This is a genomic window from Marinococcus sp. LNHM5E3-2.1 (genome assembly GCF_056034365.1).
The window spans coordinates 228,904-283,148 of sequence record NZ_JBQLIB010000001.1 but is presented as its reverse complement, the minus strand read 5'-3'; the positions used below and the strand labels follow the sequence as shown (position 1 = coordinate 283,148).

73 protein-coding genes (1 of these 73 running past the window's edge) are annotated in these 54,245 nt (G+C 46.6%); 11 read left to right on the top strand and 62 right to left on the bottom strand.

The features are described from left to right. The 6 genes from xylA to ACTRXH_RS01530 all read right to left on the bottom strand — a co-directional run. Positions 1-680: the 5' portion of a xylose isomerase gene (xylA, locus tag ACTRXH_RS01555; protein WP_474280278.1), read on the bottom strand. The gene continues 655 nt to the left of window position 1, outside the view; 680 of the gene's 1,335 nt are visible here — the first part of the coding sequence; the start codon lies at positions 678-680; the stop codon falls past the left edge of the window. 44 nt (positions 681-724) lie between these two features. Beyond that, a complete protein-coding gene (locus ACTRXH_RS01550; protein WP_474262624.1) occupies positions 725-1,546 on the bottom strand; it encodes a carbohydrate ABC transporter permease in 822 nt (273 codons plus the stop codon). A 19-nt stretch (positions 1,547-1,565) separates the two neighbouring features. Continuing rightward, the gene (locus ACTRXH_RS01545) at positions 1,566-2,444 is read right to left on the bottom strand and encodes a carbohydrate ABC transporter permease (RefSeq protein ID WP_474262626.1); all 879 of its coding nucleotides are present in this window, start codon (positions 2,442-2,444) and stop codon (positions 1,566-1,568) included. Between the two features lie 97 nt (positions 2,445-2,541). After that, entirely contained in the window at positions 2,542-3,855 is a 1,314-nt protein-coding gene (locus ACTRXH_RS01540) for an extracellular solute-binding protein (protein WP_474280276.1), read from the bottom strand. A gap of 64 nt (positions 3,856-3,919) precedes the next feature. Then, positions 3,920-4,513, bottom strand: coding sequence for a YesL family protein (locus tag ACTRXH_RS01535; protein WP_474280274.1), 594 nt, complete (start codon positions 4,511-4,513; stop codon positions 3,920-3,922). 24 nt (positions 4,514-4,537) lie between these two features. Continuing rightward, the gene (locus ACTRXH_RS01530) at positions 4,538-5,710 is read right to left on the bottom strand and encodes an ROK family protein (RefSeq protein WP_474277095.1); all 1,173 of its coding nucleotides are present in this window, start codon (positions 5,708-5,710) and stop codon (positions 4,538-4,540) included. Between the two features lie 248 nt (positions 5,711-5,958). Here ACTRXH_RS01530 and ACTRXH_RS01525 point away from each other — a divergent pair, with 248 nt between their 5' ends. Continuing rightward, a complete protein-coding gene (locus ACTRXH_RS01525) occupies positions 5,959-7,581 on the top strand; it encodes a glycoside hydrolase family 43 protein (RefSeq protein ID WP_474280272.1) in 1,623 nt (540 codons plus the stop codon). A gap of 54 nt (positions 7,582-7,635) precedes the next feature. On the opposite strand, the gene xylE is transcribed toward ACTRXH_RS01525, so the two are convergent. Continuing rightward, positions 7,636-9,015: a D-xylose transporter XylE gene (xylE, locus tag ACTRXH_RS01520; RefSeq protein WP_474262636.1), complete on the bottom strand. Its 1,380-nt coding sequence runs from the start codon at positions 9,013-9,015 to the stop codon at positions 7,636-7,638. A 258-nt stretch (positions 9,016-9,273) separates the two neighbouring features. On the opposite strand from xylE, the gene ACTRXH_RS01515 reads away from it, so the two are divergent. From ACTRXH_RS01515 to ACTRXH_RS01505, 3 genes are all read left to right on the top strand, one after another. Further along, positions 9,274-9,720: a hypothetical protein gene (locus tag ACTRXH_RS01515; RefSeq protein WP_091610069.1), complete on the top strand. Its 447-nt coding sequence runs from the start codon at positions 9,274-9,276 to the stop codon at positions 9,718-9,720. Between the two features lie 148 nt (positions 9,721-9,868). Beyond that, positions 9,869-10,186, top strand: a complete 318-nt coding sequence (locus ACTRXH_RS01510; protein ID WP_474262638.1) for a hypothetical protein — start codon at positions 9,869-9,871, stop codon at positions 10,184-10,186. Positions 10,187-10,401: 215 nt separating this feature from the next. Beyond that, complete coding sequence (locus ACTRXH_RS01505; protein ID WP_474277091.1) at positions 10,402-10,584, top strand: hypothetical protein; 183 nt, start codon at positions 10,402-10,404, stop codon at positions 10,582-10,584. A 32-nt stretch (positions 10,585-10,616) separates the two neighbouring features. Here ACTRXH_RS01505 and ACTRXH_RS01500 read toward each other — a convergent pair whose 3' ends face one another. Then, positions 10,617-11,309 carry a Na-translocating system protein MpsC family protein gene (locus ACTRXH_RS01500; RefSeq protein ID WP_474262642.1) on the bottom strand — a complete coding sequence of 231 codons (693 nt, stop codon included), beginning with the start codon at positions 11,307-11,309 and terminating at the stop codon, positions 10,617-10,619. 307 nt (positions 11,310-11,616) lie between these two features. On the opposite strand from ACTRXH_RS01500, the gene fdhF reads away from it, so the two are divergent. The 3 genes from fdhF to ACTRXH_RS01485 all read left to right on the top strand — a co-directional run bounded on the left by fdhF (position 11,617) and on the right by ACTRXH_RS01485 (position 15,907). After that, the gene (gene fdhF, locus ACTRXH_RS01495; RefSeq protein ID WP_474277087.1) at positions 11,617-14,571 is read left to right on the top strand and encodes a formate dehydrogenase subunit alpha; all 2,955 of its coding nucleotides are present in this window, start codon (positions 11,617-11,619) and stop codon (positions 14,569-14,571) included. After that, positions 14,571-15,107 carry a helical membrane plugin domain-containing protein gene (locus ACTRXH_RS01490; protein WP_474262646.1) on the top strand — a complete coding sequence of 179 codons (537 nt, stop codon included), beginning with the start codon at positions 14,571-14,573 and terminating at the stop codon, positions 15,105-15,107. Before fdhF ends, ACTRXH_RS01490 begins: the two co-directional genes overlap by 1 nt. Before the next feature lie 110 nt (positions 15,108-15,217). After that, positions 15,218-15,907 carry a phosphatase PAP2 family protein gene (locus tag ACTRXH_RS01485; RefSeq protein WP_474280270.1) on the top strand — a complete coding sequence of 230 codons (690 nt, stop codon included), beginning with the start codon at positions 15,218-15,220 and terminating at the stop codon, positions 15,905-15,907. A 44-nt stretch (positions 15,908-15,951) separates the two neighbouring features. Here the strand turns inward: ACTRXH_RS01485 and trhO are convergent, their stop codons facing one another. Continuing rightward, positions 15,952-16,926: an oxygen-dependent tRNA uridine(34) hydroxylase TrhO gene (gene trhO, locus ACTRXH_RS01480; protein ID WP_474280268.1), complete on the bottom strand. Its 975-nt coding sequence runs from the start codon at positions 16,924-16,926 to the stop codon at positions 15,952-15,954. A gap of 320 nt (positions 16,927-17,246) precedes the next feature. Between trhO and ACTRXH_RS01475 the strand changes: the two genes are divergently transcribed. After that, positions 17,247-17,600 carry a YolD-like family protein gene (locus ACTRXH_RS01475; RefSeq protein WP_474280266.1) on the top strand — a complete coding sequence of 118 codons (354 nt, stop codon included), beginning with the start codon at positions 17,247-17,249 and terminating at the stop codon, positions 17,598-17,600. Positions 17,601-18,060: 460 nt separating this feature from the next. Here ACTRXH_RS01475 and ACTRXH_RS01470 read toward each other — a convergent pair whose 3' ends face one another. The 7 genes from ACTRXH_RS01470 to ACTRXH_RS01440 form a co-directional block, all read right to left on the bottom strand. After that, entirely contained in the window at positions 18,061-18,288 is a 228-nt protein-coding gene (locus ACTRXH_RS01470) for a phage holin (protein WP_474280264.1), read from the bottom strand. Positions 18,289-18,306: 18 nt separating this feature from the next. Continuing rightward, a complete protein-coding gene (locus ACTRXH_RS01465) occupies positions 18,307-19,293 on the bottom strand; it encodes a peptidoglycan recognition protein family protein (protein ID WP_474280262.1) in 987 nt (328 codons plus the stop codon). Between the two features lie 19 nt (positions 19,294-19,312). Beyond that, the gene (locus ACTRXH_RS01460; protein WP_474280260.1) at positions 19,313-19,717 is read right to left on the bottom strand and encodes a hypothetical protein; all 405 of its coding nucleotides are present in this window, start codon (positions 19,715-19,717) and stop codon (positions 19,313-19,315) included. Then, complete coding sequence (locus ACTRXH_RS01455) at positions 19,684-20,241, bottom strand: hypothetical protein (protein WP_474280258.1); 558 nt, start codon at positions 20,239-20,241, stop codon at positions 19,684-19,686. Before ACTRXH_RS01455 ends, ACTRXH_RS01460 begins: the two co-directional genes overlap by 34 nt. Next, positions 20,219-20,899: a hypothetical protein gene (locus tag ACTRXH_RS01450; protein WP_474280255.1), complete on the bottom strand. Its 681-nt coding sequence runs from the start codon at positions 20,897-20,899 to the stop codon at positions 20,219-20,221. Before ACTRXH_RS01450 ends, ACTRXH_RS01455 begins: the two co-directional genes overlap by 23 nt. A 115-nt stretch (positions 20,900-21,014) precedes the next feature. Continuing rightward, a complete protein-coding gene (locus ACTRXH_RS01445) occupies positions 21,015-21,224 on the bottom strand; it encodes a hypothetical protein (protein ID WP_474280253.1) in 210 nt (69 codons plus the stop codon). Then, positions 21,217-23,100 carry a phage tail spike protein gene (locus ACTRXH_RS01440; protein WP_474280739.1) on the bottom strand — a complete coding sequence of 628 codons (1,884 nt, stop codon included), beginning with the start codon at positions 23,098-23,100 and terminating at the stop codon, positions 21,217-21,219. Before ACTRXH_RS01440 ends, ACTRXH_RS01445 begins: the two co-directional genes overlap by 8 nt. Here ACTRXH_RS01440 and ACTRXH_RS01435 point away from each other — a divergent pair. Then, positions 22,999-23,313, top strand: coding sequence for a hypothetical protein (locus tag ACTRXH_RS01435; protein WP_474280759.1), 315 nt, complete (start codon positions 22,999-23,001; stop codon positions 23,311-23,313). The genes ACTRXH_RS01440 and ACTRXH_RS01435 overlap by 102 nt on opposite strands. 31 nt (positions 23,314-23,344) lie before the next feature. Here the strand turns inward: ACTRXH_RS01435 and ACTRXH_RS01430 are convergent, their stop codons facing one another. The 19 genes from ACTRXH_RS01430 to ACTRXH_RS01340 all read right to left on the bottom strand — a co-directional run bounded on the left by ACTRXH_RS01430 (position 23,345) and on the right by ACTRXH_RS01340 (position 41,203). Beyond that, positions 23,345-24,448, bottom strand: a complete 1,104-nt coding sequence (locus ACTRXH_RS01430; RefSeq protein ID WP_474280251.1) for a glycosyl hydrolase family 28-related protein — start codon at positions 24,446-24,448, stop codon at positions 23,345-23,347. Positions 24,449-24,452: 4 nt separating this feature from the next. Continuing rightward, the gene (locus ACTRXH_RS01425; protein ID WP_474280249.1) at positions 24,453-24,986 is read right to left on the bottom strand and encodes a hypothetical protein; all 534 of its coding nucleotides are present in this window, start codon (positions 24,984-24,986) and stop codon (positions 24,453-24,455) included. A gap of 11 nt (positions 24,987-24,997) precedes the next feature. Continuing rightward, positions 24,998-25,780, bottom strand: a complete 783-nt coding sequence (locus tag ACTRXH_RS01420) for a distal tail protein Dit (protein ID WP_474280247.1) — start codon at positions 25,778-25,780, stop codon at positions 24,998-25,000. Then, positions 25,777-31,767 (bottom strand): peptidoglycan DD-metalloendopeptidase family protein, encoded by a 5,991-nt coding sequence (locus tag ACTRXH_RS01415; protein WP_474280245.1) that lies wholly within the window; start codon positions 31,765-31,767, stop codon positions 25,777-25,779. Before ACTRXH_RS01415 ends, ACTRXH_RS01420 begins: the two co-directional genes overlap by 4 nt. A gap of 42 nt (positions 31,768-31,809) precedes the next feature. Then, on the bottom strand, positions 31,810-31,965 hold the full coding sequence (gene gpGT / locus ACTRXH_RS01410) for a phage tail assembly chaperone GT (protein WP_474280243.1): 156 nt from the start codon (positions 31,963-31,965) through the stop codon (positions 31,810-31,812). A 23-nt stretch (positions 31,966-31,988) separates the two neighbouring features. Continuing rightward, positions 31,989-32,372, bottom strand: a complete 384-nt coding sequence (gene gpG, locus ACTRXH_RS01405; protein WP_474280241.1) for a phage tail assembly chaperone G — start codon at positions 32,370-32,372, stop codon at positions 31,989-31,991. A 60-nt stretch (positions 32,373-32,432) separates the two neighbouring features. Beyond that, the gene (locus ACTRXH_RS01400; RefSeq protein WP_474280239.1) at positions 32,433-32,741 is read right to left on the bottom strand and encodes a hypothetical protein; all 309 of its coding nucleotides are present in this window, start codon (positions 32,739-32,741) and stop codon (positions 32,433-32,435) included. 11 nt (positions 32,742-32,752) lie between these two features. Then, the gene (locus ACTRXH_RS01395; RefSeq protein WP_474280237.1) at positions 32,753-33,373 is read right to left on the bottom strand and encodes a major tail protein; all 621 of its coding nucleotides are present in this window, start codon (positions 33,371-33,373) and stop codon (positions 32,753-32,755) included. Between the two features lie 12 nt (positions 33,374-33,385). Further along, positions 33,386-33,715, bottom strand: a complete 330-nt coding sequence (locus ACTRXH_RS01390; protein ID WP_474280235.1) for a gp17 family tail completion protein — start codon at positions 33,713-33,715, stop codon at positions 33,386-33,388. Between the two features lie 57 nt (positions 33,716-33,772). Continuing rightward, entirely contained in the window at positions 33,773-34,147 is a 375-nt protein-coding gene (locus ACTRXH_RS01385) for an HK97-gp10 family putative phage morphogenesis protein (protein WP_474280233.1), read from the bottom strand. Beyond that, positions 34,144-34,485, bottom strand: a complete 342-nt coding sequence (locus ACTRXH_RS01380; RefSeq protein WP_474280231.1) for a phage head closure protein — start codon at positions 34,483-34,485, stop codon at positions 34,144-34,146. The genes ACTRXH_RS01385 and ACTRXH_RS01380 overlap by 4 nt, the downstream gene beginning before the upstream one ends. Then, positions 34,454-34,768, bottom strand: a complete 315-nt coding sequence (locus tag ACTRXH_RS01375; RefSeq protein WP_474280229.1) for a head-tail connector protein — start codon at positions 34,766-34,768, stop codon at positions 34,454-34,456. The genes ACTRXH_RS01380 and ACTRXH_RS01375 overlap by 32 nt, the downstream gene beginning before the upstream one ends. A gap of 19 nt (positions 34,769-34,787) precedes the next feature. Next, the gene (locus tag ACTRXH_RS01370; RefSeq protein WP_474280227.1) at positions 34,788-35,957 is read right to left on the bottom strand and encodes a phage major capsid protein; all 1,170 of its coding nucleotides are present in this window, start codon (positions 35,955-35,957) and stop codon (positions 34,788-34,790) included. 22 nt (positions 35,958-35,979) lie between these two features. Beyond that, on the bottom strand, positions 35,980-36,657 hold the full coding sequence (locus tag ACTRXH_RS01365; RefSeq protein WP_474280225.1) for a head maturation protease, ClpP-related: 678 nt from the start codon (positions 36,655-36,657) through the stop codon (positions 35,980-35,982). Beyond that, positions 36,654-37,901 carry a phage portal protein gene (locus tag ACTRXH_RS01360; protein WP_474280223.1) on the bottom strand — a complete coding sequence of 416 codons (1,248 nt, stop codon included), beginning with the start codon at positions 37,899-37,901 and terminating at the stop codon, positions 36,654-36,656. The genes ACTRXH_RS01365 and ACTRXH_RS01360 overlap by 4 nt, the downstream gene beginning before the upstream one ends. 3 nt (positions 37,902-37,904) lie before the next feature. Next, complete coding sequence (locus ACTRXH_RS01355) at positions 37,905-38,114, bottom strand: hypothetical protein (RefSeq protein ID WP_474280221.1); 210 nt, start codon at positions 38,112-38,114, stop codon at positions 37,905-37,907. Positions 38,115-38,127: 13 nt separating this feature from the next. After that, a complete protein-coding gene (locus tag ACTRXH_RS01350; protein WP_474280219.1) occupies positions 38,128-39,819 on the bottom strand; it encodes a terminase large subunit in 1,692 nt (563 codons plus the stop codon). A gap of 22 nt (positions 39,820-39,841) precedes the next feature. Then, positions 39,842-40,324, bottom strand: a complete 483-nt coding sequence (locus ACTRXH_RS01345) for a phage terminase small subunit P27 family (RefSeq protein WP_474280217.1) — start codon at positions 40,322-40,324, stop codon at positions 39,842-39,844. A 222-nt stretch (positions 40,325-40,546) separates the two neighbouring features. Next, a complete protein-coding gene (locus ACTRXH_RS01340; RefSeq protein ID WP_474280736.1) occupies positions 40,547-41,203 on the bottom strand; it encodes an HNH endonuclease signature motif containing protein in 657 nt (218 codons plus the stop codon). Between ACTRXH_RS01340 and ACTRXH_RS01335 the strand changes: the two genes are divergently transcribed. Further along, entirely contained in the window at positions 41,120-41,329 is a 210-nt protein-coding gene (locus ACTRXH_RS01335) for a hypothetical protein (RefSeq protein WP_474280757.1), read from the top strand. The two genes, ACTRXH_RS01340 and ACTRXH_RS01335, sit on opposite strands and share 84 nt — an antisense overlap. A gap of 270 nt (positions 41,330-41,599) precedes the next feature. On the opposite strand, the gene ACTRXH_RS01330 is transcribed toward ACTRXH_RS01335, so the two are convergent. From ACTRXH_RS01330 to ACTRXH_RS01200, 27 genes are all read right to left on the bottom strand, one after another. Next, positions 41,600-42,112 carry a hypothetical protein gene (locus tag ACTRXH_RS01330; RefSeq protein ID WP_474280215.1) on the bottom strand — a complete coding sequence of 171 codons (513 nt, stop codon included), beginning with the start codon at positions 42,110-42,112 and terminating at the stop codon, positions 41,600-41,602. 25 nt (positions 42,113-42,137) lie between these two features. Next, a complete protein-coding gene (locus ACTRXH_RS01325) occupies positions 42,138-43,034 on the bottom strand; it encodes a DUF6731 family protein (RefSeq protein WP_474280213.1) in 897 nt (298 codons plus the stop codon). 175 nt (positions 43,035-43,209) lie between these two features. Further along, entirely contained in the window at positions 43,210-43,659 is a 450-nt protein-coding gene (locus ACTRXH_RS01320; RefSeq protein ID WP_474280211.1) for a transcriptional regulator, read from the bottom strand. Between the two features lie 88 nt (positions 43,660-43,747). Then, positions 43,748-44,467: a hypothetical protein gene (locus ACTRXH_RS01315; protein WP_474280209.1), complete on the bottom strand. Its 720-nt coding sequence runs from the start codon at positions 44,465-44,467 to the stop codon at positions 43,748-43,750. Further along, positions 44,464-44,670, bottom strand: a complete 207-nt coding sequence (locus ACTRXH_RS01310; RefSeq protein ID WP_474280207.1) for an XtrA/YqaO family protein — start codon at positions 44,668-44,670, stop codon at positions 44,464-44,466. Before ACTRXH_RS01310 ends, ACTRXH_RS01315 begins: the two co-directional genes overlap by 4 nt. 50 nt (positions 44,671-44,720) lie before the next feature. Beyond that, a complete protein-coding gene (locus ACTRXH_RS01305; protein ID WP_474280205.1) occupies positions 44,721-45,164 on the bottom strand; it encodes a hypothetical protein in 444 nt (147 codons plus the stop codon). Between the two features lie 12 nt (positions 45,165-45,176). Beyond that, entirely contained in the window at positions 45,177-45,347 is a 171-nt protein-coding gene (locus tag ACTRXH_RS01300; protein ID WP_474280203.1) for a hypothetical protein, read from the bottom strand. 25 nt (positions 45,348-45,372) lie between these two features. After that, positions 45,373-45,579: a hypothetical protein gene (locus tag ACTRXH_RS01295; protein WP_474280201.1), complete on the bottom strand. Its 207-nt coding sequence runs from the start codon at positions 45,577-45,579 to the stop codon at positions 45,373-45,375. A 15-nt stretch (positions 45,580-45,594) separates the two neighbouring features. Then, on the bottom strand, positions 45,595-46,338 hold the full coding sequence (locus tag ACTRXH_RS01290; protein ID WP_474280199.1) for a helix-turn-helix transcriptional regulator: 744 nt from the start codon (positions 46,336-46,338) through the stop codon (positions 45,595-45,597). Then, a complete protein-coding gene (locus ACTRXH_RS01285; protein ID WP_474280197.1) occupies positions 46,335-46,469 on the bottom strand; it encodes a hypothetical protein in 135 nt (44 codons plus the stop codon). The genes ACTRXH_RS01290 and ACTRXH_RS01285 overlap by 4 nt, the downstream gene beginning before the upstream one ends. Beyond that, positions 46,466-47,026: a Holliday junction resolvase RecU gene (locus ACTRXH_RS01280; RefSeq protein WP_474280195.1), complete on the bottom strand. Its 561-nt coding sequence runs from the start codon at positions 47,024-47,026 to the stop codon at positions 46,466-46,468. Before ACTRXH_RS01280 ends, ACTRXH_RS01285 begins: the two co-directional genes overlap by 4 nt. A 122-nt stretch (positions 47,027-47,148) precedes the next feature. After that, positions 47,149-47,340 carry a hypothetical protein gene (locus ACTRXH_RS01275; RefSeq protein WP_474280193.1) on the bottom strand — a complete coding sequence of 64 codons (192 nt, stop codon included), beginning with the start codon at positions 47,338-47,340 and terminating at the stop codon, positions 47,149-47,151. A gap of 71 nt (positions 47,341-47,411) precedes the next feature. Next, a complete protein-coding gene (locus tag ACTRXH_RS01270; protein ID WP_474280191.1) occupies positions 47,412-48,119 on the bottom strand; it encodes a hypothetical protein in 708 nt (235 codons plus the stop codon). Further along, positions 48,120-48,515, bottom strand: coding sequence for a replication terminator protein (locus ACTRXH_RS01265; RefSeq protein WP_474280189.1), 396 nt, complete (start codon positions 48,513-48,515; stop codon positions 48,120-48,122). Between the two features lie 45 nt (positions 48,516-48,560). Then, complete coding sequence (locus ACTRXH_RS01260) at positions 48,561-48,719, bottom strand: hypothetical protein (protein WP_474280187.1); 159 nt, start codon at positions 48,717-48,719, stop codon at positions 48,561-48,563. After that, entirely contained in the window at positions 48,720-49,529 is an 810-nt protein-coding gene (locus ACTRXH_RS01255) for a DnaA ATPase domain-containing protein (protein WP_474280185.1), read from the bottom strand. Next, positions 49,480-50,430: a DnaD domain-containing protein gene (locus tag ACTRXH_RS01250; RefSeq protein WP_474280183.1), complete on the bottom strand. Its 951-nt coding sequence runs from the start codon at positions 50,428-50,430 to the stop codon at positions 49,480-49,482. The genes ACTRXH_RS01255 and ACTRXH_RS01250 overlap by 50 nt, the downstream gene beginning before the upstream one ends. Before the next feature lie 69 nt (positions 50,431-50,499). Then, on the bottom strand, positions 50,500-50,697 hold the full coding sequence (locus ACTRXH_RS01245; protein ID WP_474280181.1) for a hypothetical protein: 198 nt from the start codon (positions 50,695-50,697) through the stop codon (positions 50,500-50,502). Positions 50,698-50,723: 26 nt separating this feature from the next. Beyond that, entirely contained in the window at positions 50,724-51,023 is a 300-nt protein-coding gene (locus ACTRXH_RS01240; RefSeq protein WP_474280179.1) for a hypothetical protein, read from the bottom strand. Next, positions 51,023-51,391, bottom strand: coding sequence for a hypothetical protein (locus ACTRXH_RS01235; RefSeq protein ID WP_474280177.1), 369 nt, complete (start codon positions 51,389-51,391; stop codon positions 51,023-51,025). The genes ACTRXH_RS01240 and ACTRXH_RS01235 overlap by 1 nt, the downstream gene beginning before the upstream one ends. Continuing rightward, positions 51,392-51,622, bottom strand: a complete 231-nt coding sequence (locus ACTRXH_RS01230) for a hypothetical protein (RefSeq protein WP_474280175.1) — start codon at positions 51,620-51,622, stop codon at positions 51,392-51,394. Positions 51,623-51,797: 175 nt separating this feature from the next. Beyond that, positions 51,798-52,385, bottom strand: a complete 588-nt coding sequence (locus ACTRXH_RS01225; RefSeq protein WP_474280173.1) for a hypothetical protein — start codon at positions 52,383-52,385, stop codon at positions 51,798-51,800. 70 nt (positions 52,386-52,455) lie between these two features. Next, complete coding sequence (locus tag ACTRXH_RS01220) at positions 52,456-52,731, bottom strand: ORF6C domain-containing protein (RefSeq protein ID WP_474280170.1); 276 nt, start codon at positions 52,729-52,731, stop codon at positions 52,456-52,458. 20 nt (positions 52,732-52,751) lie between these two features. Beyond that, positions 52,752-53,087, bottom strand: coding sequence for a BRO-N domain-containing protein (locus ACTRXH_RS01215; protein WP_474280168.1), 336 nt, complete (start codon positions 53,085-53,087; stop codon positions 52,752-52,754). Next, on the bottom strand, positions 53,084-53,230 hold the full coding sequence (locus ACTRXH_RS01210; protein WP_474280166.1) for a hypothetical protein: 147 nt from the start codon (positions 53,228-53,230) through the stop codon (positions 53,084-53,086). Before ACTRXH_RS01210 ends, ACTRXH_RS01215 begins: the two co-directional genes overlap by 4 nt. Before the next feature lie 5 nt (positions 53,231-53,235). Then, on the bottom strand, positions 53,236-53,388 hold the full coding sequence (locus tag ACTRXH_RS01205) for a hypothetical protein (RefSeq protein WP_474280164.1): 153 nt from the start codon (positions 53,386-53,388) through the stop codon (positions 53,236-53,238). 9 nt (positions 53,389-53,397) lie between these two features. Beyond that, positions 53,398-53,625, bottom strand: a complete 228-nt coding sequence (locus ACTRXH_RS01200) for a helix-turn-helix transcriptional regulator (RefSeq protein WP_474280162.1) — start codon at positions 53,623-53,625, stop codon at positions 53,398-53,400. 170 nt (positions 53,626-53,795) lie between these two features. On the opposite strand from ACTRXH_RS01200, the gene ACTRXH_RS01195 reads away from it, so the two are divergent. Continuing rightward, positions 53,796-54,182 (top strand): helix-turn-helix domain-containing protein, encoded by a 387-nt coding sequence (locus tag ACTRXH_RS01195; protein ID WP_474280160.1) that lies wholly within the window; start codon positions 53,796-53,798, stop codon positions 54,180-54,182. The last annotated feature ends 63 nt before the right edge of the window (positions 54,183-54,245 follow it).

Sequence of the window (54,245 nt, the reverse complement as noted above, 5' to 3'; positions counted from 1 at the left end):
ATCTGCCCTTCAAAGCCTATTTCTTTCGCATAATCCACGGCCATGTGATAAAAACGTGCCAGGTTATCCATTTCGCGCTTCATATCGGTATTAAGCAGGGTCTCGTACCCTTCGCGTCCGCCCCAGAATACATAGTTTTCTGCACCAAGCTCTTTAGCTACCTCAAGCTGCTTCTTTACTTTAGCTGCGGCATAGGCATAAACATCCGCATTGTTTGTCGTCGCTGCCCCGTGCATAAACCGGCGGTCCACGAACATATTCGCCGTATTCCAAAGAAGACCGATGCCATGTTCTTTCATATTATCCTTAAGCATCGCAGTAATTGTATCGATATTTTGATACGTTTCTTTTAAGGAATTACCTTCCGGTGCAATATCAATATCATGGAATGCAAACCGGGTGATTCCCAGCTTATTCAGAAGTTCAAAGTTTGCTTCCACCCGTGCTTTTGCGAGATCCATACCGCTGTATTTCTGATAGGAACGCTCCATCGTCGGCCCGCCAAACGGATCCTCCCCGCCGAAAGTATGTGTATGCCAGTAGGCTACTGAAAAACGGAGCCATTCATCCATCGATTTCCCCATGACGGTTGCGTCCTTGTCATAGTGCTTAAAAGAAAAGTCATTGGCCGAAGCGGCACCCTCGAAGTTGATAGTTGGTACGTTGTTAAATACAGTCATAATGCATCCTCCTAATTGTTAGTTAAAATCATTACTGTGGTGTATCAGCCTTTAACAGCGCTTGAAGAGATACCCTCCACCACTTTGTTGCTGAAAAACAGAAAAGCCAGTAAAACCGGAATGATACTGATAACAAGTGTTGCCCCGATGGAACCCCAATCTGTCATATACTGCCCGATGAAATTCTGAATACCGACGGTCAGCGTCTTGTATTCATCCGAGCTGATAAATGTATTCACAAACACGAATTCGTTCCAGTTGTAGATCATATTAATGATTACAGTGGTAGACATTACCGGCGTTGTCATCGGCAAAATGATCGTGAAAAACAACCGGTTAATCGAAGAGCCGTCCATCACTGCCGCTTCTTCAATTTCTCTTGGCAGAGTATAATAGAAGCCAAGCAGAATCATAATCGTAATCGGTAGATTGTACGTTGTGTATGTGAGAACAATTGATAATGGATTATCGATTAAGTTCACGCTGAGAAACATACTGAACAAAGGAATCAGCGCAGAGTGAATAGGAATCATCAACCCGACCATAAACAGTCCCAGCACAAATTTATTCAGCTTCCAGTTCATACGTGTAATCGCAAATGTCGCCATACTGGCAAAAAGTACTGTAAGTACAATAGCCAGCCCGGTAATCCACACACTGTTGAAAAAGTATAGCCCTATACCGCCCTGCCAGACGTTCAGGTAATTTCCAAACTGCGGATCATTCGGCAGCGCAAACGGGGAACCTGAAAAGATCTGGGCATTATCTTTAAGAGAAAACAATACCAGCCACAGCAGCGGAAAGATCTGAAAAGCTGCTACCAGTGCCAAACATGTGTATAACAAAATATATCCAATTCGACCCATAACGTTCACCTCATTTCAACTAGTACTGAATATCTTCTTTGGATGCAGTTAATTTTCTGATGATAACCGTAACGACGAGTGTGATAATCAGCAGTAAAAAGCCGATGGCACTGCCGTAACCGAAGTTATTCGTACTAAAAGCAAGATCATACATGTACGATGCCATTACTTCACTCGAACCACTCGGTCCTCCGCCGGTCATTACGTAGATCAGATCGAAATATTTCAGCGACCCGACGATGGCCAGGACAATGGTTACTTTTACTACACCCATGATTAAAGGAAGCTTAATTTTGTAGGCAATCTGCATTGGGTTCGCTCCGTCAATTCTTGCTGATTCAATCAAGGATTCCGGGATATTTTTCAATGCAGCATAGTATATAAGGATATAAAAGCCTGCGTACTGCCAGAGAATCGGTATGAATATGGCGTACAGCACGACATCCGGGTTCGCCAGCCACGACGGCGGATTTTCAATGCCAATACCGCGGAGAATCGTATTCAGGATTCCGTTTGCCGGGTTGTACACTTTAATCCACAGCTGTGCGATCGCGACAGATGACAAAAGCATCGGAATCAAATAAATTTTTCTTAATAAATCCGCACCTTTGATTTTGGAAGCCAAAATCATGGATACCGCCAGGTAAACCACCAGGCTTAAGGTTGAAAATAAAGCCAGCAGCAGAGAGTGCCATGCACTGTCCCAAAAATCCCCGTCCTGAATGGCATTGATGTAGTTTTCCATGCCAATAAAAGTCATTGACCCGATACCGTTCCAGTCCATGAGGCCGTAATAGCCGGTCAGTATGAGTGGAACTATAATAAGTACGGCAATGAGAAATAAAGCTGGGAATATGTAAAGCGTAATCATGAGTTTATTCGACATAACTTTATTCATTTCACTTGCCCCCAAGCTCTGCATTTACGTCCATAATGCATTCATGAATGATATAAAGGGCAAACCCTGAAGGAATGCCCTTTATTCATTTTTTTATTTACTCGTCTTCTTCTATTGCTTCGTCATGCATTTCAGCAAATTCCTCCGGCGTAATTTCTTCACCGAATAATGATTGAATGGCTGTCAGGTGAGTTTCGGCAACATCCGGGCTCATCTGTACATCCGCAAACAACGTCAGGTTGTCAGCATTGTTTAAATCTTCGAGTACTTCGAGGTACATATCAGGAAGGTCCACGTTATCCGTATTTACTTTCGTAGCTGGAATAACGCCCGCATCACTGACGGATTTTTCGCCCCACTCTTCAGAGAAGTACTTAACAAAATCTTTAGACTCTTCTTTTACGTCAGACTCTTCAGAAACAAACAGCCCTACGCCAGGTCCGCCTACATAGCTGTTCTGATTGCCTTTACCTTCTACTGTTGGGAAGTCGAAATAGTCAACTGCATCCCGGAAATCCTGCGAAACACTTTCATCCGTTGTATAGTTCGGAAGATCCCATGTAGCAATTAAATACATTGCTGCCTGTTCACTCATAAACATGCTTTTTGCTTCCTGGTCGGAAAGGCCGTTAAATCCTTGAGTGAAAGCTCCGCTTGAAGCCAGGTTCTGTGTTTTTTCCGCCGCATTTACCAATGGTTCTTCCGTAAAGGATGCTTCTCCATTGATTGCCTGGTCTAATAGATTGTCTTCACCAAGCCGGTCTGCCATATACATGTACCAGAGTGAGCCGGTCCAACGATCCTGGTTGCCCAGCGCAATCGGAGCCACGTCGTTTTCCTGAAGCGTGGTTACAATTTCTTCAAGCTCTTCGTATGTTTCTGGTTCTTCTAAATTGTATTCATCAAATATCGCACTGTTATAGAAAACCTGGGCTACGTTCAGTTCGAGCGGCAGTCCATAAGTACTTCCGTCCATTTCATACGCTTCCGTAGTACCTTCCACGTATGAATCACGCAGGCCGTCCTCATCAAGCACATCATCGAGCGGCGCAAACATTTCACCGTCAACGTAAGGCTCAAGGAAACCGCCCGGCCATGTCATGCCCACATCCGGCAGTTCACCCGATGTAGAAGTTACCTGCAGCTTTTCCTTGTACTGCTCATTACTCAGCACCTCGAGTTCCACCGTAGTATCCGGATTCTGCTCTTCATAATCAGCTATGATGTCGTTTACAATATCGTAATGGTCCTTTGAGCTTCCCTCTGGCCATAAGTGCATAAATTCAATCGTTTTTTGCTCCCCGTCCCCGCCGCCATCGCCAGAGCCTGAAGATTCCGAGTTACAGCCTGTCATTACCATCGCTGTTGCACAACCTGCCGCCAGAAACGTAACCGCTTTCATCTTTTTCATAATTTCCTCCCCCTTTTCTTAATATTAAGGTAACACCCCCTACATCATTTGTCCAGTAAACAAACTAAGTTTTTATAATTTTTCTGAAAATATTTTTATTAACCACGGTAGCAACAAACGCCGTGGCGCTTATGCCAAATATGAATCCGAATGCCGGCACCATGTAAAAAATAACCCCCAGAAGACACAAGCTTAACGTTAAAAAGAATAAGTGACCGGGATGAGTCAGCATAATAAAAAATGCATTTTTTAAAACATTCCTTAGTTTATCGTCAAAATGAGCAAACGATGGAAACAGATACAAAAGAAAAACAAATACAAAAAGGATATAAACAAATAGCGGTATGTGCAGCCAGTTCAGCGTATCGCTTGCCGCTATGAACTGAATATCGAGAAAAACAAGCACAAGTAAAAAAAGGACTACCGCCCCAAGTTTATTGGACTGAATAAATTCCTGCTTATACACCTTCCAGAAATAAGAAAAAACCGGCAGATCCCTTTCTCCGCTCACCCATTTCCGCACTACTGCAAACAAAGCATTTGTAGCCGGAAATACGCCTGCGACTACAGCGCCCATCAGCGTAAAAAACACCCAGAGCACCTGCACATAGGCAAAATTCATCACCCATGTAAGCGCTTGATAAATTTTACTGTTCATTATCGGACAAACTCCTTTCCATGCTTATACAACTGTGACTTTGCTGGTTGAAAAAAATGTTTCAATTGAAAAAGCCGCAGAGCCCAGCGCGCATGAATAAATGCTGTTTTCGGAAAAGGATAACGTGAAAGAGTCCCGGAATTCCTCGTGAAGCCGCTGCTGAAACACTCTTTCGATAGGGTTGCGAAGCCACTGCTCCAATTCTGCAAAACGGTTGCCTATAATAATTTTTTCCGGGTTGAATATGTTGATAATATTCGTAAGTCCAATACCAATATATTCCCCTACCTGGTCAAAAGCGTTCAGCACTTCCAGGTTTCTTTCCTTTGCCTTTGCGATCAGGCATTCGGTCGTTACTTCTTCCCGGTCTGAAAAGAGATGGGCTGTCTTTTCCACCAGAGCGCCTTCTGAGCTGTACAGCTCCCAGCAGCCTTTATTGCCGCACCGGCATTTCCTTCCATTTGGTTCAATGGTGAAGTGACCGACTTCGCCTGAGATACCGCTGCCGCCTTTGTATAATTGGTCATTAATAAAAATCCCGGCGCCGACACCGATACCAATACTTACATAGATAAAGTTCGAAACGCCCTGGCCGGCTCCGTAACGTTTTTCCCCGTGCGAACCAGCCTTTGCTTCATTTTCAATGAATACCGGCAGTTCGTATTTTCTCTCCAGATGCTGTTTTAAATGCACATTTTTCCACTCCAGGTTTGGGGCGAACAAAATGGTCCCTTCGTTATCGATCAGCCCCGGCACACCTACACCGATTCCCACTATCCCATAGGCACTTTTCGGCGCCTGTTCCGTAAGGTCCTCAATGACTTCCTCCACCTTATTAAACACAGCCCCTTCATCAATGGAAATCAGCGGTTCATTAATTTTAGCAACGATCGCTCCCTGCAGATCTGTCAGTATACCGAGAACATAATTTACTCCAAGATCAATTCCAATAGCATAGCCGGCTTTATTATTAAAAAACAGCATCGTCGGCTTTCTTCCTCCATTGGAAAGCCCTGCCCCCATCTCCTCCACGAGTCTGCCCTCCAGCAGGTCGGCTATCAGACTTGAAACTGTAGCTTTATTCAGTCCGGTATCTTTAGAAATTTGCGCCCTCGAGATTGGGCTTTTCTGCTGAACGGTCGTCAGCACAATTGATTTATTTATTTGCTTTACCAGAGTTTGGTCTCCCGTGCGCATATTATCTTCTCCTACGTCTCAATTTTGTTCGGTTTACGTACATAATAGCATATATTTTCTTTTGGTTATTATATAGTTTTTTAATTAAACAAAGTTATGGGTATCTATTCGCAATAATTTATGTTTTCATCCACTTTTGCGCTTTAAAACAAATTGATAGTTGAGCAGAATCAGGAATTAAGTTATATTTAGTTTATTGCTTATACAATCTATTTTGAAAGCGTTCCCAATTTAAGGAGGCTACTTTCGTGAATGATCAAATTACTAACCCAATTTTGACTGGTTTTAACCCTGACCCGAGTATTTGCAGGGCTGGAGAGAATTATTATATTGCTACTTCCACGTTTGAATGGTTCCCCGGGGTGCAGATTCATCACTCAAAGGATTTAAAAAACTGGGAAGTCGTCAAACATCCTCTCGAGCGGACCTCCCAGCTGAATATGGCTGGTAATCCGGACTCAGGCGGCGTCTGGGCGCCCGCTCTTTCCTGGCACGATAATCAGTTCTGGCTTATTTATTCAGATATTAAACAAATCGACGGCATCTGGAAGGACGGCCATAACTACCTCGTCACCTGCGATACGATTGACGGTGAATGGAGCGACCCTGTGTATTTGAACAGCTCCGGCTTTGATCCTTCCCTCTATCATGACGACGACGGCAGAAAATACCTGCTGAATATGGTCTGGGATTACCGGCCGGGCAATCACCGCTTTTACGGTATTGCTCTGCAGGAATACGACGCTGAAGCAGAAAAGCTGATCGGTGAGCGGCAGATTATTTTCACCGGTACAGATATCAAGCTGACCGAGGGACCACATATATATAAAGTTAATGGATGGTATTATCTGCTTACCGCGGAAGGCGGCACTACCTTTGACCACGCAGCTACCATCGCACGGTCCAAATCACTATTCGGCCCTTACGAGGTCCACCCGGAAAACCCGTTTATTACGTCCTGGCCCTATCCGAGAAACTCTTTGCAGAAAGCGGGGCACGGCTCTCTTGTAGAAACACAGAACGGCGAATGGTATTTTGTACACCTGACCGGCCGGCCGTTAAAAGAGGCACAAAAACCTTTATTGGATCCGCGGGGCTTCTGCCCTCTCGGAAGAGAAACCGCCATTCAAAAGGTTTATTGGGAAAAAGAATGGCCTTACATAGCCGACGGCAATGAACCTTCGCTATACGTGGAGGGCCCTGGTCTTTCGGAGGAGCCACAGCAATCAGCGTCTCCTGTTTACAGTCATTTTAACACCGGTAATTTGGATAAGAGCTTCCAGACACTGCGGATCCCTTTAGAAGAAAATACGTTATCGTTTAAAGACCGCCCAGGCTATTTGCGGCTGTACGGTAAAGACTCCCTGACGTCCAAATTCACCCAGGCATTTGTCGCAAGAAGGTGGCAGCACTTTTATTTTGATGCTGAAACCGCCGTTCAGTTTGATCCGGATCATTTTCAGCAGTCCGCAGGCATGGTCTGCTATTACAATACGCAAAACTGGGTTTATTTTTACATTACCCACGATGAAAGTAAAGGAAGGATTTTAACCCTTCTAGCTAATGACCATTATCAGTTTGACACGCCGCTTGGAGACAGCGATATTGAAATTGAACGCAATGTAGAAACGATTTATCTTAAAGTCTCTGTACGTATGGACAAGTATTGGTTCTCCTATTCATTTGATGGGAACACTTGGACTGCGGTGGATATTTCTTTTCCTTCCGCTAAACTATCGGATGACCATATCCAGGGCGATGGCTTTTTTACAGGCGCTTTTGTCGGTATGCAGTGCCAGGACAGTTTTTCTTCCAAGCCTGCAGATTTTGAATACTTTCATTATGCTCCTAAAGAAGAAAACGAAGCATAAAATACAGAAGGCCCGGACTGCACTAATGGCAGCCGGGCCTCTTTTTTTATACTCTTACTTTTTTAATCCCATCTCTATCTCTTCAAGCGTTTTCCCTTTCGTTTCAGGGACAAATTTCCATACGAACAAAGCAGACAATATGCTCATGAGACCGTAAAATCCGTACGTTAATCCACCGCTGAACTCAATCATGGCTGGATACGTGGAAGAAATAAAATAGTTAGCTGCCCACTGGGCTGCCACCGCAATAGCGAGAGCCTGACCGCGGATTTTGTTCGGGAATATTTCGGATAAAAGCACCCATACCACTGGTCCCCACGACATCATAAAGGAAGCCGTATAGATGATAATAAATACAAGCGTCGCTATACCAATTGTGCCGGTAAAAGCGAGAGCCGAAACACCAAACATGCCTATGGTCATTCCAATAGATCCGATAATCAGCAGTGGCTTCCGACCGAATTTATCTACTGTCATGATAGCAATGACTGTAAATATTAAATTGACGGCCCCCATAATAATGGTCTGGAATAACGAAGCATCTCTTGCCGCTCCCATGCTTTCAAATATTCTCGGTGCATAATACAGCGCAACGTTAATGCCGACAAACTGCTGAAAAATCGACAGGAGAATACCAATAATAATAATCAGCTTTCCGTAGGCGAACAATTTTTCTTTTCTTTTATCAAATGACTGATTAATTTCATAGAATGTAGCCTTAGCCATCGTCTGATCATAGATCCTGGATAAAATCTTCATGGCTTTGTCGTCCCGGTTTTTGGAAACCAAATACCGCGGCGTCTCCGGCACTGTTAGCATGAACAGTAAAAACAGAGCAGCTGGAATCGCTTCCGAAGCAAACATATACCTCCAGCCGAGAGCATCCACCCATTCCGCCGTTTGTCCGCGGGCAATCCCCCAGTTGACAAAGTATACGACAAACTGACCGAAAATAATCGCAAACTGGTTGAGGGACACAAGCCTCCCGCGAATATTGGGTGGAGCCATTTCACCAATATACATCGGCGCAACCGCTGAGGCCAGCCCCACTCCGATACCGCCAATAATACGGTAAATATTAAATACAACTAAGAGAGCGATCGAAGGCTCCCCGGCAGTAAAGAATAACAGCTCCGGGTAGGCTGAACCCAATGCGGAAAGAAGAAACAAAACCGCTGCTATAACTAACGTGAATTTTCTTCCAATACGATTTGCCAAAAAACCTGAAATCAAACCCCCGATAATACAACCGATAAGTGCGCTTGAAACGGTAATTCCGTGAATAAACGGACTCAGATTCAGGCTTTCAGCGAAATAGGTCTGCAGTGACCCCTCCGCTCCGGAAATCACGGCCGTATCATAACCAAACAATAAGCCGCCAAGTGTAGCTACCATGGTAACTAATACTACATACATCGTTCGTTTAGAATTCATATACTTGAGTAGACGTGCTACTCTTCCCTCCTTCCTCTATGTAAGCGATAACAAACCACATTAACATTCTTTGTTTGTTTAATCAATAAACTTTATTAAGCGGACAGAGATCCTTAAGGACGGCTGCTTCCATTTCTATACTGAAATTCATTTTTTAATTAAGCGAATAAAAATCTATTCCGAACTAAAAAAGACGTTCCTTCACAGGCTTATCCGGGAATGTGTATAAGTAGCCAATTTATGAGGAGGAAATCAATAGTGAGTCTTTTTTCATCTATTAAAAAACGAGTGACCGACGCAAAAGAAAACGGAGTAACCATTCCAGTAACGGAAAAAATGTTTTTGAAGGTACTTCAGGTTAAAAAAATGGACAATGTGGATATTTCCGCCGTTCATATCCAGGACCAGGTCCTGCGTATTGAAGGCGTTAAAAATGACAGCAGCCAGAGCCGCTTCAGTATGCTGCTGGAACCTTCCCACGCTTCAGAGCGGACCCTTTACTTCACGTTAAAATCCATTTCCCCTTTAGAAGCGGACGACGTATTCAGGGAAATCTTCGACCGCCCGCCTTATTTCTCTGCTCAAGAGCAGCAGGCAGGTTTTCACCTGGAAGTATTTGAACCTATGAAAAAAGTTCCTTATGGAAAAATAGACTCCTACTACTTTGAGCAGAACAAACTGAAAGTCGTCATGAAATGGAAATAAAACAGCTTTTCTCTAATTCAAAAATTTAATTCGAGCATCACTTTCTCTCCAAAACTTTTTACTCCCGGCCGAGGCCGGGAGTTTTTTAAAAGTAGAAATTACCTAGTTTTTCATGCATAATAAAAGAAAAACGAATGGGGAGAAATACATGGAATATCAAGCAGCTTCCTTCGGCCGGTACCGTGTTCTCCAGAATGGCTCTATTGAAGTTATTGCAGAAATAACAAGCCGTTTTGAGCACCCTCGCTGGGAGAATATGTGGTATTTATCAGAGACAAAGAGAATCTGCCGTGAACTGGAGATGCTTGGAATCATCTCAGAGTGCGACAGCTTTGAAATTGTTGACCGTAACCAATTTAAAATCTTTTGGAAAAAAGATCGTATTGCCTGGGGCTATATTGATGAAGACGAAACGTCTTTCCGTCTGCGTTTCACCGGATTAGTCGATACACCGGCCAGCGAATAGCATTGCTGCCTGTTTTTATCATGGTTGCAATTAAACGCCATATCCTTTAGGGTGTACATACGAAGCAATTACTTAAGAGCAATTAAATAAACGGTGGAAATGGATAGACAATGGCGCTATTTCCCATAAGCCAAAAAGAGACACGAGGTACCTGCCTCCTGTTTATCTTTTTGGCTTTTTTTATTTGTTTTGTGAAAGGAGCATCCTTTTAATTTATGAAATTTTTAATTGATCACGACGGTCAAAAGATTCACAAATCGGTATTTGTTAATGACCGCTGTATGAGCAACAGCAGGCCCTCGGACTGGGAAAGCCTGCTGGAAGAAGCTGCCCTGCAGCCACTCACTCAAAAGAACTACTCTTACTGTGTCCACTGTTTTCAGGCATACGCCGGCTGATAAAGAAGGCTGGCTGGAGGAGCACCCTGCCTCTAGCCCGACCCGCTCATAATAAAGACAATGACGCTGCGGTCCCGTTCAAAGTCCCAGTCAACAAACACGTCAGCAATGTTCATCCCGGCAATGGAGGTAAACGACTTCCCTTCTATTAACAGTCGTTTTTCCAGCTTGCGTTTAGTTACCTTCAGCTGCTCTTCATATCCTTGCTGTACTAACTCTTTTTCAATGTTAATCAGCAGCCCTTCCCGGATCACGAGAACAGTCTTATTATTCAGCATTCCTGAAAAGACTTTGTCGGGTTCCTTTTCTGCCTCTGCAGTAACCTGCCTTACACGCTCTTCAAGCTTCTTTTTACCCGCATATTCTTTAAACGGATTTTCACCGTCATATGCATTCTCGTCGATTCCGACAAATATACTCGATTCTTTATTAAAATCGCTGTCGTGGTAAAAGTTTTTATACACCTGGCCGGTGACCGACTGCACGTATCCGTTAATTTCCGGAACAATTTTGTGCATCATGCTTTCACGCAGACGGAAAACAGCCTGTTCGCCCTCCTGCTCGAGAATGACCCGCTCCATTGGGCTCAGGAAATGCCGCAGGTAGATGGTGATGAACGGTCCCTGCATTACCACATGCGCGGCTTCCGGGCCTTTGCCGAATCTCTCCCGAAGCAGTTTGCCGGCAAAGCTTGCGATATCCTTTTCGTTTTCTGTTGGCCTCATGTTTATCAGTGTCCTTTAATTAAGTATTATTCACATATTTACTATCCAAAAGCATTATAATCTAGTTTTGATTTAATCACAAATGCCACACGGGTCAACAGGGCGGCCGATAATTATTAAAATATTGTTTTAAATTTCTAATTTCGTGGAAGTGTGGGAGTATATCTTTATTATTTTTTACATTTTCCTCTGTAATCCCTAGAATAAAGGTGCACTCCCTTGACTATTACATAAGCGAGTGCTGCATTCATCTACCGTCCACTACTTTTTTATTCCTTTAGTCCAACTTTATTTCCAAAATGGAAGGATGATTATTTTGTCGATTATTCGAGTAACGATGAATGGCACCGAGCGCAAAGTATCGGATGACTCTACAATCCTCGACTACACGCGCGGCACCAATGAGGAAGTCCCAAATGTTTGTTATCACCCGAGCCTAGGCGCAATTGAAACCTGTGACACCTGTATGGTGAAGGTAAACGGAGAAATTGTCCGTGCCTGTTCCACCGAATTTAAAGAAGATGATGTCATCGAAACCCTCACCCCTGACGTTGATCAGGCACAAAAAATTGCGATGGACCGGATTTTGCATAATCACGAGCTGTACTGTACCGTCTGCGATTACAATAACGGCGGCTGTGAAATTCATAATACAGTGGAAGCAATGCGTGTCGAACACCAGAGCGTTCCCTTTGAAACTAAGCCGTATGAAAAAGATTATACTAACCCTCACTACCGGTATGACCCGGATCAGTGCATTCTCTGCGGACGCTGTGTGGAAGCCTGTCAGGATGTCCAGGTGACCGAAACCCTTTCCATTGACTGGGAACGTGAACGCCCCCGTGTTATCTGGGATAACGATGTTCCTATCGGCGAATCCTCCTGTGTATCCTGTGGCCACTGTTCCACCGTCTGTCCATGTAACGCTTTAATCGAAACAAATATGGAAGGCGAAGCCGGCTACATGACCGGGATCAAAGAAGATACTCTTCGTCCGATGATCGATATCACCAAGGACGTTGAAACCGGCTACAGCTCAATTCTGGCTCTCTCCAACATGGAATCCAAAATGCGCGACGACCGTATTGAAAAAACGAAAACAGTTTGTACTTATTGCGGAGTTGGCTGCAGCTTTGATGTCTGGACGAAGGACCGTGAAATCCTTAAAATTGAGCCTCAGGCAGAAGCACCTGCAAACGGCATTTCCACCTGTGTAAAGGGCAAATTCGGCTGGGATTTTGTAAACAGCGAAGAACGCCTTCAGAATCCGCTCGTCCGTGAAAACGGCCAGTTTGTCGAAACTACGTGGGAGCATGCTTTAGATGTTATTCAGAAGAACTTCACTTCCATTAAAGAAGAAAGCGGCAACGACGCTCTTGCATTTATCAGCTCTTCCAAGACAACGAACGAAGAGTCCTACCTTATGCAGAAGCTCTCCCGCTCCGTTATGGGCACAAACAACATTGATAACTGTTCCCGGTACTGCCAGACTCCTGCTACCCAGGGCCTTTTCCGCACAGTAGGCTACGGCGGGGACACCGGCACGATAGAAGATATTAAAAACGCGGAGCTTATTATTACCGTCGGGACAAACACATCTGAATCCCACCCGGTTCTTGCCACGAGGATTAAAAGCTCCCATAAGCTGCGCAACCAGAAGCTGATCGTCTCCGACATCAGAAAACACGAAATGGCGGAACGCTCGGACATGTTTATCCAGCCGAAACCAGGCTCGGACCTTGTATGGCTGAACGCAGTAGCAAAATACATTATCGACCAGGGCTGGGAAGACACAGAGTTTATTAATGAACGCGTGGATTACTACGATGACTTTGTGAAAGAACTCGAGATGTACACCATCGATTACGCTGTAGAGCAGACCGGGCTCTCCCGCGAGGAATTGATTGGCATTGCCGAAAGCATTCACGAAGCAGATACTACCTGTGCCCTGTGGGCGATGGGTGTTACCCAGCACTCCGGCGGCGCGGATACAAGTACGGCAATATCGAACCTCCTGCTTGTCTCCGGCAACTACGGCCGTCACGGAACCGGCTCCTACCCGCTTCGCGGACATAATAACGTTCAGGGCGCAACAGACTTCGGAAGCGCACCGAATCTTCTTCCAGGCTACCAATCCGTGGAAGACGAAAACGTCCGCCGGAAGTTTGAACAGGGCTGGAACACAGAGCTTTCCAGTGAAGTCGGCATGACCAACCATGAGATGGTCGATGCGATGCACGAAGGCCGCCTCCGCAGCCTCTATTTAAAAGGCGAGGAAATGGCGCTTGTAGACTCCAACATTAACTACGTACAGCAGGGCTTCGAGAAGCTCGACTTCTTCGTAGTACAGGATATCTTCTTATCCGAAACCGCCAAGTTTGCGGACGTTGTACTTCCTGCAAGCCCAAGTCTCGAAAAAGACGGCACGTTTGTAAACACCGAGCGCCGCTTCCAGCGTTTATACAAGGCGCTTGATCCACTCGGTAACTCTAAGCCGGACTGGGAAATTCTTCAGCTTGTGGCTAACCGGATGGGCGCAGACTGGAACTACAGCCACCCGTCTGAAATTATGGCAGAAGCTGCTTCACTCTCCCCGTTCTTCGAAGGAGTATCCTACGAACGGCTTGAAGGATATAACTCTCTCGTATGGCCTGTAACCAAAGAAGGCAAGGATGAGCCGCTTCTTTACGAATCCCGCTTCCAGTTCCCGAACGGAAAAGCAAGATTCTATCCGGTTCACTGGACCGAACCGCAAACCTTCGGCGAGCAGTACGACCTGCACGTGAACAACGGACGGATGCTTGAGCACTTCCACGAAGGCAATATGACGTACAAAACGGAAGGAATCACGCTGAAAACCCCGGACAATTTCGTGGAAATTTCCCCGGAACTCGCCGAAGAACGTGGACTCGAAAGCGGAGCCCTTGTTCGCTTGAAATCGCCGTACGGGGCTGTACGCATCCAGGCGCTTGTTACTGACCGTGTGAAAGAAAAACAGCTTTACATTCCAATGAACAATTCCGGTGAATCAGCCATTAACCGACTTACGAGCAGCGAAGCTGATAAGGATACGGATACACCGGCCTACAAAGAAACGCAGGTATTCATGGAAATACTCAGTACAGACGGCGAAGCACCGATGCCGAAAAACAATTTCCGATACGGAAATCCAAACCCTCAGAACGGTGTGGAAGTTGAACGGAAATGGAAACGTAATGACTACATCTTCCCTGGCGACATGGTAAGAAAGGAGAACCGCTAATGGCTGAGCGCATAACTCATATTGAGAAGCTGAAATTCTCCGAAGAAGAAATCAAACAGCGGGACATGGAAGAACTCCAGTCCCAGCTGCTTGATAACAAAGAAAGTCTGGAAAAGATGATGCGCACTGCGAACCTTCTTGATGAGTCCGGCCTGCTTGATATGGCAAATGGACTTCTAAGCGAAGGCGATAAGGTATTAAACGTAGCGGTAAACGCGATGAATACCGAAGGAAGCACCAACATGATTAAAAACATGCTTCTTCTCGCCGGCGAAGCCGGAAAACTCGATATTGAAAGCATGCAGCCGCTCCTGTTGAAATTAAACAAAGGACTTGAGCGTGTAGCAAAACTCGAAGAGGAGAAAGAACAGGAAAAACAAACCGTGAACATTTTCCAATTGTTAAAACTCCTCCGGGACCCGGAAGTAAACCACACGCTTTCGCTCGGTATTGCTTTTATGCGCGGCATGGGCGAAACAGGCAAACCCGAAATGGAAAAAGAACAGGAAGACCGGAAACCAAACACGAAGGTTTAACCGGCACTACCCAATACGCTCCAGGCTGCCCTCGCGCAGCCTGGTTTTTTGTTTAATACCATCATCCTCAAGGGAATAGATCTAAAAACAAATCAAGGGAGCAAATGTCATTGTCTTTCAAAGGTCTTCAACTGTCCGATGTTCCAAAAAGTTCCTGGATACTTATCATTGCCGGTCTGCTCGCACTGTTTACGACAGCTTTTTTATTTCTCGATATGGGTGAAGAAGTACTCGAACAGGAAACATTTATGGTCGACCGAACAGCCCAAAATATTGTATCAGCGCTCAATACCGATCTTCTGCAGTCCATAATGGGCATCATTACGGAAGGCGGTTCAGTTACCTGGCTGACAATCGGTGCCGCTGCTATCACAGTATATCTGTTGTTTTTTTCATCTTTCAGCAGATGGCATGCAGTTTATTTTGCCGTAAATATGATTGGCATCAGCATTATCACCACTGTTTTCAAAAATTTCTTCTCAAGAGAGCGCCCGGAAGTGCTCGCCGCCTATGACGGGACCGGATACAGCTTCCCGAGTGGCCACGCTACTGGAGCCATTACTTTTTACGGATTTCTTGCCTATCTTGTTATCCGAAGTAAACTGGCCACTGTGTGGAAGTGGATGCTCGGCATACTGCTGACGCTCGCTGCTCTGCTTGTCGCCGTCAGCCGGATGTTTCTGGACGTTCATTACTTTACAGATGTAATCGCAGGCATTACAGTCGGCTTGTTCTGGCTGCTTGTCTGCATTATCGCCCTGGAGCTTACACTTTGGAACAAATACCGCAGACAAACCTAAATGAAGCCCCCGGCCCAGAATGCCGGAGGCTTCGTTATTTGTATTTATGCATTCTGCATCTGTTCTGCTTTTCTCGCATCGATTTTTTCCTGAACGCCTTTTGCCGTCAACCCATGCTCTTCCATGTAACGGTTTCTCGGATGAGTCATGCATTCCGTTGTGCAGCTTCTCATATATTTATGCTCATTTTCCTCAGAGCAGATAATTTGATTGTTGCAGTCAGGATCTGCACAGTTAACGTATCGTTCACACGGTTCCCCGTCAAAGTGATCCCTTCCGATTACGCGATGCTCAACCTGATTGATCGGCACACTGATACGCTGGTCAAATACATAGCACTTTCCGTCCCACAGCTTCCCTTTTACTTCAGGGTCCTTACCATAGGAAACGATGCCGCCGTGCAGCTGTGCCACATCATCAAACCCTTCTTCTTTCAAAAATCCGGAAAACTTCTCGCAGCGGATGCCCCCGGTACAATAGGTTAATATTTTTTTACCTTCAAGCTGTTCCCGGTTTTCCCTGACCCAGTCCGGCAGCTCCCGGAAGGCATTAATGTCCGGGCGAATCGCTCCGCGGAAATGCCCAAGATCATATTCATAGTCATTTCGGGCATCAAGAACGATGGTTTCATCGCTTTGAAGCGCTTCGTAAAATTCTTTCGGGCTCAAGTGTTCACCAGTCTGTTCATTTGGGTTAATGTCATCTTCGAGATACAGCGACACCAGCTCTGAACGCGGACGTACATGCATTTTTTTGAATGCGTGCCCGTCGGCATAGTCCACTTTGAATTCGGTATCTTTAAACCGCTCCTCGCCTGTCAGCTCCTGCATGTATGCCTCCGTCTGTTCTACAGTGCCGGAAACAGTACCATTGATGCCTTCCTCTGCAACAATAATCCGACCCTTCAAACCAAGCTCCTTGCAGAAAACCAGATGCTCTGCAGCAAAGGTCTCAGGGTCTTCCACGTACGTGTAATTGTAATACAGTAACACCCGGTACGATTGATTTTCTTCTGTCATTTGTTCTCACCTATCCGGAATATATTTGCAAGATACATTCCTGACTCCCTGTCTTGCAATCAGGAAGCCTTGTCACACAAGGGTTTTACTTTTTGAATATTGATACTAAAAAGCTTGTAGCCCAGATGTAGCCCAGGTAACGAAACCATGTCACGCCAGACTACATAAAAAAGTCCCTGCTGCAAAAGCGGGGGCTTCTTTGTTGTGCGCAGATACATTATATAAAAATTTTCCTGTGCCGGCAAATGAAAAAGTTTTCTGAAAGAGGTTTATTAGAACATTTGTTCGTGTATAATAGTACCAAAAAAGGGGATAGTTACATGGGACTACGACCAAACAAACTAACACCAGGATATAACATGCGCTGGGAAAGTATGAGAATGATCTTACCAGAATGGAGAGAAATGTATTTAGAAGAGCAAGCAGAAAGGCGGAAAGTAGACCCTCCCCTTATCGATGAACAGCTGTTTGGGGAATTTAGTGAAATCATGCATTTAAGCATGGAAGAAAATGATTATCTGCAGTTCACCTATTGGAAAGACGGATACTATCACGACACGATCGCCTATATTCATCGCATTGATCAGATTCCGCCCCGAGTGCAAGTAGTTGACGCAAACCATAGAAATTTCTTTATTCCGTTGATTCACATTAAGCACGTGGACTGGTTATAGTTTGCGGGACATGTCTGCGGAATAGAACTATCCGTTATTTTGCGTAGTATTGTTTACCAAAATGCCTGTTTTATCAGCTTTAAGATATATAGCTATTATTGAGTATATGTATTTTGGGGGCAAACTGGGGGCAACTATGGGGGCAATTTTTCGGTCGATAAAATAATAGACAAAAACGCAGCCATACAAGGGAGGGCTGCGTTTTCTTGGGTGCAGAAATAGAATATTAGAAGAATACGAAGTGTTCTCTGGGGAAAGAACAACCTTAGTATATCCAAAACCGCTCTGTTTGAAAAACGCGGTTTTGGCTTATCAAGGCTGAAATAAAAGCTTCCCGACAAGCAGTCGTGCCCATGCTATGTTTTTTCCTCATCCGTATAACTCTAGGCATATTTTTATGTACCCGCCCGACTGTGTGACAACAGCCGGGCTTCGATAAGAATGTGTACCACGTTCGTACTTAATTCAATCCCTTTTCCTGCAGAGTCGCTTTCTGTGCCTTCCCTTTCTTCGATACATAATTATTTCTCCAGGCGGCGTACACGACGAAGATCGCACCAGCTGCGTTTGCTAAAGCATCGATCACTTCCTGCGGAAAATCCAAGCCAAATGGTTCTAGAATTAATTTAACCGCAGCGAGTACCGCCACGGTTAATCGAACCACGCTCCCTTTATCCAAGTCTTTCATGCTTTCACCTCCTTTGTATTAGTCCATAGCTTTGGTGAGCGCTTGTTTCGTATTCGGGCCATAAATGCCATCCACTTCATCCGGTACATGGACGCTCTGGAACCGTTTGACCGCATCTTCCGTGTTCGGTCCGTAGATCCCATCCACGCCATTGTTCTTGGCGTCTTTGTTCGGATAGAAGTGAACACTTACCAGGGCTTTCTGCAGCTGCTTCACGTTGCCACCTCGGTCTCCTTCTTCCAGGACACCGTTCGGCAGTCCGCCATTTGTCGTTAGTTCCTTTAGGGTTTTCCGCGTTTCTTTGCCCGGTACACCGTAGTAGTTCGCCCCGTCATAAGAAATGTTTTCATCATCGTGGAAGGCTCGCACCGCGTTCAGGGTTTTTTGCCCTAAAACGCCATCTACCGGACCGGCATTGTAGCCCAATTCGTTCAGCAACTTTTGCGCTTCCTTCGTTTCATCCCTTGGAATCATCCACCAGTCGTCGTGGTAATCCGCAAACGACTTCCCTTCATAAAGAGGAGCAGAGGCTGAACCACCAACTGCTTTATTATCACGCATCGCTGCACGAACCACGTCCATGTTAATCCCCGGACATAGCTTGTGAACGTTTGGAAATTCCCGATGCCCTTTGAGTTTCGGATTGTATTTTTTGAGCTTCTTCATGAGTTTCTTGTAAAGCTTACGGAAGGATTTCTCCTGCTTTTTCGTGAAGCTATCCACCCCAACCAAGCAGATATGCACCGATTCGCTATTATATCCTCGAACTCCGTTCGTACGCACGTTAAGGTCATAGTTACGCTCAATGTTTCCGTTTCGCAGAATTACGTAGTGATAACCGCCGGCGCTGTACCATCCTTTGGTGTGCTGCCAGAAGTTTTCAAATGCTTCCGAATCTCCTTCTTCGGTCGCTGAACAGTGGCGAACGATGAAATCAATAGCGCTGAGTGCTCGTTTGTTATAACCGCCAAATGCTTTTTTGCGTCGATCAATTGTTCTTGCCATACGTATTCGCTCCTTTGGTTTAGCCAAAAATCCATTGGCCGATATAATATAAGCCGCCACTGCTTCCTGCGAGTAATGGAAGAGCAATGCCGGCCAGTTTAAAATATTCTTTTTGTTTCTGAGCTTTCGTCATTCCCAGGCGATGATTTTCCAACGTGACAATTTTGTCGGAATGTTTTTTGATCCGGTGCTCCATGCGTCCTTCCGTTTCGTTCAACGTTTCCGTGAGCCGTTCGATGCTGGTGTTAAGCTGTTCGATTCCCTTGTCATGCTTATTCTCCAACCGATCCATGCGATTGTTGTGCTTGCTCAACGTGTCGTAGATCTGCTTGAATTCCACATGTGATTCCTGCACCTTTTCATACTCACGTTTCCAGTATTCCTCACGGGTTAGGAACCCTCCTGAATTTTCTTGATCTGCCATAGCGCCGCGCCCCCCATCAGCACACATCCCATATGAATAAAGACCACCAGGCTGTAGCCAAAGGAATGAATGTAGAGTGTCGAGGCGCTAAAGCTGGCCATCGTGTAAAAGCTCCAGATCATCGTACCGAGGAGGCCGGCAGCGACAATCCACCAGTACTGCTGATGGTTATCCTGCGCGAATGCGAGCAACCCGTAAGCAAACACGCCTGCGTTCAAGATAAACAGCAACCCCCAGTATTGAACCGGGAACAAGCTCGTCATCACCTCATACGTCGGAACGACTTCGGCGTAGCGGCTTTGCGTAATCATGACCATGCCAAAACCGAGAATCAAATTCCGGCCGATCATCCAGATACAAGTGACAAAGAGGGCGGGATCAAGTTTGTTTTTATTAATGCCAAAAATATACAGAATGTATTCTCCCTCCTTTACATGTGATAGGTGCTCGCCTCCTTTCGGGAAATCTAAGGCATAAAAAAGACGCTTCTCTAAGAGCGTCTTAACTGAAAGAATAATTTTCATTACTTTTTAAAAACACTTCGTATGATTGAATCTTTTCTTCTACTTTTTTATTATAAAATTTTTCGTTCTCATTAAATAAATTCCTTATCTCAACACTAGTCACCATTTTTTCCGCTTCAGAAATACGCGTAAAGAAATCCTGTATCGGTTTATATTCTTTATATTTATCATCATCAACGTAACCTTCTGGTGTAACATATTCAGATTCAGCTTCAATTTCTATTTCAAAAAGGTAGGTTTTGTATAATTGACGTTTTGCCTCTTTAATCAACCTGTTAGTTTGACTACTATTCAAGTCATAAATCCTTATATTATTTATTAATTTGTTTAGTATTATATCTTTATCATACGCGTGCACCCCCAAAATTCTGTCACCTTGGGCTATGTGAGCCAAGTTATAATTAATAGTAGGCTCAGCTATCTCTTTCAACTGTTCTATCGTTGCCGTAACATCTTTCATTATTTGTTTTGCTTCTCTTAATTCAGCACTCCCCCCTGAAGCACTAAACTTAAAACTCTTTAGCTTATCTAGATTAATAAAAATCGCAGCCACAAAGCTAACCACTAAAACAAAAAACATTGTGGTGTTATCATAAAAAATTCTCATAGTTATTGGAGGCCCTAAAATGATAATTGCTGACATGATTTTATTGGTCATAATACCCCACCTATCCGTATCGGTAATAAATATGCCTTTTTTAATTTGTATATCCGATAAAAATATTATACAAGAATCAATTTAACACGTAACCTATTTAGGACAGTGGGACACATTATTTTAACTTTAATTCATTGTTTTGAACCATAAATTTATTAGCTAAATCCACAATCGTTCCTTCTTCATCCACCACCTCTTCTTTCTTCATGAGAAAGAAATGATCATATTGCTTGTTCGGCACGACTCGAAAGCCTTCTAGCGTTTCTATAATATTCCCTTCCTCGTCGACGTTCACATAGCAATGAATATGCTTGTTCTTAGCCATCCAACCACCTCCTTGTCACTCGTAAATAAACTCGTTCGCCACTAACTTCTGATTTCGGTCGTAAATAGACCGCCATTTCTTCCCCGGTAGGAGGCCCCAGGTCAATGGTGACTTCCTGCAGCCGTGGATCATCGTCATCTGCAGTACTAACACTGTTATCGGTGTTCGTGGTGGATACATGCGCCAGCGTTTCCACATTATTATTTGCGTACTCACCTTGTTGAATGTAGGCATGCGCTCGGTTGCCGCTTACCGTGTACATAAATAAACGCATGTTCAGGTAGCGCTGATCATGCGTGAAGACATAATATTGAGCTGTCTGGGGCTGATCGGAGGTGCTCGTATGCCAGTACCCATCCGTGCTGTTATCGTGATAGACGTTGGGACCCGTGAGCGGCGGATCCGCGCCCTGGATATCGATATTAAAGGTATTCATGCCGTCCTCAATAATCGGATGCCCGTCTGGTCGCACCACCGTGAATTTGCCCGGCTCGATGATGGTTTGCTGTTCAGTTTCCTCACTCCGCATATGAAACTTGTTATTCTCGATCGTGAGCAGTCCGTTTTCGCCCATGAGCTTGATGAGGGCTGTTTTAATGACGCCGGCGTTCAACTCATCGGCGGTGAAGCCTTTCGGCGTGCCAAAGGTGCGAAAGTTCCATTGCCCTGTGTCGGTGTTCACTTCATCAGCCAAGGCAAAAATACCCGGCCCTAAGTACAGCGCTCCGTAATCTTCGCTCTGGGCATCCGTGTTTTCCAACAGAAATCCCTGGTTATCCAAGACCTCGGCCCGCGTGTATGCTCCGCTGGCCACGAGCTGATTCTGCAGAGCATTGATTTTCCCCTCGAGCCATTGCGTGTTCTCGATATGCTTCGGGATCTTGTCGTCCCAGATGCCTTCTTTGATGTTTAACGTGGACTCGATCCGCTGCAGCTTCTTGTCGTCTTCGTACAGGTCGATGTAATTACCCAGGGTCAGCTCGCCGGTTTCCGGTTCGGTGAGGGAGCCTTTTCGCTCGATCACGCGGGCTTCAATCGTCAGCGCCGGCATAAATTCCCGGTCGATCACGACCAGCGTATCGCCCAGGCGAACCTTTTCATGGTCGAGTCCCCAAAGGGATAAGCCCACCACCGTTACCGAATAGGTTACTTTCGGCTCTTTGGCCTGCTTGAGTGCTTCCTGGGTTCCTTCCAGGAGCTCTTCCGGATCCTCCGTGTCGCTCATTTCATGAATCCCTTGACGGTGCCGGCGGCTGCCATCGTCATTCAGCCGACCGAACCGCAGCAGCGCTTCTTCGTCTTCCACGTAATCCTTGCCGTCGTTAACGTCGGCAAAAGTGATTCGCCTCCCGTAGCCGCCGGTCGCTTCACCGTTATTATCGGTGGTTTCTTCGCCTTTGCCCCGACCGTAGAGACGGGTTTTGACGCCCTCCATGTTCACGGTCCGGGTGATGGCTTTTAGGTCTTTCGTGTACTCGAGCCGTTTGCCCGTAGTTGTGCCCCGCCGTTCCAACAAATCCACCGCCCGCTCCGTGACACGTTTACCCGTCAGATCAATCGAAAATTTCAGTTCGCCGCCCCACGCGGGAAGAATTTTTTCATTGATCGCTTTCAGTGGAGATGTGTCGTAGTAATTGATACTATGGGTCCCTAAATCGTGCACGGTTCGCGGCGACCATCGTGTTCCTTCCAGAGCTTGGCCCAATGCTGCAGCGGCCGAGGCATTCTGCGGGCGCACATCTTTGATAAAATCATCTTTAAGCTCGTAAAACGCATGAATGCATTGGAACGTCACATCATGACTGTCTTCATGCGCCTCCTCGATTTCATCAATCTCAAACATCTGATAATCGCCGTCCTCGTCCTTGAAAACCACATAATAGCCTTCTTCGATGTACTCGGCATGTGGCCCGTGCATATCAAATTGAAACGTATAGTCCCCGTTGATCACTTCATGCCACTGGTCATTAAAAAAGGGCTTGCTTTCGCCGCCCAGTACATCGATGATTTGTTCATTGTGATCGAGCACATAGAGCGTTGGCATGATACCCTCCTCTCCATAAAATCAGCAAAACACACATGTAAATGAAATATTGTTACTAAATGACAAATACTTTTATTTACGTTATGCCATGATTGACACCCATTGTAATATCGGCAGTGCTGTACTCCTCGTAATTACTACCGGTTTCACTATGCAGGTGATTACCATCAATAATAGCCTGCCCTCTTCCTCGCAAGGCATCTCCTTCTTCACACCAAATATAATTATCCCTTACGTTATATCCTTCGCATTCTGGCATTAATAGCCCCTGATGATTGCCTCGGAAGGTATTTCCTTGAATTAGGCCGTCTTTGGCCAGCCCGCCATCCATCATTTGAACGGTTCCTTTCGCGTCATCGGTATTATCGGTCTGAGCAATAATCGTGTTGTTGATCATCTTTAATCCTTCCACGCTTGCCCCTTCCACCCCGTGCATCGTAAATGCCGCATGAGCCGTAGGATGGTCTTGCTTAATAAGGGAATGTAATAGCTTAATGTTTTTATTTGCGCGATGGACTTGTGTGGATGTTCGCCAGCCGATGCCGCTATAAATGCGATCCATGGTAATATCTTCGGATTCTTCAATGCCTACGCACTCATAGCCCCCGTATTCATAACGCCCTCCGATAATTTCTGATTGTTTCGCTCGCACCGTTCCTACCGTATATCCCATCGTTCCGTACGTTTCGGCTAAATCAGAGTCATAATTGACGTATTCCGCATGGACGTTATGAATGGCACTGCTTTCGCAATCCATCAACCCAATGCCAATGTGACGCTCGTCGCGAAAATCATTTTTATTTCCGGTCAGCCGGAAGTTGCGGAACAGGACATTGACAGCGTCTTCTTCCGTCACGAGGTATGGAAAGATGACAGGACTGCCCCGGAAATCCCGTGCATCCAAATCGAAATCTTCTCCGAGTAAGAGGCGTGTCCCCCATCCTGCCCCGTCAAAGATAACGTTCGAGGGGAACGATAACGTGCCTGTGAACAAATAATCGCCGAAAGGAAGATAAAGCAGGCCGCCGCCTTGTTCCTTAAGATAATAGGCATAGTCCTGAATGCCGGCCGTATCGTTCTTCTCTCCATCCCCTTTGATGCCGAAATAACTGATGTCTTTGGCTTTTTTGCCTCCTAAGCGGTAACTGCCATTGCCGCTTGTTCGATAGTATGAGCCCATCTTTCTACCTCCAAACCTTCATCACTTTAACTGTGGCATTTGCTGTTTCCCCTGAAAAGTTCTGGACACGGCATTGAATGTCCCCGACCTCCGCTAAGGATTTCGCTTCTAGCATGTTTGTAGGTATCAAAAATCCTTGTTCTTCGTCCGTACTGGAGTAACGCATAATAACCAAACTGCGTGCCGGAAAATCTTCGGAGAAAGTATTTGGCTCATCATCCCGCATAGGAAAAAAGCTGCGTTCTGTGACGCCACTGTCGCTCCACGAAGAATCAAAGCGTGTCAATCGCCATGGCGCTTGATCAATAGCGACGGCAATCCACGTTTCTGTTTGCCCCTCGTCCTCAATATTAATGTTTCCTGTATTGCCGTCCGCGGTTATTTCCCCGCTAAAAACTTCCTCGATTTTATGATTTACAGTACGTTGTACCTGTTGTGTTTTTCCAAAAGGGATAAATTCATTCAACAGATCATCCCATATCTGCGGGATCGGCAGTCCCCGGTTGTCTTTGAGTATTTCTTTATCTTCGTAACCCATGTTTCCACCTCCTATAAGTATCGTGGCTGGTATTCTACAGTTATTTCAGCAGCACCCGACGGACTGGCAATCAACTGATTGTCGCCTTCCTCCAATTGAAAAAAACGACTCTCGATCGTGAGGTCGTTCATCCGCCGAGCGTTATTTACCGTAACGTTTTCCTTTACACAGTCAATGACCAGGGTATCTCCGATTTCAAACTGCCTCTCGACTCGTACATAATGATCGTCATTCAACGTAATGCGAAAATCCTCTGTCGCTTCGGTAAATACAACAGTAACGACTGGCAACGCATAAATGGTGCCTTCCGTAATGATACGCCCTGCCGACGAATCTGGAATCATTGTTGGCATGAACGGCATGAGCAGAATCGTCGTTTCAGGCTGCAGTAAGGTTTTCGTGATCGTTTTGCCGTACGCAAACGGGTCGTAAATCAACCAGGAGAGCGTTCCTTCGCCGCGCATCTCTGTTTTATCGAAATTTGTGCTGCCATCCAGTTTCGCTTTATAGGAAAGGTCCGGTTCATCATAAAACGAAATCTCCCCTGCCTGGTACAGCAAGGGAGCAAATTCCCGCACCCGGGAACGGAACTTGGTAGGGTCCCGCTCCATGAGCGCAATATCGGTTTCTATAGTAAAACTTTCAAAGCGGCTTTGACCTAGCAGTGTCCCATGCCGCCCCGGGACGTTAATCGTGGTATTAGAGATCGGCGGCAACAACGGCCGCCGAATGTCTTCGACGTGGAAGTAGGAGGACAAATCCACGCCGTCTTTGTACATGATTTCAGGGATCATCCTCTCACCTTCCTTGCTCGTTTCTTCCCTTTATCCAGCTCGACTGCCATCGCAGGCGCTAGTTCGCGGGAGACTTTCCTGTCATTCATATACACGTTCGTATCCTTCAGTACCAGCTCAGTGAGCAGCTCCACCTGTTTGTTGACAGCATCGAGCGTTTTGGTTAACAGATCGATTTGTTCCCGGTCACTATTACGCGCATGCGTTGGTGCTTGTTGCGCAGGTTGGTTCTCAATAGCTTTGAGTTGATTGCCCAGGTATGCGACCAACCTGGCCACTTCGCTATCCTGCAACCCATTCGTGAAGCCAAGCATGTCCCCCGTTTGCTTCCAGATGGACCGCTGGCTTTCTTTTTTCGATGGATCGTGAGAAATCACGGACTCGGAGTGCCCACCTTCCGCTAACCAGGCCAACTGTTTTTTGTTAACGAACCCGCCGTCTTTGTAGCCGACGTACCCTTTGCCTTGGCGGAGGTTTTTCAAGCCAGGCACATCATCAATGCCCCCATACCGGCTTTGGATATAATTAATCGCCGCAGCCGCATTGTGGGCGCCTTTGAAGATATTGTTCCAGCCACGTTCTTTGTGAGCATTAAATGTAGGATCAATGGTCTGCATCAACCCTTTGGAAGGAATGCCATTTTTCGCGTTGATGTCCCAGTTGTTTTGGGCTAAGGGGTTCCCGCCCGACTCTTCCATGGCAATCTTTTCGAGTCCGCTCTGCCAATTCTTCCCGACACCAGTTTTGGCAATTGCCTGCCGGATCCACTTGGATACATTGGACGGGGCATTTACATCGTAATTACTGCCGCCGAACAGGGACTCATCATTCGGATTCACGGCACTGCCGTTCCGTCGTACTTCGAAGTGGACGTGCGGACCGGAGGAATTCCCGGTCGAACCGACTTCCCCGATCACGTCGCCTTTGCTGACCCGGTCGCCCACACGCACATTATTTTGGCTGTTATGCCCATACACAAAATCATAGCCGCCAGAACTGACAATGATGTGCCGGCCCAGGCCGCCTTTGTAGCCAGAAAAGCTGACTTCCCCGTTCGCCTGCGCTTTGATCCCTGTGCCGGCCGGTGCGGCCCAGTCTTCTCCTTTATGATTCCGGCTGGCAAAGCTGAGGCCGGTGTCCCGCGGACCGAAGTTACTCGTTTTATAGAATCCCGGACCAAAATTAACACCGGAATAGGAAGACACCCCGCTGGTTGCCGGTTCTTCATAGCCGCCACCAAGCGTCTGAGGGTCAACATATTCCCCGTCTTTCTTCACCCCGTAGTGCACGTGGGGGAACGCTGTTGCACCCGAAGGTCCACTGGATCTGTCCCCGACGGTACCGATAACTGTGCCTTTGTCGACCCAATCATTCATCCCAACGTGTGTATCTTCCATGTGGGCATAAACATATTCATAAGGATCTTTGGTAATGCGGATTTGCCCGTGACCCGGAGTTACGCTGGTTACTTTCCCAGAGGCCTGTGCTTTAATCGGCGTTCCTCTTGGAGCAGCAAAATCCATCCCTTGATGCATTTGAGTTTCATCATCAATTTTATTTCCGTCGCTATAGTTGATATTATCAGTGCGTTTAAAGGGGCCGTACGGATTTTGAAGTACAAATTCACCGCCAAAGTCCGGTCGGCCTTTCCCGCCATCGAAGTCCGGAAGGATTTTATCCATTAAAGCTGTGCCGCCGGAACGTACGATTTTAGAAAGAAGATTTTCGGCAATATCTGCAAAGACCGTTTGTCCTTTTGCTAAACCACCGGCCCCGTCCGAGGTAACGCCCATCGGGTGACTGAAGAGCCCTCGTGGACCTGTCCCTTGACCATTAATATTGGTCCAATCGCCCTCTAACATCCCCGGAAGACCCATGCGACTTAATGCTCGAGCGAGGATATTTCCCCCGCCCCAATTCTGGTAAAAATCCGAGCCGACATCTTTTAATTTATCTAAGCCTTTGCCGATCCATTCTTTTGCTCGGCCACCCATGTTACCAATAAAGTTTTTCACATTTCCGACAGCATCTTTGGCGTTATTAAATCTATCTTTGATCCATCCTACTCCAAAGGCATATTTCGGCACGTTTCCAAGCAGCGATTTGGTATCTTTCGCGCTCAATACGCTAGAACCCTTAGGCAGATTCATCAGTGTATCTTTAGCCGGCGAAATGCCGATGCGTCCGTCCGGCGTACTTATTAATTCAGGGCCGGCGTTGCTGCCTTTGCCGTCCCCCACAATCGCAGGACCGCCTGCATGACCTTTGGTGCCCTGAGCGAACTTAGGAATATACTCAAAGATATCGAATTTTTTGATCGTATTAGAATCGCCGCCAAGCATATCAATGACCCAGTTCGCCCCGCTAATAACACCGTTGATCCCATCTTCTAGTATTTGAGCGACACTGTTTATTAAGTTCTCTACTTTGCTGGTCATTTTGCCAGCCATTTCAGCAATACCATCACCGAGTTTTCCTGGTAGATCCTTCGCAAAACCGACCAAATCATCAAACGTATCCGAGACCCAATCCTTGATGTTATTAAAAATCTCTTTCGTGTTGTCCCAGAGCGTGTCCCAGGCGTTTTCGACCCCGGAGGCAATATCGTCGGCAAAGCCGGTGATCGTGCTCCAGATGCCGTCCCAGGTGTCCCCGAGCCAGTCACGGACGCTCCGAAACACCCCTTTCGTCCCTTCGAACAGGGTGTCCCAGGTCTCTTTTAGCCGGTTCCAGAGGTTTTTAGCGATGTCCGTAATTGTATCTCGGAGTTTTCGCCACAAATTGAGCAAGAAATCGCGCTTGTTCCGGAAGATATTTTTCGTTCCTTCGAATAAAGTATTCCAGGTCTCTTTGATTCGATTCCATAGATTGGAGACAATATCAGCGACGGTATCCCGGAGCTTCCGCCATAGATTCAGCAGGAAATCACGGGTTTCCCGGAAAATCGTCTTCGTTCTTCCTTTTAACGTAATCCATATGCCCCGCACCCGGTGCCACAATCGTTCCACCAATTCTACGACCGTATCACGAGTACCTCGCCAGAGATTAACCAGGAAATCACGAATGGAGGCAAACAACGACCGCGTTGTAGTTGTCAGCGTATCCCAGATCGATTTCACCCGGTCCCACAGATTCGAGACGATATTCACGACCCTGGTACGTAGATTCGACCAGAGATCCTGCAAAAAGTCACGGATTGCTTGGAAGACCTGTACTGTGAAATTCCGCCAATAGTTGAAGATAACCTCCACCCGGTTCCATAAGCGCTGGACCAGGTTCACCACCGTATCGCGGATGCCGGACCAGATACTCGACAAGAAATTCGCAATGCCATTAAACAGGCTGCGCGTGATAGAGGTGTAGATGTCCCAAACCGCCTTGACCCCATTCCACAAGCGCTGAACCAAGCCAACCACCGTGTCCCGAATGCCCGACCATAGATTCTGGAAGAAATCACGTAAATTCCGGAAGATGATTTTGGAGCCTTCAATGAAGTTATCGAACACCCACTGGGCGGCCGTCACGATCGCACTGGTTACGGTGTCCCACACGGATTGAATACTGGACCAGATCGAGCTGAAGAAATTTCGCAGGGTTTGGAAACTTTCTCGCACCCCTTCAATCCAGTCATCGAACATCCGTTGAATCGTAATCACAATGGCTCGTACCACCGTCCGAAACACCGAGGAAATGGTTGACCAGATGTTACTGAAGAAGTCCCGCAGCCCGTAAAAAATCGCCGATATCGTGGCCACCACCGCGGTAAATCGGCTTTTCAGGAAATTAAAAATGGTCTGTACGACCGCCCGAAAGATTTTTCGAATCGTATCCCATCCGGCTTTAGCAATACTGCCGAAATTTTTAAACAACGCCTTCCCAATTTTCAGGATGCGCCCCACGAATAAAATGTTGATGTATCCCCATACGGCCTGAATCGCGCCTTTGAAGATCTGCTTGACCCCTTCCCACATTTTGGAGAAATCGCCGGTCAACAAGCCGGAAAATGTCTTGATCAGCCCCATAATCACGTCCAGGACGCCCGAAATCAGATTTTTGATTCCATTCCAAACGCCTGAGACCAGGGTCATGATCGTCGGCATGACAAATTCAATCGTCGCGAGAATACCGGTAAAGGCTCCACCGACAATGGTGCCGAGCACCGAAAAGACATTCTTCGCCGCCTGAAGGATTTGCTCCCCGTTTTCCTTCCAGAATTTCTGGATTTTCGCGATCGTATCGTTCACGAAGGCCAGCATGTCCTCAAAAATCGGACGCGCCCGCTCGACAATCGTGTTAAAAATCCGCAGGATCCGAGCCCGCCAATCCACGAAGACCTCGGCAATGCGCTCGACCGGTCCCTGCAGCCAATTCGGCAGGCCGCCGATCCAATCGGTCATCACTTCGCCATCCGTGACGACTTTCTTAAAGATATTTCCGAGCTTGCCCACAGTTTGGCGGAAACCATTAAACAGCTCTCGTAACGGACCGATGCGTTCTTTCACGGTATCCCAGTTTTTATATAGAAGTACGCCGGCCGCGGTCAGCGCGGCAACCCCGGCCACCACTAACCCCACTGGCCCAGTCAGCCCTACAAACGCGAGTTTTAACGTCGGCAACAAACCGCCGAGCATGCCAAAGGTTTTAAAGACCGTGCCGACCGCAGCTGTTAACGAGCCGAATACTTTGAGCATGGCCCCTAACCCAACGACGACAGGTCCGCCGGCCACTGCAATACCGCCCAGGATGCCGATGAATTTCTGCGTTTCCGGGTTCAGAGAGCGAAACCGGTCCACTAGACCGCCAATCGTATTTCGAATGTTGTCCATGACCGATTCAATCGTGGAGCGAATCGTCGGCATGTTAGCGAGGATCCAGTCCAGCATTTTCTGAAATGTCGGCATAAGCTCTAACCCAATTTGCATCCCAACCGCCCCGGCTGCACGTTTAATGCTGTCCTGGGCATCCTGGAATTCAGAGGCTGCTGATAATTGATCTTCCGACATCACAATACCGAGCTCCTGCGCTTTGGATTTAGCTTCATCCATCGTCATGGAACCGTCTTGCAGGGCCGGCATCAAATCCCGGGCCATTTTCGTACCAAACAATTCCGATGCCGCCGCAGATTTCTCCTGCTCCGATTCCATTTCGGATAACGTTTGGATCGACGTAGCCATGGCGTCTTCGGAACTAACAGTGCCGTTTCGGACATCCTCCATATTCACGCCCAGGTTCGTTAAAGCATCGGAGTATTTTTCGTTACCGTCGGCCGCCCGGCCCATGCGTTGGTTCAAGCGTCCCAGGGCCCGTTCCATCGATTGCTGGGAAATGCCGTTCTGGGAGGCCCAGTAATCCATCTCCTGATAGAAGTCGGTCGAGACCCCCATTTTTTGCGAGGATTTCGCAATTGCGTCGGCGTTTTCCGTCACTTTATTCGTTAAGCCGTAGAGGGCTCCGCCGGCAGCTGCAGCACCGCCCGCTAGGATGCCGCCCATTTTGGTCCAGCGCTTGCCAAAGCCCATCACCTTGTCGCCGGTGTTGGACATGGTTCGACCAAATCCCTGCAGCTTATCCCCCATCTTCGTCCACCGGCTGTCGGCAATCTTTTGCTGCCGCTCGAGCTCGGCCAATTCATTTTTCATGTTGTCCAGCTGGCGGGCCGTGTTCCCAAGCGCCGCTTCCTCTTTTTCCAGAGCAATACGGGCATTTTCGGCGGCGACCGAGTTATCACCCTTTTCCTGCCGCAGCTGCTCGTATTTTACCCGCTGCGCTTCCACCACTTTTGCTTGCGCTTCGTGCTTCCGGCCCAAACTCTCGACTTGCACACCGAGCTTTTGGGCCGAACGGTCACTGTGTTCGAAGGAAGACAGGTTCTTTTTCATCTGATTATCAGCTAATTTTAAGTCCCGTTTCATGCCGGATAACCCGCGCTTTAATTCGGAGTCATCCAGGCCGGTTTCGATCTGCATGCGCCCTAATACATCAGACATATCCGTATGCCTCCCTTCGATTTCGTGACGTGAAAAAGCCCATCAGCCGCCAAAGGCAGCGATGAGCGATTGTTCTTCTTTCGGCTGTTTGTCTTTCACTTCGTCCGTGGTCAACTCCAGCACATACCGCCACGGCATTTTTAAGACTTCATTGATGTCCTTGCCGTTTTTCATGGCGTGCCGGGCGATCCGGTCCATATGTTCCTTTTGCTTCGTGTAAGTTAGTTCTTCGCTCCCGACGCTTTGGAGTGCTTGGCGATCAACTTTTTTGTGGCGTCACTCTGGTACCCTTCCGCCACGAATCGGATTTGCTCCTGCAGGATTTGGAAGAAATCCGGCCCATGCACACCTTTCTTAAAGTCCTGAATGGTGAAGCGGTCTTCGTACAAACGATGGACAATAAAGTTCATCATTTTATCAATGATTTTCTTATCAAAATCACTTTCCGCGTTTTGGATTTCTTCCATGAGATCAATCGCTTCATACGTCACGTCAAAAGGAATGAACATTGGGGTCACATACACCTCGGTGTCCTTAATCTCACGGTTCTCATCAAGTTCAGTTACCAGTTCGAGGGCGGATTGCTTTTTTTGTTGGTTGGCCATAGGGGAAAACTCCTTCATGTGTAATTTTTTATTCTGCGCAAAATAAAAAAGAGAGGCAGATTACTCTGCGCTCTCCTTATCGTCGGATGGTTCGGTGTTCTCTGACTCAATTGGTTCAGCTTCCGTAGCGACTTCTTCTGTTGTCTCCGGTTCCGATGGTGCCGGAGGGTCTGGCTGCACCACTTCTTCTTGGATAAAAGCTGCGTAGCCGTGTTCCGGATGACTCATGAGCTCTTCCAAGCGAGCCTTTTTCGGTTTCCCTTTCACCGGATAAATATCTCCCGGCTCGTAGGTGTGTTTCGTATCACGGTCACGGAACTGAAGCAACACCCGATACTGCTTATACGGTTTGGCTGTTGTACTCATCATTACTCCACTCCTTAGGCTTCTGTTGTGCCGTCATCCGTGCCGCTTGTATCATCTTCTGTCGGCATGTCCTTGCCAAAGATTTTCTGGAACACTTTATTGATTTCTTCGGTATCGTCTTTCGCACACTGATACTTCACTTCGGAAATATCGTCTGATACCCGAGGGTTAAACTCCCCGCTGATTTCCTGACTGGAGAATTCCACAGTGTCCTGCTTGGTGTTCCCTTCCGTGGCGGGCACCATGAATTTCCCTTTCGCCAGGGCGACCAGTTCCACGGAGCCATCCGCTTTGTCTTGGAAGTAGATGATCCCGAGATCCGGCGGGTTCATGTCGCCTCTCCGAATGATCAATCCATCGTCATCTTCCTCATAACCCAACATTTCTGCCCGGATTTCTAAAGGAATTTCGTGGAAGGTCATACTCACTTCTGTCGTCCCGTTCGAGGTAGCCACTTCCGCGACTTTGTTGTCCCCATAGGCCTTCACGAATTCTTGGGACGGGGTGACGCCAATCGTTTGAGCGTATTTAACAGATTTGATATCTGAGTACGTCGCCTCTGTTTTGGTATCGCTGTCCAATAACGCATAGTGAAACCCGTGAATCCCAACTTTGGCGCTGTAGTTTTCTGGCATAATGCTTCACTCCTAAATTTTTAATAGTTTTCCATGATACCGACGCCCGTCCCGAAAGATCTGGCGTGCTTCGTCATAGCTGAAAATGGGCGTGCCTTGCTGCATATCAATAGTGCTCATGGCTTCCCGCACTGCTCGGGCTAATGGTGTAGCGGGCTTGCCTTGATCGTAACAGTCCACTTGGACCGTATATTCATCCGCCAACGACATGTTATCCGCATAATCCGTTGGCAGATCGTTCATCGGCACCAAAATGATATAAGGGGGCTCAATGGTCGATGTTTCTGAGATTTTATAGCTTTTGACATGGCTAGGGAGGCACCCGCTCTCGAATATAGGCATGTTGCATGAGCGCCCGAAACACGATCTGCAGGATATCTTCCGGAGGTTCGTAGTTGCTCATCCCATCATCCTTCCCACAGCTAGCATCGCCTGATACATTTCCATTCGGCTCGCCTGCATGGCTTTCGTGATCGTGCCCTGGGCCGGCTGAAACATGGTGCCGAATTCCACGAAATGCACCCGCCAGCGCGTATCTTCACCCCAACCGGTTTTAATAATACGTTGGCCGCCTTCGGTCACCGGACCGCTGTTCACCATGTTTTCGCTAATATGAGCCCCGTCCCGGTCACTGGTCGGCAGGTCCCGCTTAATAGCTTTTTCCAAGACTTCCTGCCCGGCCCGGAGCATCACATCCTGGTGCTTTTCATACTGCTTGATTTGTTGGGTCATGCCTTCTTCAATCTGATCGAATCCCGTAATTTCCACGCTCATGCTTCCACCCCTTTCGTGATGATAGTCATGAACCGCTTTTCGTCATAATCGAACACCACTTCATCAATTGGCAGGTCTTTGCCCTGAAAACGAACAAGCATTTTGTTGGTGACGTGTGGCCACTGCCGGAGATGAAACGTTAATTGCTTCTCCGTGTTGTTCTGCACCGCCGTCTGGTAATCTTTCATGCCTTCGTGTTCGACTTTCGCCCAGCAGGTCCGGAGCACGTCCGGTTCCGGGTCTGTCGGGTGCAATACATAATCGTCCAGATTCTCACTAGTTGGTTCGTCTGGAAACCCCACCAGGCTAATCCGTTGATTCAGCTCCCCAATCCTCATCGGTCCATCCTCCAAACCTGGCCTGCAGCTTAAACAGCAGGGATTCTAAGGAAAAACCACGAACAAATCCTCGCCCTGTCGGCTGCCGGTCTTCATACCAGTGCGCCACAAGAAACTTTAATGCTAAACAGGCTATCGGATCCTCCTCCGATAGCCTGCCAAACCGATAATCGGTTTCATCATGAATATAAGCTTTGGCGGCTTCAATAAATTCTAAAATCAACTGATCTTCTTCATTTCCATCAATCCGAGCAAAATCTTTAGCTGCCGTAAGCATATCCATCCTGCGTCACCTCACGTTCTTATGCTTCGACCGTGGCATTCAGTTCCGTAAATTCGAGATATACGGCCGCTCCGCTGTCGATCATTTTGACATCTTCCCGCTCAATGAAACGCATATCCGTGGAGTTCCGCGTGAACGCTTTGCCGCCGGTCTGCGTGGTGAGAATTTCTTGTTGCTGACGGTCAAACAGCGTAATGGCTTCTTTTAAATCCCCAACGATCAAAGGATAGGCTGGTGTGTCTTCGGTGCCGCCGTTTGGCAGGAAAGCATCGGAAACCACCACGACCTGACGCCCTTTAAAGACTTTCCGTGTACGGTCCTGGGGATCATCCTGCAACAGGTACCGGCCGTCGGCATCTTTCAACACATCAAGCTCGTGAAATGCACTCTGGTTCGTGAGCACCGTGGCGGAAGCTGCAATGGCAGGATCCAAAGTTACGTTAAAAGCTTTTTTAACATCATCAAGCGTGTCGATGGTGGTCCGGCTCATGTCTTTTAGCAGGTTAAGAATCAGGCTATTCCGCGTAATCACCGACTTTTTCGCAATCCACTGCACCACATGGGCAATGATATTTTCCGGAGTGTCACGAATCAGTGTGTTTGAAAGCGGCAGGATGCCGGCATAGTCTTTCACCGCATATTCGGCTCGTTCAAATTTTGGCCCGCCAATTTCGCCGATTTCATCCATTTCCGTCACGTTATCCAACGGGGTCATGCTTTCGAGTTTTTCAAACACCCGGGATCCGCTTGGCAGTGCCACCGGTACCGTATTCACATAACGCTCGAGCGCCACAAACTGCCGCTTGTATTCGTTAATGCGTGTCGAAATGTCTTCCGGCACCAAAAAGCCGCCGTCCTCATTCGGGGAGCTTTTCAGCGCATTGGTCACTTCGCCAGTTTTCATGAAGTTTACAAAGGCTTGGACCTCTTCCTGATTCTGATCGACCTGTCCCGCTAAACGAGCTGCTTGAGGATCAATCTTCCCATCTCCCAGGTTACCATCGCCCAGATCCAACGTCTGAATGCCGTTGGTGTAGCCGTCGATTTCATCAATAGCATCGATTTTCTCCCTGGTCGTCTGCATTTCTTTGCGAACCTCGTTAAATTTCTCCATGTCATCGTTTTTAAGATGGTTTTCGGCATCCTGCTTTAAGGCAGCAAGCGCCTGCATGAGTTCTCGTTTGTTCATCTTCGTCACCCTTTCTAATTAATTACAGTGATAGTAATTCCAATTCGGCGAGCTGTTTCGCGTATCTCGATTCAAATGTCTTGTTCTGCTTCAGCTGCTCCGGGACTTTGTCGGCGTTAAAGACGAAACGCTCATCCATCGTAGCCGCTGCTTCCATGCCGTCTTTGACTTCATCGCAGAACCCGTAGGTTTCACATTCTTTCGCGCTTAGCCATGTTTCGGCGTCCATCAATTCTTTGGCTTTTTCGTCCGTGATTTTGCCATTGGAGCGACTAACGTACGTGGTGCGGATGGAATCCGTGATTTTTTCTAAATCGTTCGCCACTTTGCGGAATTCCGACGCATTGCCAATCGCAATCGTGAGCGCATTATGGACCATCATCATGGCGTTTTCGGGCATATGAATCTCATCACCGGCCATTGCAATCACGGAAGCAATCGACGCCGCAATCCCGTCCACATGCACAATGACTTTGGCCTGGTGCCGCTTGATCATCGAGTGAATGGCCTGCCCTTCGAAGACACTTCCGCCAGGTGAGTTAACATACAGATGAATCGTTGTAACGTCGCCAAGGTTCTTCAGGGATTCCTGAAAATCCCTGGCCGCTCCTTCACTGAAAAAGCCCTCGCCCTGGATGGGCCCATAAATACTAATTTCCGCCTCTTTATCCGAAAGATTTTTCATATTGAAGAACTTCATTCGTTTTCACCACCTTTCGTGGGCTCCTCAGGAACCCCGGCTTTGCGTTTCTGATACTCGCGCATCAAATCGAGCGGCACGAGGTTCAGGTTGCCAAAGCGCATATCGCCTAATTCCTCATCGATCTTTTCCTGCTCTTCCAGTTCATTGATGGTGTTAATATCGATGCCGCCGACCCGCATCATGATTTCGTAGAATTCAGCGCGGGTTTTGCTGTCCGCCCGAAGCTCACTTTCCAAGTTAAATTTGTAATACATACCGTTTTTGCGGTCCTGCTCCGTGAGAAGCTTCGTATTCATTTCTTCTTCGTAGTTCGTAACCTTCGGCTGAATGGTGTTTTTGATGTATTCCATGGACTGGTGTTCGATATTGCTGAAAGTACTTCTATCCAATTCGTTTACCTTATGCGGAGGCACTTTATAAATGCCGGCAATCTGTAGCTTATTGTATTTCATGGTTTCAATGAATTCGCTGTCTTTCTGAGGTACGCTGATGGTCTGGAAATCCATGGCCCCGTCCACGATGGCGATCTCCTCGTTATCGTTAACTTCCTTCCAAGATTGCCGCACTTTCTTTTTGTTCTCCGGATTAATGAGCTCAGCGGACTTCAGCATCCCTCGAGGCATCCCTCCATTGGCAAAAAAGGAGGACTGATACTCGTTCGCACTGATATTCGTGCCCAGGTTTTCCCGAATCACTTGGATCGGCGAACGACCTACAATGCCGTCCAAGCTCAAGCTTTTGAAATGCAGCATGCGATACGGCTGAATTTTTAAATACCGGCCGTTCACCACGCTATAATAGGTGACTTTATTGGTGGTCTCGTCCAAATCCACAGCCGTTTGAGCCGGATGAAGAGGGATAATTTCTTTCACGTCGCCATTCATGTGGAAATTAATGATGCTGTAGGCGTTCCCCCATAAGTCCATATGCGTTTCCATGAGCCGCTTCCAGACAAATGGCGTCATCAACTTGTTCGGACGATGGTGAACTACCGCATGATTCGGGTGCTCCCGCAGCTTCGTGACCTTGCCGTCCTGCTTCTGATGAAGCGAGACCGGATACTTGGCAATATCGTCGGCCAGCACCGCCACACAGCTGTAGATTTCACTGGTGCGGAACGAAGATTCCTCCGTGACCCGTTGGCCACTTTTGGTATTCGGAAACATGTGCGTGAACCAGCCGTCCGGTTCCTGTACATTCATCTCGTTTTTCACACCGGATGTTTTCTTATTCAGCAACATGCGTTATCCTCCTTTCCGCCCCGCGATTAAGAACGCGACATAAATAAAGGCAGCTCCCAGAAGGAACCACCCGACCGCTTTATGAATAAAGAAACCGGCATAGCTCACAAACATTAAGCCGGCAAATAACAACAAATCATCGATAATCATATAAAGGAACAGCAGAAGCTTTTTTATATGTTCTGCGATCCATTGCTTCCATTGATTGGCCATGGCCCCCTCCTTTCTAAAAACTGAAATCCTGCGACGCGATGTGATCGTTAATATCGACCCCGTCGTCGGTCATGGCTCGGGTAAATCCATTCACCACCGACACGATGGGATCAATCCGCTCTTTGGATTTGTGTTTATCCAGCATGATGTTGCCCTGGGCATCCTCCCGCTCAATGGCGTTTGAGACGGCCCAGCTCAAGACCGGATTATGGTCATGTTCGACTTTGCCGGCATAGACGTTCTCTCGGAATGCTTTCAACGGCTCGCTCAGCGTCTTAATACCTTGCCGGATTTCCACGCACAAATAGCCCCGCTTAATCATGTTCGTGGAGAACTGCGTGGCACTGTACGGATCGTAATCGATTTCTTTGATCTTCCATCCGTTTTCCTGGGCCGTTCGCTCAATAAATTCTTCCACAAACTCATAGTCGACGACTTCGCCCGGCGTGACGGTTAACCATCCCTGTTCCACCCAGAGACGGTACGGCACGCGATCTTTATGCTCCCGCTCCGCTAAAGCTAGTTCCGGCATAAAGGAATGCGACCGCACCGCATAATACCCTTCCGGTAATGGAAAGACAAAGCCAATGCTGGTGAGGTCGATCTTTTTGGATAAGTCGACCCCGACAAAGCAATCCAGTCCTTCCAGTTTGGTGGGCTGATGCGTTCCGGCTTCTTTCCATTTCTTCGAGGACATGTAGCCGTCGTCTTTCATGTCGACCCAGAGGTTCATGTTTTTGGTGAGGAAGCTGCGCATTTTGCTCGGTGCATCCAGAGCCATTTTAAGTTCTCCCCGCAAGTACTCCCGCCCGGTCTCGTAGCTCATGACCACCGGGTTGGCTTTCTCCCAGACGTTTTCGTCATTAATATCATCATCTTCGTCCAGCTCGTTCACCATAATAAAATAATGATCATTATCAATATCAACATTCGGGTCGATGACTTTGCTGATGTAATCGTATTCCACGGCGAAGCATGGCTTGCTGAGATCGAAGCCGGCCGTCGTGATGATAAAATGCAACGGCTGCGCCCGCGCTCCGGACGCCGAGGTCAGATTGTCCAGAATTTCACTGGTGGGATGCAGGTGATACTCATCGACCAGGGAGCATTGCGGGTTGATCCCGTCCCCGGTCTTTCCATCCTCTTTCGACAGCGCTTCAATAAATGACTGGGACTTCTTGTGCTTGATGCGGCCATAGGATTCATGAAACCGATCCTTGAATTCGCTTTGGTTGATCTGGGCACTGATTTCATTCCAGATGATCTTGGCCTGCTTCGTTTTGGTCGCCCCTATATAGACTTCGGAGTATGGTTCGCCCAGCCCGGACGCTTCATAGCTCCCGACCAATGCCAGGGACTGCGACTTCGCGTTCTTTTTAGCCACCTGCCAGTACGCCCGGTTGAACCGCCGGCTCCCGGTTTTGTAATGCGCCCAGCCGTAGATGTTGGCAAAGATGAAAATCTGAATGGGCGACGGATTAATATGTTCGCCGGCGATCACGCCTTTGGTGTGTTTGAACTTCGTGCACCATTTCAGGAACCGCATCGCTTTATCTTCATCGAATCGGTATTCGAACTCGCTGTATTTCTCCCGCTCCAAGTCAATGAGGAAACGGTGACAGGCCCACTTATGTTTCTGGCAAGCCATAAGGTCCCCATTCAGTACATCGTTGCAGTATTCGATTAAATAGTTTTTGAGTTTCATGGCTTGCCTCCTTTCTTACAGGCTAAATATCATCAAATTCATCCGCTTCTTCTTCCTCGGCTTTGGCCTGATTCAACGCCATCTTGGCACGGGAGGAAGGAGAGAACCCGAACTCGCCGCCGAGCGACTTCATCTGCTCGTAAAATTGCTTCTTGCGAATAATCATTTCTTTGTTTGGCACGGTCACGCCATCGTCATCGAGGAACATGCCGTCTTCGTTTAAGGCTTTGGCCACCGCGACATAGTTCGAATACGCATCGCAATACAGCGATAAAAAATGGACATCCAAATTCGTCAGGAGGTCCAGTTCTTCCATTTCTTTGACGATCTTTTTAAACTCGCGCTTCCCTAACGTATCCAGCCAGGTCGGCGGCTTCAGCTTATCGCTCGCCACTTTAAAGGAAGCTTCCGCTTTTCGACGCGCTTCGATTTCCGACTTCGTACGCTTGTTTTTATTTCCTTGCACTAATTGCAGATCAATCGGCTGCGCTTTATGACTTCCCATCCCCGGACCCCCTTTCAAAAATTTCTTCAAGCGAATTTTGTGCGAAGAAAGCTTCGCCGTCGTTCTTAACGCCTACTCCCACAGGGATTAGAGGCGGGGGGGGGTATTCATCGTCGCCCCCCTCCCCCTCCCGTCGGTTGGCTCGCTCGGTTGCGGCTGTCTATATTTCTGTTGGCGGCTGCTTCGTCCTTTCCTATCACGCAGCCGTGGCTGTCGCTTCGGTTACGACACGACCGTCAGCTGTTCCGGGTTCGCTTCCTTCCACTTCCGGTACCAATCCCGCAGCCGTTCCATTTGTTGTTCACTCACCGGCTCGCCCTGGTCCTTCGCCCGTTGGTAGCTGACACTCATGCTGCTGTCGATCAAGACGATCGGGATGTTCTGCTGCATGGCCCGCTCCATCTGGTAATCGTCGATCTGATCCATACTGAGGTAAAGCTTATGGAAGCTATGAGCTAAGGACATAGAGCCTATAGAGCTAATGGCTATAGACTGTTGACCTGTAGACGGTTGGTCTAAAGGGTGAGAGGTAGAAGGCTGGATACCTAAGACACTATGAACCATAGAGGCTTGAAAGCTGTGTGCCAAGGACCTGGCATCGCTTTTGCTTTCGTTCCCTTCGCCGGTCGTCATCGCTTTCGCCAGTCGTTCCGGCTCGACCACCACGTCCCGTGCCGCATCCATCGTCCGCTCGATCCAGTTCATCCGGGTCGTCGGATCGTAGCCAAGCACCAGCACCACCTTCCCGGCCTTGTCTTTCCTGCCATTGATCCGGTCCGCTCCGTGTGCTTTGTTGTGGCAGTCCTGGCAGATCGTCTCCAGGTTCTCCCGTTCCAACCGCTTCGACCAATCGTCCTTCAGTTCGATCAAGTGGTGCACGATGTTGCCCTGCTTGTACCGTCCCTCTCGCAGGCAGCTGCGGCACAGGTGCGCGTCTCGCTGCAGTACGACCTTCCGTACCTGCTGCCACTCCTTGCTCTTGTAGAAGCGTGTGGCTTTGCTTGAAGTAGCGTCCTTATACCGCGACTGATTATAGGTCTGGTGTTGCTCCCGCTTATGTGCTGGACAGTAGCGCTCTTTCGTGAGGCTGTTACAGCCCACGGCATTGCAGATCTTATAGCCGCCAGTAGTCATATAGGACGCTCCCTTCTGTATCTAGTATGGATATGCTCTCTACGGGGAGAATGCGGCATGGTATAGGCAGTGCCCGCATCCATTCATCGTAGGCAGCCCCCGTAGGCAACACACCAAAAAAGCACCCACAATTGTGAGTGCTTAAAAATTGTCATTAGTTACTTTTCCATCCTTTGGTTTCGTATTCTCTTCGTCGAATAAAAATAGATAGAACGCCACACTGATAAATAGAAATAACATTAATAAATAAATTAATGTAAAGAAAATCCATAGTGAATTAATCCAATTCAACATATAATAACTTAATTTACCATTTTCTAACACTACTTGATAAACAATAGTAGTTATCACTGTAACGAACCCTGATGCCAAAGTCACCAGCATAATCCAGACAAGTTGTCTTTTTTCAACTTTGTTTGTGACTATATCTCGCACGATGCTTTTATTTATTACAGAGGCTAGAACACTTAAACAAGCTCCATAAAAGCCCAAACTTATACTAGCAAATAATAAAACTCCTTCCAAAGCTTTAGAAAATCCTTTTATATCAAACAAATTCAAGTAAAAGTAAGAAATAACACTAAAAACTAGAGCTATTAGAAGTGCCGCTAATATTATTTTATAAGATAGTTTCATTTCTTTATCAGTAGTCATTTAAACTACTCCTATCTATTACTATTTATATATTATTCCTGATTGGCCTTTCTCCCAATGTATATAACTCAATCATATTTTCAAAAACCCTATAAGAGTTTAAAGTACGTTCGTGTTCAAATCTATAAGTTTTTTCACTTGTTATCTTATGGTTTATTAAGTCAATTTTTTCTAAATTACTTTCTTCATCTTCTCTAGATTTAACAGATAATTTTTCTAATTCCTCATCTTCAATATATCTTTCCAAAATCGCTTTAGTAGTTTCATCATCCAAATCGTTATCTCTACCTTTTTTTGCAGAAATAGTTAATTCTATTTGGTATGCACCATTTTCACCGGAGTCAAACAATCTTCTAACAAGATCTTCCGATTGGTTACCAGCTAATTTAAGGTTAATTGTATTATAAGAGTTTTGATTAAAAGCTCTGTGAGTAGCTGCTCCATCCACAGCCGGTACTAACTCAAAACTTTCGGAGACCCCTGCTTCATTTACCAACGTTCTCAAAAACATCTCCACAGCCGTTGGGCTCAAAGAATTAATATTTCGTTGGAGTATCAAAACATCTTTATTCTTATCGTATAGAGCACTGATTTCATAACCTATAAATTCATTTTCTTCGATTTCTAACATCCTCGATTCTCCTTCTAATGTAGCTACATTAGGTACCAAAGGATCTAATTTATCAAATACTAAATGATAAAAACCAGTGTGGTAATCATAATTTAAATCAATTAATCTTATAGGCTCAAAATTATATCTATAATAATGCATGTACCCTGATTCTTGATTTTCTTTAGCAGTAGTATAGTTAATCATAATACGGTCTAACAAGTGATTAAGCTTTAAATGCACAGTATGACCACTGTTATTTTGGCAATAAATTTTAAAATAATTAAATGTTACTTTTTTTCTTTTAGGCATAAATGAAAACCCCCATAAAAAACATTGTGTCCTATTTTACCACAAATAGGTAAAAAGGCACCCATAAAATGGATGCCTTTTTCATGGAATTAGCTATATGAGGGTTAGTCAATCTATTTCCACACTGCCATAATAGCTCGTTTTTCGGCCTTAAAAGTGACACATCAATGACAGCCTACCTCCAGCCCAGCACTTCAATCGTCGCTAAGATAATCTCATCGCGCCACCGCATGGCCTGTCGTTTGCTGATATGCACTTCCTGGGCCACCGCCTCCCAGGTTGTGTGACGGTTCTCCGACCAGTACCGGCAGCGAACCAAATGGCGGTAATCGTTCGGTAAGGCATTGTACACCTGCTCGATGGCATTCGTGACTTCTTCCAGGTAATGCAGCTGCTTGTTCGTGGTCAGTCGGGTAGCAATGTTTTCCGTTGGGGATGACGGCGCAAAAACATCGTGCCCTCCGCTGTTCTCATCCGGTTCCTCGTTATAAGGAGAAATGATCGATTGGCGGAGCAACGCTTTCTGTTTCAACGTTAAGTGATACGCTCTCCATTCCGCTTCGGCTTTCTTAAAGGTGATCTGCATCGGCTTGATTGGGGTTCGGGCATTGTGTTTTACTTTCATGGCCATTCCTCCTTGAAATAAAAAAGAGGACACCAAACTACAGCGTTGTGCTGTCGTTCAGTGTCCTCCAGTGGGCTGGTAGAACATTTCATGCTTTTTTTAAATTATGCAGTGCATATTCTAATATTTCTTTATTTTCTTTTTTAGTTTCATTAGAAATAAATTTCTGTATTGCGCTTTTCTCAGCGGTGCTAAATTGATAACCCAACATTTTTAAAATTCTATTTTTATCTCTATCTTCCAATTCCATTTCTTTTACATAACCATAAATATTTATAACACTGTTCATATAAGGACTTATTTGATATATAGCAGATTTATTCACTTCTCCTCTTGGATTAGTAAAATTTTCATTAAAATCCTTTATAGATCTAATTCCTGCAGTTTGAAGCGTATTTAAATTTTCAATTTCACGGTTTTTTCTATCTACTAAAGAAAATATTGTAGTTTCAAATTGATGTCTCTTGACTAAATATACTTCTTCTTCATGCAATTCTCTTGATTGTTTCATCTCTATCGCTTGATATTCCAGTTGCTCTCCTTGGTTTTTCAACTCGCCTCTCTGAAGTTTCAACTCTTGTCTTTGCAATTTCAATTCATCTCTTTGTAACAGTACTCCAGCAAATATGATCAAAAAACTAGAACCTGTTAATAAGGAACCCACTCCATCTAAATAGTTTCCTTTAAAATTAATTGGAATTATGAACGCTAAAACAAAGAGGATTAAACCAAATGTGGTCACCCAAAAACTCCATCGTTTCCAAAAAGGGTTATCTGGTGGTTCAAATGATTCTTCGTTATTTGTCAAAACTCTTCCCCCTCATCCCATTCCACTCGTTTGACTTGGCCCTGGTGCGTAACAATTCTCGTCTTGCCGTGAGCAGGCAGCGGAGCACAACGTACACGCCCCTGCCCAACCACTAAGACCATCGGTGCTTCTGCTTTCAGTATATCAAAATCTAACTGTCCTGTATGTTTATCCCATGCGATTTCTGTCATTCGTTTGTTCATGTCAGCCCTCCCTATCAGCCTGAATGCTAATCGAGCTCAATCTAGCAGTTTTAATCCCATTTAAAGATTAACTTTCGGTATGTGACGGTCGTATTAAAGAGGCCTTTTTCCGACTTGCATACATGTTCTACGTTCACCCCATCTAAGCGTAGTTCAATTAATTCGGCTCTCGTATCGCTAAACAAGACTTTGTGTTCTTCTTTGCTCCCTTCTTTGGAAATATCAAGAGTGGAGGCTCCGTTTTCTGCAGCTTCCACTAAAGATGGTTTCACCCATTCGATAAATTCTTGGATAAGCTGATCGACCGCTTCGTCTCGTTTTTGCTGCAATGCTTCTTTAAAGGAAGCAGGTGATTGTTTGTGTTTTCTTGCGGTCAACGTGATGTTGCCAGTCATTTTGTGCAATTTCGCTATTTCCGCTTTCACTTCAATGCCTGTGGCATCTTCTCTCACCGTCATAGCGTCGCCTTTGTTTAACTCATTAGCATAACTCATTGCATTGGCCTCCTATTCAATTTCCATGATTTCGCTGTATAGCTCTTCAGATCGTTCTCCATTTTCATATCTCTTTATAAGTGGGTGAATTACTACTACCAGGCCGAAGCTCCCCGTCCAACCAATTTCTTCATAAGCTCGTTTCATGTCATACAGATACTTTTCAGCCGCTCCCCAATCCATGAAATCTCCTCCTCGTTTTCGTCATTTAAAGCTGCCCCATCTTGTATCGATCCCAGCAATACGAAAACAACTCGCCCGGCTCCCAGATCTCGCTGAAGTGCAGCCAGCCGGAGCGAAGCGGCGTGAATTTCGCATAATACCACTCCGGTCCTTTGTGCATATTCTGGAACATGATGACGCCCCATTGCTTCCGCTTCTCACTAAACACCCGTGTGCCTGGTTCGTAGTGCATGCATCCCGCCTCCCCTTAGCCAGGTAAGTGCATTTTCAGTAACGCTGCGGTTCGTTCATACAAGGTCTGATATTCGGTATAGGCATCGTCCGGCAGGAGCTGCATATCGGTTTCCTGCAGCCGCTCCATTTCATCCAGGCGTTGCTGCAGCTCGTACCTTTTCTTTTCTGCATCGTCCGCCCGCTCCCGCTCTTTTTCCGCTTCGATACTGAGCTCCCGCTCCATGTTGGTAAATCGGAATTGGGCCTTTTCTTCCTGAGCATCAAAATCGCTCTTCAGTTCGTCAAAGGCCTGCTTGTAATTATCCCGTTCGTTTTGCACCTGTTCTTTTTCGTGTTTTAACCTTTCGATATCAGCTTTCAAGTGCCGTTCCTTTTCTGCATGGAAATCCGGAGCCACCACCGCTTCCTGAACCTCATCCGGTTCGTCCTGGTCGTTGTCCTCTTCCGGATCCTCTCCAAGCGCTGATTGCTTTTTCACGCCCCATTTGTATTTATAATTGTTGACCGTGCCGACGGTTTTTCCTGTCTGATCCGCTATTTCCTTTGCCGTGAATCCCTGGTTCGTCAGGTCCTGTAACTTCTCTTTTGTTAACACATCATCCTTTGGCATGCTTTTGCCTCCTCCAATGTTGGCTATATGGGCTTCCATCTGCTCCGGCGTCCAGATCGTTGTGGTCACTTCACTGCTCGGCAGCACCTGGGGCTTATCCCGTTTGGGGTTTCGGATCTCCACCCGCTCCCGTCGTAAATCGGTCATTTAATCCCTCCCTTTACGGCCTTCATAATCTCCTCCCAGATACTCCGGATATCCCGCCGGATATGGTCCCCCAGCAGCGCATAAATCAGTCCGCTCGAGAGGAGAACCAACAGGGCCTGCATGAGATTCATTGCGTCCCCCGTTTCTCATCCACAATCGCTAAGTAATCGAGCGGGACCTTCCGGCCGGTCGTTATCACATCGGCATACACCATGAAATCGTCATAGGGAATGCTCTTGCGTCCGCCCTCGTCTTTGCGTTTCTCGTAGAGCGTGATCATGTTCACCGGGGTGTAAAAGACCGTGCGTTCGTCTCGGAATTCAATCAATAGGAACGCTTCTCCGCCGTGCCGCTCGGTTTCCTGCAGGTAGGCCAGCTGATGCTGTTGCAGCTTGTTCAGCGGGAAGCTTTTGCCCTGAATGGATTTGGCTTCAAAGGCAATCGGAATGCCTCGGTACAGGCCGTCATAATCCACGGTGGATTTCTGGTCCCATTGCGCTTTCTGGATCTGCATGCCCTGGGTTTTAATCACCTTGATTGGCGTGGGTCGCTTATTGATGAGCGCCAGGTTTTGGTTGCGATACATCGTATTGGTTTTATTGATGAGGTTCTCGAATGGCATGCCGCGCTGGCCGTGATTATGCTTTTTCGGGTATTTGCGAGCCGGTGCTCGATTGGTCTTATTCATGGCTGTTCCTCCCTGGCGGTTTCGTTTGTCGGCAATAAGCGCCATTTTTATCGTTTTCTTGCATTTTTGTGCTTATTTAACAGTCAAATGCCCAAAAAAGGGCCTATTTTGCACAAAACGCTTCAGGCGTTCTGCCCGCCGTACCAGTCCAGATGGTCCGCCGAGAGTGGTGTTTCTTTCTGTTTCAGGTACGTGCGCTTCGTTTGGTCTTTCGTGGCTTCTGCTGCCTGGACCGCTAGTTTCATACCGGGAACGTGCTGCAGCTGCTCAACGGCTTGCTCCTGCTTCTGGAGGAGCTGATATGTGGGTTTCATGATACATCTCCTTTTTTGCATCATTTTAAAAGAAGCACCATAGAGCAAAATCTAGCCCTATGGTGTTGTCATTAAGATATAACGTGGATGTTCCCTTCGTTGATTTCGCTCTCCAAATGCTCAGCAAGATATTCCTTGATTCGCTGCATTGCTTCTAGCTTCCAAGCCCCGCCATCGGATTCAAACAGGGCGCATTTCGGTCCGTTCTGCATCCGGAAGATAAATTCGGATTCTGGCTGTTCAACTTCCACAAACGTACGATACGGTTTTAACATAACGGGATTTGGCACTTTTACATTCCCGACGCTTGCTACCCCTGTTTTAGCCGTAACGGCTTGAGACGTGCCGTCATCTCCTACGGTTTTCACGGATTCTTCTTTGATATTTCCTACTACTTGCAGCATGACATCGCGGTCGTTATTGTGACTGAAGCAAGACTGCAGCTTAATATTAAAATCTTCGACTTCATAAAACCGGTCAAACTGGAACGAGGGAATCATCGCTTTGACTTCTGTCCAGCAGTCCCGTTGTTTATCGTTATTGATTTCGGAATAGCAATACACATGCTCCGGATCCTGAATATGAATCATCATTTTATCGGTCGTATCGAATTCTGATTTCACATAATCAACGAGCCCTGCTAAGCTGTGAAGCTTGATCGATTTCGCCAATGGTTCTGGCAGCACAAACAGTTCTTTATCGGAATATGCCTGCGTATTTTCGTATTGAATGGTCGCCGTTCCGAGACTGGTTAGGTATTCCAACGCTTCTTTAATCATTTACTGAACATCTCCTTTTTCTTGCCTTTTTGCTTGAAAATCATACAGTTTTTCGCCCGTATCGCTATAAACCCCGTCATCTTCAAGATAGGTCTGCCCTTTGATTCCACTTTTCAGTTCTGCTCCCGTGACTTCTCCTTGCTCGTCATAGTCCAGTACAATTTTGGTTGGAATATCTCTTGCTGGAGCCAAGGACGATTTTGCTTGAACCGAAGCCGTAGCTAAATCTCGGCTATCATCGCCCTTGATTGTTACCGTTAAGGTGAGTTTTCTCGCTTTTTCTGGGTCTGTATTCGGATCCGCAATGTTTTCTAATATTTTCTGGAGCTCGTCATTAAATCGTTCAGCTACCCCGCCGTGAGCAAATTCATTTAAATCCACCAGTTTCTTTGCCATTTCCCTAACACCCTTTCTTGGTTTAATAAACGGCTGCTACCCTCCTTAACGTAATATGGCTGTTTTTTCTCTCCACTGCTGTTGGAAATATAACTCCGCTTCCTGGAATCGCTGCAGGTTTTTCGCTACCCGTTCCTGCCGCAGCTGCTCTTCGTATTCGTTCAGTTGCTTGCCTTGCATCACAATCGCGCATGTAGGAACCATTTAATACACTCCTTTGAGTCGGTAATTAAGGTCTTTCTTCGTCCCGGTAATTGTCACCAGGAAGGATTTGCACATCTGCACGATCCGGGACGCCAGAGCGTCGTCAATATCCACGAGCTCTTCCATGATCAGCTCGGTCGACACAAGCATCGGCAGGTGGTTCAGGTACCGATAGTTGATCACCGCGTACATCTGCTCAATCTGCCAGGCGGTTGCTCGAGGGACGCGTTGATACCCTTCCTTGGTCCACTGCTTCACGGGCTTAAACAGATCGTCGATGAACAGCACATCGGCCTTTTTCATTCGCTCCATTTTTTGTTCCAGGAGATCGAAGTCATCTTTCAGATCGTTGAATCCTTCCACGTAGGGGAAATACTGCACAGATACGCCTCTAGGTCTCCCTTCGCTATCTTGAATGGTTTTCTGCTGCATGAGGTTATTGCTGAGCGCGGTGAGAATATGCGTTTTCCCGCAGCCCGGAGAACCCATGACCAGCATGCTGTTTTCCCGCAGTTTCCGGATCTCCTGATAATCGCTGTAATAGGCAAGCGCCGCTTCTTTCATCGCGGTAATCTGCGGATCCACATCGCCGGTCTGAAATTGCCCAAAGGTCACCTTCCGAAAGCTTTCGGTAATTTCACTGGACTTCAGCAGCCGTTCCGCCCGGCGCTGGTGAATACAGGAACAGATCACCCATTTCTCCACGCCGTCCACCTTCTCCAGCCAGCCGGTATGGTCTTTGCAGGTCGGGCACTGGTAGTCAGGTTCCCGGCCGGAACCATCCTCCACCGAGCGCGGATTGTTTTTCATTTCCGCTGACTTCTTCTTGAGGTCGGCGAGTACTTCCTGAATGCCCCTGGCTGTTCCGTCCATAGCGGTGAGCCTCCTTCTGCTGCTTTTTCGTTTCTTCGTGTTTCTCGACATCGGCTAAGGTTCGACAGTTCGCCCGGTGCCAGTCGTTAAGTATTCGATCCGCATATTTCAGGTTGTTGCCTCCCTGAAGGATCGTGGTCTCCAAGGCACGGAGAACAATCTCCGGCGATAACGTATCCACCCAGCCACCCAAAAAATCACGGTGATAGTCGTTCATCGTACCGCCGAAATTATTGTCGTAGAACTGGAACACATCCCCGATCGCTTGTTTATGCGCATCGGTTTCGGATGGCGGTTCGGTATCTTCCGGCGGGGCTTCTGGGGTTGATTCCTGTTCTTCCGTTTCCGCAGATGATACCGGCGCGTTACTACGACTACTACTGTTTAACTCATCTGTAGTTCTCAACTGCAAATCAACTGTTAAGGAATCCGACATTTTGTCAGAATCCGGGTTTTTAACATTTTGTTCAGATGGATTTGCACACTTTGTCAGAATGGAATCTAACATTTTGTCGTAATCCAACGCATAGTGAACCGTTGGCGCTCCGTTGGCTTTTTTCAGCTTGGTCGTGACCAGTTCCTGTTTGACCAGTTTATCGATGGAATACTTGATTTTCCGGCGGGTTAAGCCCGTTTCGTCTTCCCATTCGTCGTAGCTTTTGTAAAAGTAGCCGTCAATGCGTTTCGTCTTGTCGGAATAAAACACCAGCTGGTTTAAAATCAAGGCCGTGGTGAGATCCCCGTCCAAAAATTCGATAAAGATTTTAGGCACCGTGATCATGTTGTCCTGCCCGCTCATTTTCTTAATGACTGCCCGTAGTTCCTGATGCTTGCTCACATTCCTCACCTCTTCATGGTTTGGAAGAGGGCGCCCCACCCCCTTCATTTGGTTTCTATTGGTTAAAATCTATTGCATGTAAATCGGTGGTTCGCCGTTGAAGATTTCTCCATAGCCTTTCTGCGCCCGCCGGAACAATATAGCCACGTCCCGAACCGAGACCACAAACTTCTCAGCCATGCGCTCCACGGCTCCCTCCCAGCCCACTTTGTATTGCAGTACCTTTACGTGGTGATAGATGTAATACAGCACGTCTTTGTCTAGCATGGTTCATCGCTCCTTTTTTCTTTTAGTTAGGCGTGTAGTTCGTGTAGCTCTCTCATGGGTATATCCATGCGATTCATCACCTGGCGGTATCGTGTTTTCACTTCCGGATATTTATAGCGGATAGCACCGTTGACCCGATACGTAATGTCATCAAATTCCGGCTGATTAACAACGTTTTTGCGAAGAAAACTGCCTGAAAACCGGGTAATCGTTTCTAAATCTTTAATCGTAATCGTGTCGATTTCCAGCAGCCTTGGCTGCACTAGTTCTTCTACTTTCCGATCCACGAGCTGTTGAATGACCTCATCGTTGATTTGAAGTTCCATCAGGTTTGCACCTCCAGCAAATGTAATTTGTCCAGGAACCGTTTCGCCATCTGCTTTTTTGTTAACTCGGCATAAGCGCTCTCCATGTCCTCATTTTCCAGAGCTGCCCGTTCTTCCCTGGCAGCTTCATGGACAATCGTTTGAAGCTCCTGTTGGGTTTTGGTGACTCGTTCGTTATAGCCTTCGGTCTCAGCAATCACATCGTAAAAGGCAGAAGCGCGCCCTTCCTCATACGCCTGCTTCTTAATAGCTGCGATGGTTTCTGGAAAGGAATTATGCACCGGTTCATTAATTTTCGGTTGTTGTTTCTTTGCTAATGATTGCGAGGTATACATATTTTTAATCCACTTCGCTCGTAATTGCTCCATTTAGTTGTCCTCCCTTATATAGACCGTTAGTGGCTCAGTGATAACTTTTAAATATTTTTCCGGATCTGGGATTCGTTTGTTTCCGAATGGCGTATTTACATCAGCCCAACTCTTATCCTTAGCAATTCTTTTTACAATAGAAGTGTTATTCGGAGTTGGTGTTTCGCCCCAGTCCATCTTGAATTGAACAATAGCGCCCTTCTTCAGTTCATTTATCATTCCAAAACTCATTAGAAATCCTCCTAATAGTTGTGATATACTGGTAATAGAGTATTTCTTTAATCCTTGAATCGTCAGCTACTACCCATAGCTGGCGATTTTTATATGGTTTGTAATACATAAAGCACAAATCCGAGGGTTGCTACATATATGGTCATCAAGTCTTTTTCTAATCGGCACGTTCGTTTCATACCAAGCTCCGCTCCTTCCCACGTTCTAACCTTCCGGCGACCAACTGCTGCTGCACCCAGCTGTTCTCCATTGTTTCTAAATCCACATCCATTTCTCTCGACCAGGCAAACAAGTGCGATTTCATTGCCCAGATCACGTCATACATGCTCCGGAGATCGTCGTAATGCGCATCGGTTGCTTCAAACGGCTGGTCAAATGGCCGGTGGTTATACGAGTAAATCAGTCGCTCCAGTGCTTCCTTTGCTTCCGTGAACTGCTCTTCGATATTCAACGCCGTGGAGGCAATGCTCTGATTCATTTCTTTCCGGATCGAAGGAGCTGCCAACGGATCCAAGTCCCATTGATATACAATGATTTCTGCCAGTTCATATGCTTTGGTTACTTGTGCCCAGGTTGCAAGCACACGAATATTGGTTAAGGGTTTGTCGCCCCGTTCGATGGCCGATATATAGGACTGGTCGCACACGCCGGCGCCAATACGGTTGTAAATACAGTCGGCCAACGTGCCCTGGGTAAGCTCGGCGTCTTCCCTTGCCTGGCGCAGAAATCCTCTTATTTCTCGTTCGGAATACAACTTGTTCATCTTCTCGTCCTCCTCGTGATAGGTACGAGGGCGCGGTATGATATGAATAGGCGCCCCGCCTTGATTTGATTTATGCGACTTGTTTTGGGATCCAGTGGTTGATATAGCTGACGGCTGCTTCCAGGTCTTTGCGCTTCACGTCTTTGTAGCTGCCGACACCGAAGCGGTCTTTAATATCCCGGTACGCCTGGCGGAAAAGCTGTCGTCGTTCGTCCGGATCCTGTGTTAGGTCATAAATGCGGATCGAGACCGCTTTTTGTAGGCGTCGTTGCTCGCCGTGGTCCAGCGTGATTTGGTTATCGACTTTGGATTCGAGCTTCGTGACGTTGTCTTTTACTTCTCGCATGGATTCCGCCTGCTGAATGATCATTCCTCAATCGACATTGGCGCTTGATACCCGCCTGTTTGTCGAATGGCTGGCAGCACTTCCCGCTTCACCCAACGTTTAAATTGCCTGGCTTCCTCTTTTCGGCTGGCAAAGATAAGTTCATACAATCCTGATTCATTCACAATGTTTGCTTCACCCTGACGACCTAGATTGAACCTAGCCCGTTCATCGTCATCCAATCGCTTTAAAGTATCTGTGGTATTTTGGATCTCCAAAATGGCGCAGACATCTTTAGCAACGAACCAAGGCTCATGCTCGATTTCAATGATGCGTACATGTTCGCTGTTGAAATGAAAAATCTGTAGTTCATTCATACGGGAACCTCCTCGATAATTTTTAATTCGTAGAAAACGCCGGTCCGTTCGGTCATTTCTGTAAACGCGTTATAGGCTGCCGCTGGCGTCTCGTACTCTTTCATTAAAATGCCTTGGTAGTAAATGCCATATCTACGATTCATTGGTTTCACCCCCTTAATAAGTACTCGGCTTTCCATTCGTGCTGGCACGACTTGCAGCGGTACGCGATCACGACGCGATACTTATTAATGGTTTCTCCGCCTGCGATCCAGTCGCGCTCGCCGCAGTTTTCGCATTTGGTGACTTTGTTTTGTTCCATTTGCTTCTCCTAGCATGTTTGTTTATTTTTTTGACACGAATCGTGACAGTTTTCTTCAAAAAAAATAGTCCATTTAAAATCTAAAACTTCCGCTATTTTTTTAGCATTGGTTACAGAAACTCCCCGGTCTCCTCTCTCGATCATAGCGTAAGTGTTCCTAGCCATACTCGCTTTTTCAGCTACTTCTGATTGAGTTAATTTGTGAGTTTTTCTTATGTCTAAAAGCCAATATCTCATTTCGAACTCCCTTCTACACGTATTGTGTCAGCTGATTAATTTCATAATACTACACAATATGTGTCAATACAATGCTTAAATTAAAAAAATTACACTTTTCGTGTCAAATACTTATTTTACACACTTTGTGTAGTTATAATTATATTATTCTACTCTGAGGAGAATTAATAATGTTAAGTACACGGCTGTCTTATTTAAGAAAACAAAATAAGCTTAATCAAACAGAGATGGCTAAAAAATTAGGCATGGGAAGAACAACATATGCTATGTATGAACAGGGGAACCGAAGTCCTGATTATAATACTCTTAATCAAATCGCTGATTTTTTTAATGTAACTACTGATTACTTATTAGGCCGCACTGACGATCCTAATGAAAATCTTGATTTTTACCAATCTGATTTCGCGAAAGATTATGGATTCACCCCGCCTTCTGATGAAGACGAACGGGTCTTCTTCCAAGACTTTCATAAGATGACGAAAGAAGAAAAAGAAGAAGCCATTCGATATATCGAAATACAAAGGGAAATGCGCAAGAAGAAAGAAGAGAATAACTAGGGACTCTTCTTCTTTTTTTATACCGTTTTAACCAATTTTTTCTTATTTAGTTGAATCTAGGGG

Bases quoted from the DNA above. Each gene is read 5' to 3' on its own strand.
- ACTRXH_RS01400 (WP_474280239.1), bottom strand. From the start codon at position 32,741: ATGATGAGTACAACAGCCAAACCGTATAAGCAGTATCGGGTGTTGCTT.
- ACTRXH_RS01390 (WP_474280235.1), bottom strand. From the start codon at position 33,715: ATGCCTATATTCGAGAGCGGGTGCCTCCCTAGCCATGTCAAAAGCTAT.
- ACTRXH_RS01370 (WP_474280227.1), bottom strand. From the start codon at position 35,957: ATGAACAAACGAGAACTCATGCAGGCGCTTGCTGCCTTAAAGCAGGAT.
- ACTRXH_RS01535 (WP_474280274.1), bottom strand. From the start codon at position 4,513: ATGAACAGTAAAATTTATCAAGCGCTTACATGGGTGATGAATTTTGCC.
- gpG (WP_474280241.1), bottom strand. From the start codon at position 32,372: ATGGCCAACCAACAAAAAAAGCAATCCGCCCTCGAACTGGTAACTGAA.
- ACTRXH_RS01380 (WP_474280231.1), bottom strand. From the start codon at position 34,485: ATGAGGATTGGGGAGCTGAATCAACGGATTAGCCTGGTGGGGTTTCCA.
- ACTRXH_RS01330 (WP_474280215.1), bottom strand. From the start codon at position 42,112: ATGACTACTGATAAAGAAATGAAACTATCTTATAAAATAATATTAGCG.
- ACTRXH_RS01240 (WP_474280179.1), bottom strand. From the start codon at position 51,023: ATGGAACTTCAAATCAACGATGAGGTCATTCAACAGCTCGTGGATCGG.
- ACTRXH_RS01395 (WP_474280237.1), bottom strand. From the start codon at position 33,373: ATGCCAGAAAACTACAGCGCCAAAGTTGGGATTCACGGGTTTCACTAT.
- ACTRXH_RS01325 (WP_474280213.1), bottom strand. From the start codon at position 43,034: ATGCCTAAAAGAAAAAAAGTAACATTTAATTATTTTAAAATTTATTGC.
- ACTRXH_RS01205 (WP_474280164.1), bottom strand. From the start codon at position 53,388: ATGGAACAAAACAAAGTCACCAAATGCGAAAACTGCGGCGAGCGCGAC.
- ACTRXH_RS01200 (WP_474280162.1), bottom strand. From the start codon at position 53,625: ATGAGATATTGGCTTTTAGACATAAGAAAAACTCACAAATTAACTCAA.
- ACTRXH_RS01425 (WP_474280249.1), bottom strand. From the start codon at position 24,986: ATGGGTTACGAAGATAAAGAAATACTCAAAGACAACCGGGGACTGCCG.
- ACTRXH_RS01210 (WP_474280166.1), bottom strand. From the start codon at position 53,230: ATGAATCGTAGATATGGCATTTACTACCAAGGCATTTTAATGAAAGAG.
- ACTRXH_RS01235 (WP_474280177.1), bottom strand. From the start codon at position 51,391: ATGGAGCAATTACGAGCGAAGTGGATTAAAAATATGTATACCTCGCAA.
- ACTRXH_RS01195 (WP_474280160.1), top strand. From the start codon at position 53,796: ATGTTAAGTACACGGCTGTCTTATTTAAGAAAACAAAATAAGCTTAAT.
- ACTRXH_RS01220 (WP_474280170.1), bottom strand. From the start codon at position 52,731: ATGCGAGAAGTAAAAGACAACGTCACGAAGCTCGAATCCAAAGTCGAT.
- ACTRXH_RS01345 (WP_474280217.1), bottom strand. From the start codon at position 40,324: ATGGGAAGTCATAAAGCGCAGCCGATTGATCTGCAATTAGTGCAAGGA.
- ACTRXH_RS01320 (WP_474280211.1), bottom strand. From the start codon at position 43,659: ATGAAAGTAAAACACAATGCCCGAACCCCAATCAAGCCGATGCAGATC.
- ACTRXH_RS01295 (WP_474280201.1), bottom strand. From the start codon at position 45,579: ATGCACTACGAACCAGGCACACGGGTGTTTAGTGAGAAGCGGAAGCAA.
- ACTRXH_RS01355 (WP_474280221.1), bottom strand. From the start codon at position 38,114: ATGGCCAATCAATGGAAGCAATGGATCGCAGAACATATAAAAAAGCTT.
- ACTRXH_RS01375 (WP_474280229.1), bottom strand. From the start codon at position 34,768: ATGGATATGCTTACGGCAGCTAAAGATTTTGCTCGGATTGATGGAAAT.
- ACTRXH_RS01465 (WP_474280262.1), bottom strand. From the start codon at position 19,293: ATGGCAAGAACAATTGATCGACGCAAAAAAGCATTTGGCGGTTATAAC.
- fdhF (WP_474277087.1), top strand. From the start codon at position 11,617: ATGATTATTTTGTCGATTATTCGAGTAACGATGAATGGCACCGAGCGC.
- ACTRXH_RS01550 (WP_474262624.1), bottom strand. From the start codon at position 1,546: ATGGGTCGAATTGGATATATTTTGTTATACACATGTTTGGCACTGGTA.
- ACTRXH_RS01260 (WP_474280187.1), bottom strand. From the start codon at position 48,719: ATGGTTCCTACATGCGCGATTGTGATGCAAGGCAAGCAACTGAACGAA.
- ACTRXH_RS01280 (WP_474280195.1), bottom strand. From the start codon at position 47,026: ATGAATAAGACCAATCGAGCACCGGCTCGCAAATACCCGAAAAAGCAT.
- ACTRXH_RS01290 (WP_474280199.1), bottom strand. From the start codon at position 46,338: ATGACCGATTTACGACGGGAGCGGGTGGAGATCCGAAACCCCAAACGG.
- ACTRXH_RS01510 (WP_474262638.1), top strand. From the start codon at position 9,869: ATGGAATATCAAGCAGCTTCCTTCGGCCGGTACCGTGTTCTCCAGAAT.
- ACTRXH_RS01420 (WP_474280247.1), bottom strand. From the start codon at position 25,780: ATGATCCCTGAAATCATGTACAAAGACGGCGTGGATTTGTCCTCCTAC.
- ACTRXH_RS01305 (WP_474280205.1), bottom strand. From the start codon at position 45,164: ATGAGTTATGCTAATGAGTTAAACAAAGGCGACGCTATGACGGTGAGA.
- ACTRXH_RS01460 (WP_474280260.1), bottom strand. From the start codon at position 19,717: ATGGCAGATCAAGAAAATTCAGGAGGGTTCCTAACCCGTGAGGAATAC.
- ACTRXH_RS01385 (WP_474280233.1), bottom strand. From the start codon at position 34,147: ATGAGCGTGGAAATTACGGGATTCGATCAGATTGAAGAAGGCATGACC.
- ACTRXH_RS01435 (WP_474280759.1), top strand. From the start codon at position 22,999: ATGAATGCATTGGAACGTCACATCATGACTGTCTTCATGCGCCTCCTC.
- xylE (WP_474262636.1), bottom strand. From the start codon at position 9,015: ATGAATTCTAAACGAACGATGTATGTAGTATTAGTTACCATGGTAGCT.
- ACTRXH_RS01540 (WP_474280276.1), bottom strand. From the start codon at position 3,855: ATGAAAAAGATGAAAGCGGTTACGTTTCTGGCGGCAGGTTGTGCAACA.
- ACTRXH_RS01360 (WP_474280223.1), bottom strand. From the start codon at position 37,901: ATGTTGCTGAATAAGAAAACATCCGGTGTGAAAAACGAGATGAATGTA.
- ACTRXH_RS01245 (WP_474280181.1), bottom strand. From the start codon at position 50,697: ATGCTAGACAAAGACGTGCTGTATTACATCTATCACCACGTAAAGGTA.
- ACTRXH_RS01365 (WP_474280225.1), bottom strand. From the start codon at position 36,657: ATGAAGTTCTTCAATATGAAAAATCTTTCGGATAAAGAGGCGGAAATT.
- ACTRXH_RS01300 (WP_474280203.1), bottom strand. From the start codon at position 45,347: ATGGATTGGGGAGCGGCTGAAAAGTATCTGTATGACATGAAACGAGCT.
- gpGT (WP_474280243.1), bottom strand. From the start codon at position 31,965: ATGGACCGGATCGCCCGGCACGCCATGAAAAACGGCAAGGACATCAAT.
- ACTRXH_RS01255 (WP_474280185.1), bottom strand. From the start codon at position 49,529: ATGAAAAACAATCCGCGCTCGGTGGAGGATGGTTCCGGCCGGGAACCT.
- ACTRXH_RS01310 (WP_474280207.1), bottom strand. From the start codon at position 44,670: ATGAACAAACGAATGACAGAAATCGCATGGGATAAACATACAGGACAG.
- ACTRXH_RS01530 (WP_474277095.1), bottom strand. From the start codon at position 5,710: ATGCGCACGGGAGACCAAACTCTGGTAAAGCAAATAAATAAATCAATT.
- ACTRXH_RS01450 (WP_474280255.1), bottom strand. From the start codon at position 20,899: ATGACCAATAAAATCATGTCAGCAATTATCATTTTAGGGCCTCCAATA.
- ACTRXH_RS01285 (WP_474280197.1), bottom strand. From the start codon at position 46,469: ATGAATCTCATGCAGGCCCTGTTGGTTCTCCTCTCGAGCGGACTGATT.
- ACTRXH_RS01270 (WP_474280191.1), bottom strand. From the start codon at position 48,119: ATGATTAAAGAAGCGTTGGAATACCTAACCAGTCTCGGAACGGCGACC.
- ACTRXH_RS01505 (WP_474277091.1), top strand. From the start codon at position 10,402: ATGAAATTTTTAATTGATCACGACGGTCAAAAGATTCACAAATCGGTA.
- ACTRXH_RS01275 (WP_474280193.1), bottom strand. From the start codon at position 47,340: ATGAAACCCACATATCAGCTCCTCCAGAAGCAGGAGCAAGCCGTTGAG.
- ACTRXH_RS01500 (WP_474262642.1), bottom strand. From the start codon at position 11,309: ATGAGGCCAACAGAAAACGAAAAGGATATCGCAAGCTTTGCCGGCAAA.
- ACTRXH_RS01225 (WP_474280173.1), bottom strand. From the start codon at position 52,385: ATGAACAAGTTGTATTCCGAACGAGAAATAAGAGGATTTCTGCGCCAG.
- ACTRXH_RS01230 (WP_474280175.1), bottom strand. From the start codon at position 51,622: ATGAGTTTTGGAATGATAAATGAACTGAAGAAGGGCGCTATTGTTCAA.
- ACTRXH_RS01430 (WP_474280251.1), bottom strand. From the start codon at position 24,448: ATGGGCTCATACTATCGAACAAGCGGCAATGGCAGTTACCGCTTAGGA.
- ACTRXH_RS01455 (WP_474280258.1), bottom strand. From the start codon at position 20,241: ATGAAAATTATTCTTTCAGTTAAGACGCTCTTAGAGAAGCGTCTTTTT.
- trhO (WP_474280268.1), bottom strand. From the start codon at position 16,926: ATGACAGAAGAAAATCAATCGTACCGGGTGTTACTGTATTACAATTAC.
- ACTRXH_RS01445 (WP_474280253.1), bottom strand. From the start codon at position 21,224: ATGGCTAAGAACAAGCATATTCATTGCTATGTGAACGTCGACGAGGAA.
- ACTRXH_RS01490 (WP_474262646.1), top strand. From the start codon at position 14,571: ATGGCTGAGCGCATAACTCATATTGAGAAGCTGAAATTCTCCGAAGAA.
- ACTRXH_RS01470 (WP_474280264.1), bottom strand. From the start codon at position 18,288: ATGAAAGACTTGGATAAAGGGAGCGTGGTTCGATTAACCGTGGCGGTA.
- ACTRXH_RS01265 (WP_474280189.1), bottom strand. From the start codon at position 48,515: ATGGCAAAGAAACTGGTGGATTTAAATGAATTTGCTCACGGCGGGGTA.
- ACTRXH_RS01215 (WP_474280168.1), bottom strand. From the start codon at position 53,087: ATGAATGAACTACAGATTTTTCATTTCAACAGCGAACATGTACGCATC.
- ACTRXH_RS01350 (WP_474280219.1), bottom strand. From the start codon at position 39,819: ATGAAACTCAAAAACTATTTAATCGAATACTGCAACGATGTACTGAAT.
- ACTRXH_RS01545 (WP_474262626.1), bottom strand. From the start codon at position 2,444: ATGAATAAAGTTATGTCGAATAAACTCATGATTACGCTTTACATATTC.
- ACTRXH_RS01415 (WP_474280245.1), bottom strand. From the start codon at position 31,767: ATGTCTGATGTATTAGGGCGCATGCAGATCGAAACCGGCCTGGATGAC.
- ACTRXH_RS01475 (WP_474280266.1), top strand. From the start codon at position 17,247: ATGGGACTACGACCAAACAAACTAACACCAGGATATAACATGCGCTGG.